This window comes from Fodinibius sp. GM108 (assembly GCF_058386985.1).
In genome coordinates this window covers 288,358-346,028 of record NZ_JBYEIR010000006.1, presented here as the reverse complement: position 1 = coordinate 346,028, position 57,671 = coordinate 288,358, and the positions used below count along the sequence as shown (strand labels likewise).

General features: G+C 42.0%; 39 protein-coding genes and 1 tRNA gene (2 of these 40 only partly in view). 15 read left to right on the top strand and 25 right to left on the bottom strand.

Annotation, left to right across the window (positions count from 1 at the left end; all coding sequences use genetic code 11):
- The 4 genes from ACT3ID_RS13315 to glyA form a co-directional block, all read left to right on the top strand.
- Window positions 1-743 carry the 3' portion of an ATP-binding protein gene (locus ACT3ID_RS13315; protein ID WP_491542538.1) on the top strand. It extends 841 nt beyond the left edge of the window, so the window shows 743 of its 1,584 coding nt (coding positions 842-1,584); the start codon falls outside the window, past its left edge; it ends in the stop codon at window positions 741-743.
- Window positions 744-755: 12 nt separating this feature from the next.
- A complete protein-coding gene (locus ACT3ID_RS13310) occupies window positions 756-2,135 on the top strand; it encodes a sigma-54-dependent transcriptional regulator (protein WP_491542537.1) in 1,380 nt (459 codons plus the stop codon).
- Window positions 2,136-2,852: 717 nt separating this feature from the next.
- A complete protein-coding gene (gene rpiB, locus ACT3ID_RS13305) occupies window positions 2,853-3,296 on the top strand; it encodes a ribose 5-phosphate isomerase B (protein ID WP_491542536.1) in 444 nt (147 codons plus the stop codon).
- 18 nt (window positions 3,297-3,314) lie between these two features.
- Complete coding sequence (gene glyA / locus ACT3ID_RS13300; RefSeq protein ID WP_491542535.1) at window positions 3,315-4,613, top strand: serine hydroxymethyltransferase; 1,299 nt, start codon at window positions 3,315-3,317, stop codon at window positions 4,611-4,613.
- Between the two features lie 3 nt (window positions 4,614-4,616).
- Here the strand turns inward: glyA and tatA are convergent, their stop codons facing one another.
- Complete coding sequence (tatA, locus tag ACT3ID_RS13295; protein ID WP_491542534.1) at window positions 4,617-4,802, bottom strand: twin-arginine translocase TatA/TatE family subunit; 186 nt, start codon at window positions 4,800-4,802, stop codon at window positions 4,617-4,619.
- A 156-nt stretch (window positions 4,803-4,958) separates the two neighbouring features.
- Between tatA and tatC the strand changes: the two genes are divergently transcribed.
- Together tatC and ACT3ID_RS13285 are read left to right on the top strand one after the other, a co-directional pair.
- Entirely contained in the window at window positions 4,959-5,798 is an 840-nt protein-coding gene (tatC, locus tag ACT3ID_RS13290; protein ID WP_491542533.1) for a twin-arginine translocase subunit TatC, read from the top strand.
- A gap of 149 nt (window positions 5,799-5,947) precedes the next feature.
- On the top strand, window positions 5,948-6,517 hold the full coding sequence (locus tag ACT3ID_RS13285) for an FKBP-type peptidyl-prolyl cis-trans isomerase (RefSeq protein ID WP_491542532.1): 570 nt from the start codon (window positions 5,948-5,950) through the stop codon (window positions 6,515-6,517).
- A 127-nt stretch (window positions 6,518-6,644) separates the two neighbouring features.
- On the opposite strand, the gene alr (ACT3ID_RS13280) is transcribed toward ACT3ID_RS13285, so the two are convergent.
- The gene (gene alr / locus ACT3ID_RS13280) at window positions 6,645-7,712 is read right to left on the bottom strand and encodes an alanine racemase (RefSeq protein WP_491542531.1); all 1,068 of its coding nucleotides are present in this window, start codon (window positions 7,710-7,712) and stop codon (window positions 6,645-6,647) included.
- 335 nt (window positions 7,713-8,047) lie between these two features.
- Between alr (ACT3ID_RS13280) and sppA the strand changes: the two genes are divergently transcribed.
- Together sppA and ACT3ID_RS13270 are read left to right on the top strand one after the other, a co-directional pair.
- Window positions 8,048-9,829, top strand: coding sequence for a signal peptide peptidase SppA (sppA, locus tag ACT3ID_RS13275; RefSeq protein ID WP_491542530.1), 1,782 nt, complete (start codon window positions 8,048-8,050; stop codon window positions 9,827-9,829).
- 5 nt (window positions 9,830-9,834) lie between these two features.
- A complete protein-coding gene (locus ACT3ID_RS13270) occupies window positions 9,835-10,695 on the top strand; it encodes an MBL fold metallo-hydrolase (protein ID WP_491542529.1) in 861 nt (286 codons plus the stop codon).
- Window positions 10,696-11,490: 795 nt separating this feature from the next.
- Here the strand turns inward: ACT3ID_RS13270 and rho are convergent.
- Together rho and ACT3ID_RS13260 are read right to left on the bottom strand one after the other, a co-directional pair.
- Window positions 11,491-12,966, bottom strand: coding sequence for a transcription termination factor Rho (gene rho, locus ACT3ID_RS13265; RefSeq protein WP_491542528.1), 1,476 nt, complete (start codon window positions 12,964-12,966; stop codon window positions 11,491-11,493).
- Between the two features lie 128 nt (window positions 12,967-13,094).
- Window positions 13,095-14,369, bottom strand: a complete 1,275-nt coding sequence (locus tag ACT3ID_RS13260; RefSeq protein WP_491542527.1) for a bifunctional folylpolyglutamate synthase/dihydrofolate synthase — start codon at window positions 14,367-14,369, stop codon at window positions 13,095-13,097.
- Window positions 14,370-14,457: 88 nt separating this feature from the next.
- Here ACT3ID_RS13260 and ACT3ID_RS13255 point away from each other — a divergent pair, with 88 nt between their 5' ends.
- Complete coding sequence (locus tag ACT3ID_RS13255; protein WP_491542548.1) at window positions 14,458-15,552, top strand: quinone-dependent dihydroorotate dehydrogenase; 1,095 nt, start codon at window positions 14,458-14,460, stop codon at window positions 15,550-15,552.
- 382 nt (window positions 15,553-15,934) lie between these two features.
- Here the strand turns inward: ACT3ID_RS13255 and porW are convergent, their stop codons facing one another.
- From porW to pyk, 4 genes are all read right to left on the bottom strand, one after another.
- A complete protein-coding gene (gene porW, locus ACT3ID_RS13250) occupies window positions 15,935-18,520 on the bottom strand; it encodes a type IX secretion system periplasmic lipoprotein PorW/SprE (RefSeq protein WP_491542526.1) in 2,586 nt (861 codons plus the stop codon).
- A 195-nt stretch (window positions 18,521-18,715) separates the two neighbouring features.
- Window positions 18,716-20,230, bottom strand: a complete 1,515-nt coding sequence (locus ACT3ID_RS13245) for a RagB/SusD family nutrient uptake outer membrane protein (RefSeq protein WP_491542525.1) — start codon at window positions 20,228-20,230, stop codon at window positions 18,716-18,718.
- 18 nt (window positions 20,231-20,248) lie between these two features.
- Window positions 20,249-23,365, bottom strand: coding sequence for a SusC/RagA family TonB-linked outer membrane protein (locus ACT3ID_RS13240; protein WP_491542524.1), 3,117 nt, complete (start codon window positions 23,363-23,365; stop codon window positions 20,249-20,251).
- A 439-nt stretch (window positions 23,366-23,804) separates the two neighbouring features.
- Window positions 23,805-25,238 carry a pyruvate kinase gene (gene pyk / locus ACT3ID_RS13235; RefSeq protein ID WP_491542523.1) on the bottom strand — a complete coding sequence of 478 codons (1,434 nt, stop codon included), beginning with the start codon at window positions 25,236-25,238 and terminating at the stop codon, window positions 23,805-23,807.
- 163 nt (window positions 25,239-25,401) lie between these two features.
- Between pyk and ACT3ID_RS13230 the strand changes: the two genes are divergently transcribed.
- Window positions 25,402-26,829, top strand: coding sequence for a GWxTD domain-containing protein (locus tag ACT3ID_RS13230; RefSeq protein WP_491542522.1), 1,428 nt, complete (start codon window positions 25,402-25,404; stop codon window positions 26,827-26,829).
- Between the two features lies 1 nt (window position 26,830).
- Here the strand turns inward: ACT3ID_RS13230 and ACT3ID_RS13225 are convergent, their stop codons facing one another.
- The 4 genes from ACT3ID_RS13225 to ACT3ID_RS13210 form a co-directional block, all read right to left on the bottom strand.
- Complete coding sequence (locus tag ACT3ID_RS13225) at window positions 26,831-28,180, bottom strand: GWxTD domain-containing protein (RefSeq protein WP_491542521.1); 1,350 nt, start codon at window positions 28,178-28,180, stop codon at window positions 26,831-26,833.
- A 484-nt stretch (window positions 28,181-28,664) separates the two neighbouring features.
- Complete coding sequence (locus ACT3ID_RS13220; protein WP_491542520.1) at window positions 28,665-29,702, bottom strand: hypothetical protein; 1,038 nt, start codon at window positions 29,700-29,702, stop codon at window positions 28,665-28,667.
- A gap of 18 nt (window positions 29,703-29,720) precedes the next feature.
- On the bottom strand, window positions 29,721-31,373 hold the full coding sequence (locus ACT3ID_RS13215; protein WP_491542519.1) for a SusD/RagB family nutrient-binding outer membrane lipoprotein: 1,653 nt from the start codon (window positions 31,371-31,373) through the stop codon (window positions 29,721-29,723).
- Window positions 31,374-31,405: 32 nt separating this feature from the next.
- Window positions 31,406-34,717, bottom strand: coding sequence for a SusC/RagA family TonB-linked outer membrane protein (locus tag ACT3ID_RS13210; protein WP_491542518.1), 3,312 nt, complete (start codon window positions 34,715-34,717; stop codon window positions 31,406-31,408).
- Window positions 34,718-35,291: 574 nt separating this feature from the next.
- Here ACT3ID_RS13210 and ACT3ID_RS13205 point away from each other — a divergent pair.
- Complete coding sequence (locus tag ACT3ID_RS13205) at window positions 35,292-36,725, top strand: GWxTD domain-containing protein (protein ID WP_491542517.1); 1,434 nt, start codon at window positions 35,292-35,294, stop codon at window positions 36,723-36,725.
- 124 nt (window positions 36,726-36,849) lie between these two features.
- Here the strand turns inward: ACT3ID_RS13205 and ACT3ID_RS13200 are convergent, their stop codons facing one another.
- A complete protein-coding gene (locus tag ACT3ID_RS13200) occupies window positions 36,850-38,244 on the bottom strand; it encodes a RagB/SusD family nutrient uptake outer membrane protein (RefSeq protein ID WP_491542516.1) in 1,395 nt (464 codons plus the stop codon).
- A 20-nt stretch (window positions 38,245-38,264) separates the two neighbouring features.
- On the bottom strand, window positions 38,265-41,432 hold the full coding sequence (locus tag ACT3ID_RS13195; RefSeq protein WP_491542515.1) for a SusC/RagA family TonB-linked outer membrane protein: 3,168 nt from the start codon (window positions 41,430-41,432) through the stop codon (window positions 38,265-38,267).
- 435 nt (window positions 41,433-41,867) lie between these two features.
- On the opposite strand from ACT3ID_RS13195, the gene ACT3ID_RS13190 reads away from it, so the two are divergent.
- Window positions 41,868-43,295, top strand: a complete 1,428-nt coding sequence (locus tag ACT3ID_RS13190) for a GWxTD domain-containing protein (RefSeq protein WP_491542514.1) — start codon at window positions 41,868-41,870, stop codon at window positions 43,293-43,295.
- Window positions 43,296-43,707: 412 nt separating this feature from the next.
- Here ACT3ID_RS13190 and alr (ACT3ID_RS13185) read toward each other — a convergent pair whose 3' ends face one another.
- The 8 genes from alr (ACT3ID_RS13185) to ACT3ID_RS13150 form a co-directional block, all read right to left on the bottom strand.
- Complete coding sequence (gene alr, locus ACT3ID_RS13185; RefSeq protein WP_491542513.1) at window positions 43,708-44,880, bottom strand: alanine racemase; 1,173 nt, start codon at window positions 44,878-44,880, stop codon at window positions 43,708-43,710.
- A complete protein-coding gene (locus ACT3ID_RS13180; protein WP_491542512.1) occupies window positions 44,881-46,035 on the bottom strand; it encodes an amidohydrolase in 1,155 nt (384 codons plus the stop codon). It abuts the gene before it with no gap.
- A 364-nt stretch (window positions 46,036-46,399) separates the two neighbouring features.
- Complete coding sequence (locus tag ACT3ID_RS13175) at window positions 46,400-46,993, bottom strand: peptidoglycan DD-metalloendopeptidase family protein (protein WP_491542511.1); 594 nt, start codon at window positions 46,991-46,993, stop codon at window positions 46,400-46,402.
- A gap of 337 nt (window positions 46,994-47,330) precedes the next feature.
- Window positions 47,331-48,401, bottom strand: a complete 1,071-nt coding sequence (locus ACT3ID_RS13170) for an alanine racemase (RefSeq protein ID WP_491542510.1) — start codon at window positions 48,399-48,401, stop codon at window positions 47,331-47,333.
- Window positions 48,402-48,510: 109 nt separating this feature from the next.
- Complete coding sequence (locus ACT3ID_RS13165) at window positions 48,511-48,951, bottom strand: GNAT family N-acetyltransferase (protein WP_491542509.1); 441 nt, start codon at window positions 48,949-48,951, stop codon at window positions 48,511-48,513.
- Window positions 48,951-50,438, bottom strand: a complete 1,488-nt coding sequence (locus ACT3ID_RS13160) for a sodium:solute symporter family protein (protein ID WP_491542508.1) — start codon at window positions 50,436-50,438, stop codon at window positions 48,951-48,953. The genes ACT3ID_RS13165 and ACT3ID_RS13160 overlap by 1 nt, the downstream gene beginning before the upstream one ends.
- A 142-nt stretch (window positions 50,439-50,580) precedes the next feature.
- Window positions 50,581-50,931: a bactofilin family protein gene (locus ACT3ID_RS13155; RefSeq protein WP_491542507.1), complete on the bottom strand. Its 351-nt coding sequence runs from the start codon at window positions 50,929-50,931 to the stop codon at window positions 50,581-50,583.
- A gap of 29 nt (window positions 50,932-50,960) precedes the next feature.
- Complete coding sequence (locus ACT3ID_RS13150; RefSeq protein ID WP_491542506.1) at window positions 50,961-51,983, bottom strand: ParM/StbA family protein; 1,023 nt, start codon at window positions 51,981-51,983, stop codon at window positions 50,961-50,963.
- 214 nt (window positions 51,984-52,197) lie between these two features.
- On the opposite strand from ACT3ID_RS13150, the gene rocD reads away from it, so the two are divergent.
- Window positions 52,198-53,436, top strand: coding sequence for an ornithine--oxo-acid transaminase (gene rocD / locus ACT3ID_RS13145; RefSeq protein WP_491542505.1), 1,239 nt, complete (start codon window positions 52,198-52,200; stop codon window positions 53,434-53,436).
- 334 nt (window positions 53,437-53,770) lie between these two features.
- On the opposite strand, the gene ACT3ID_RS13140 is transcribed toward rocD, so the two are convergent.
- The gene (locus ACT3ID_RS13140; protein ID WP_491542504.1) at window positions 53,771-54,199 is read right to left on the bottom strand and encodes a GIY-YIG nuclease family protein; all 429 of its coding nucleotides are present in this window, start codon (window positions 54,197-54,199) and stop codon (window positions 53,771-53,773) included.
- Window positions 54,200-54,274: 75 nt separating this feature from the next.
- Window positions 54,275-54,347 (bottom strand) — tRNA-Met (locus tag ACT3ID_RS13135).
- 112 nt (window positions 54,348-54,459) lie between these two features.
- Between ACT3ID_RS13135 and lat the strand changes: the two genes are divergently transcribed.
- Window positions 54,460-55,794 (top strand): L-lysine 6-transaminase, encoded by a 1,335-nt coding sequence (gene lat / locus ACT3ID_RS13130; RefSeq protein WP_491542503.1) that lies wholly within the window; start codon window positions 54,460-54,462, stop codon window positions 55,792-55,794.
- Window positions 55,795-55,863: 69 nt separating this feature from the next.
- Window positions 55,864-56,415 carry a carboxymuconolactone decarboxylase family protein gene (locus ACT3ID_RS13125; protein WP_491542502.1) on the top strand — a complete coding sequence of 184 codons (552 nt, stop codon included), beginning with the start codon at window positions 55,864-55,866 and terminating at the stop codon, window positions 56,413-56,415.
- A gap of 36 nt (window positions 56,416-56,451) precedes the next feature.
- On the opposite strand, the gene purL is transcribed toward ACT3ID_RS13125, so the two are convergent.
- Window positions 56,452-57,671, bottom strand: the 3' portion of a protein-coding gene (gene purL / locus ACT3ID_RS13120) for a phosphoribosylformylglycinamidine synthase subunit PurL (RefSeq protein WP_491542501.1). Its footprint extends 1,042 nt past the window's final position; 1,220 of the gene's 2,262 nt are visible here — the last part of the coding sequence; its start codon lies off the right edge, out of view — the gene reads right to left on this strand; the stop codon is at window positions 56,452-56,454.

Here is a 57,671-nt window from a genome sequence, read left to right as displayed (position 1 = left end):
AAAAAGAAAAAATGGCAACCCTCGGTAATTTAATTGCCGGTACTGCTCATGAAATAAATACTCCCATCTCCATTATTAAAACGCGTATTCAAATTTGGGAAAGGAAGCTTAGGAAATCGAATTCAAATTCTGATTCCATCACTGATGAATCGTTGAAAATTGTCCACAATGAAATTGATAGAGTTTCAAAGTTAATAAAACGACTACTTTTATTTTCGAAACCACTCCATAATGAACAGCAGGCAACTGATATTCATAAATTGCTGGAAAAAAAGTTTGAATGGATACGAGAAGCTTACTCAACACATAACATATCCTTCCAAAAAAATTGGGATACTAGTCTTCCACTAGTCTATGTAGACCAGGAGTCGATTCAACAGGTATTTACAAATATTTTGAAAAATGCCGTGGAAGCCTCACCGGAGACATGTCAAATAATAGTCTCTACTAACTTTTTAGAAGATCAGAAACTGGCTAAAATCCGAATAAGAGATTTTGGTTCTGGTATGTCGGATAAAATTAAGCCTAAAATTTTCGATCCATTTTTCTCAACAAAAAATAATGGTTCGGGTTTAGGTCTTTCAATATGTAATGAGATCATAAAAGCCCATAATGGTTCTATTCATTTTGAAAAACCAAAGGAAAACAATTCTGTTGTAGATTTTTGGGATCAAAACACAAATATTAAGAGTATTCAAAAATCTCTGGGCACGGCTTGTGTTATCACCTTACCCATATCCTGATATAAATAAATAATGGATTCTAATCACATTCTCGTAGCTGACGACGAACCCTCAATGCGGCTCAATATAATTGAGTTACTTGAGGATGAAGGATACTCTATCCTGCAGGCCTCAAATGGATCTGAAGCCATTCAGTTGGCTTTAGAACATAATCCTTTGGTAGTTTTAATGGATATTAAGATGCCAGAGCTATCGGGCTTACAAGCATTAAAAACGATTAAAAAGGAAGCTTCGCAAATACCCGTTATTGTGTTTACGGCGTTTGGAACAAATGAAAAACCCATAGAGGCCATGAAAACCGGGGCTTTCGACTATATTGAAAAGCCTTTTGATATAGATGACTTTTTATCTGCAGTAAATTCAGCAATTGAACAACGCCAGAAAACAAAAAGTATCAAAAACAAATCATCTTGTATTAAACAATCGGATTGGCCTGACATTGAACAACATATCGTCGGTACCAGCAAGAAAATGCAGGAAATCCTGAAGATGATTGGTAAAGTCGCCCCCAAAGATACTACCGTTCTGTTGGAGGGAGAAAGCGGTACGGGCAAAGAAGTGATCGCAGATGCGATCCACCGTCATTCCAAAAGATCCAATGAACCATTTATTAAAGTTAATTGCGGTGCACTGCCAGATTCCCTACTTGAAAGTGAGCTTTTTGGCCATGAAGAGGGTGCTTTTACCGGGGCTCATCAACAACGTTTGGGGCGTTTTGAGCTCGCCAATGGTGGTACCATTTTTCTTGATGAAGTCAATGCTCTTTCCTCCGCAACACAAATCAAACTCCTTCGGGTTCTACAGAACTTTACTTTTGAACGTGTTGGTGGCCAAAAGACGATTAAGACAGATGCACGCGTGATCGCAGCTACCAACAAAAATTTAAAACAAGAGGTCAAAAACGGCAACTTCCGGGAAGATCTCTATTATCGGCTGAATGTGCTTAACATATTATTACCCCCCTTGCGTGAACGCTTGGATGATATTGAACCGCTTGTTAAATACTTTTTGAAAAAATATTCACCGAATAGAGAAATTATCGTTTCCAAAGAAGCATTGGAGTATCTTAAATCTTACCATTGGCCCGGAAATGTCCGTGAACTTGAAAACACCGTGGAACGCGCTACTGTACTAATGAAGGGAGATGTCCTCCAAAAACAAGATCTTTCTATATCTTTAAAAACTGATCTCTCTAATATCTATGAATCCCATACGGAAGAAGGCAATATTCCAATGCAAAAAATTGTGCAGTCTGTAGAAAAAGATTTAATACTCAAAGGACTTCATCGCACAAATTGGAATAAATCAAAAGCCGCTGAGCTCTTGGGAATAAATCGTCGCCTTCTTTATTCTAAGATTGATCAATACGATCTCGAGAAAGATCCATCCTGATATTCAGGATACTCTTCATATCTGCACAGACTGGAGCCGACTCGGCTTATCAACAAATTCCGATTATGTAACTCATCAGTTAATAATTCAATCTTCCGTAATTGGTCTAGCGGGGAGTGGAGCGCCTTATAATGTTCGGGAGCGGAGCATCCTCACAACCATAGTACTCTCTCACAACTTATCATTTTTAAATAGTTTTAAGAGAGCTCTGCTCCCGCTGAACTACGATGTTAATAAAGCTATTGCACGAGAAAAATAGATCAAGAGATGGACTAAAAAAAGAAGGAGCTTTAATTAACATGGTAAATCCGGAGTGGAAAGATGTTTATGAGGAAGCAATACGCTAAAAGTCTTAAACAAATAAAAAGCAGTGTCATGCTGAGCGAAGCTCCGAAAACTTTCGGAGCGGAGTCGAACGTATCTTCCTGAAAAAGTCCACGTAGGATCTAAAGGTTATCTTTCACACACTGTAAATAATTTCCGGGAGATCTTTCGACTTTGTTCGTACCTCACTCTTCTCAGGATTGTAGATGTCAACGTTGGTTATCTGGTTCAGCATAAAATCCGACAAGGACAAATCACCCAATTACCTAATAACCTAATCACCAGATCCACCTGAAAAACCATAGTTTTATAATTATAACAGACTACCGCTTTTCACTCATCGTTTTTTTCTAGATATTTAGTCCAATCAATAATAGATCAAAACCATATCACATGATCATTCCAATAGCCAGCGATCACGCAGGATTCGAGGCCAAAGAAAAGGTCAAGAAAATACTCGAAGAGCTCGGTCATATGCCCGTCGATTTCGGCACGCATTCCGATGATTCCGTAGATTATGCTGATTATGCGGTGCAGGTAGCAGAAAAAGTTGACGATGGCGAACATGAGAAAGGAATTCTGATCTGCGGCAGCGGACAGGGTATGTGCATGACGGCCAATAAGTTTAAAAATGTTCGCGCCGCCCTTGTTTATGACGACGACTCTGCGCGTCTGTCCCGAGAACATAATGATGCCAATGTCCTGTGCTTGCCAGGACGTCAATTAAGCGACAAAGAGCTGAAAAAGTTTGTCCGGTCATGGCTTGAAACCAACTTTGACGGCGGGCGTCACGAACGGCGTATCAATAAGATTCGCGATCTAACCGATAAAAAGTAAATTCAACTTCCACTATTTATGAAATCACTTTCTGAACAAGATTCCTCTATATTTGAACTATTAGAAGAAGAAAAGGAACGTCAGAACAATAATTTAGAACTCATCGCCTCGGAAAACTTTGCTTCCCGTGCCGTTATTGAAGCCATGGGTTCTACGCCAACCAATAAGTACGCCGAGGGTCTGCCCGGCAAGCGTTATTACGGAGGATGTGAAGTGGTGGACAAGATAGAGGAGCTGGCCCGTGAACGAGCCAAAGAACTTTTCGGAGCCGAATGGGTAAATGTACAGCCACATTCTGGTGCCCAGGCCAATGCCGCTGTCTATCTAACTTTTATGGAACCCGGCGAAACACTGCTGGGACTTGATCTTTCCCATGGCGGACATCTGACGCACGGATCGCCGGTTAATTTTTCAGGGATTCTCTACGAATCCGAATTCTATGGGGTGGATAAAGAAACTGGGCGTATCGACCTTGATGAGGTTCGAAAAAAAGCGAAAGAAGTACAGCCCAAGCTGATCTCAATTGGCGCATCGGCCTATCCTCGGGATTTAGACTATACAGCTTTCCGCGAAATTGCAGATGAAGTAGACGCCTACTTATGGATGGATATGGCACATACCGCGGGACTTATTGCTGCGGACTTACTAAATGATCCTCTTCCCCACTGTCATGTTGTTACTACAACAACACACAAAACGCTGCGGGGGCCGCGTGGCGGAATGATCCTGCTCGGCAAAGATGGTAAAAACACGCTTGGTGTTGAAGCTCGAAAATCCGGACGCACAAAACAGTGGAGCGAAGTACTTGATTCAGGGGTATTTCCCGGAACCCAGGGCGGCCCCTTGATGCATGTGATTGCATCAAAAGCTGTATCATTTAAAGAAGCCTTGCAAGATGACTTTGCAGACTATCAAAAACAGGTACAGAAAAATGCCAAAGCGATGGGTGAAGAGTTTTTGAGAAGAGATTACGATCTTGTGAGCGGCGGCACCGATAATCACCTGATTCTCATCGATTTGAGAAATAAAAATCTAACCGGGAAAAAAGCTGAGGGAGCACTCGAAAAAGCCAATATTACCTTAAATAAAAATATGGTCCCCTTTGACAACGAAAGCCCGTTTGTAACCTCCGGTATCCGTATCGGATCACCGGCCATGACTACCCGGGGGTTCGGTACTGATGAATTTAAGTATATTGCCAAACTTATAGATCGGGTCCTGCAAGCCCCCGAAGATGAGTCTGAAATTGAAGCCGTCAAACATGAAGTAGAAAACCTGTGCGAAGAATTTCCACTTTATGACTTCGTAACTGCATAGCAACTACGATTTTGATGAGGATTCTTTCGATTGGTCTTCGACCTCTTTGGGTTCGGAATCGTCCCTGGCATTCTTAAACTCTTTAATGCCCTGACCTATTCCACGAGCCAATTCAGGTATCTTTTTGGCTCCAAACAACAAAATCAAAATTGCTACAATAATAAATATTTCTGGTGCACCAAATGTCATAATCAGGAGTTTTAGATTATTTTGAAGTCAACTTACCATCTTAACAATAACTTTCGAAAAAATAGTCGATATAAGCACTAACTCCACAAAATAATTTGTATTTTATACGGATTTTATTCTCCATTATAATTTAACCAGCTAAATCAGATTTCGATTGTGGGTAAACGCGAAATTATGACTGAAGATCCACCAAAGGCCCAAATGTCTGAGGATCGTACAGCCAACATGTCTTTTCTGGATCATCTGGAAGAGCTTCGGTGGCGTATTATCAAAGGGCTTGGCGGCGTGGCTTTTGGGATGGTCATTGCTTATTTCATCGGCGACTTCCTTGTTGATGATGTGATGCTGGGCCCTACCAAATCTGATTTCATTGTTTATCAGATGCTGGGCATTGAGGCCATTGATCTGACAATCCAGAGTCGAAAGCTTCCCGGACAGTTTTTTACCTACTGGGGAACAATTATTGTTTTCGGAGCTATTCTGGGGTCACCAGTATTCTTCTACCAGATGTGGGCCTTTGTTGAGCCAGCTATGGAAACATCCGAAAAATGGAAAACAGTTGCACACACAACCTTTATCACCTTCTTTTTCTTGCTGGGTATTGCATTCGGTTATTTCGTGCTCGTTCCCTTTGCCTTGCAATTTTTCAGTCAGTTTCAAATCTCCGATGCTATTCATAACGACTTTGATATCAACGAATATTTCAGTTCATTAACGATGTGGGTGATCTCTTGCGGTGTAATCTTTCAACTGCCGGTTATGAGTTATTTTCTTTCGAAGTTCGGACTACTCACTCCCGAGTTCCTTAAGCAATACCGGCGTCACGCAATTATTACTTGTTTTATTATATCAGCATTTTTGACTCCGCCCGATCCCGTTTCCCAAATATTAATAGCTATTCCGTTGATTCTGTTATTCCAGCTGTCTGTATGGATTAGTAGACTTGGAGTTCGCAAACGCAACAAAGAGCTAGCAAAAGCGTTTGGTGATAAGTAAGACAGATGAAACAAAAGAATGAATTCAGCTTTCCTGATCATCTTAAATACATTAACTTTGGAACTTGTTTGCAAAATTGAGTAACTGATCTTGAGTAGCGTAAACAGATCCGTGATAATCACAACGAAGTTCAACGATACGAACCATCAATGAAATTCTCTTCAAAATCCTTCTTAATACAATTAACTCTCGTACTTGCAGCCCTTCTACTCCTACAATCTTGCGGTGACGGCCCCACCCGAACTTCAAGAGAACTAGATTTCTCTACTGTACCTGATCCGTATGATCTGTCTGAAGCTGATACTTCGTTTACAAAAGAAGGAGGCGTTGAAATATATACAATTGAAGAAGGAATTTGTCCTGGTGTTGATGAAGAAGAGAATGAACATTTTTGTGAAGTTGTTTCTCGGGATCAAATTACGCTATATCTCACAGGACGTACCTCGGAAGGAGAAATCTTCAGAAGCACTTATGCAAACGGTAACAAACAACCTGCACTCATCAGAAATCTCACACCTGTAAGAAATGCAGACGCCTCTCCACAAATTGAGGGTTTACGTCGTGGCTTATTGGGGATGAAAGAAGGTGAAAAAAGAGTCATCATTGTCCCGCCCGAGCTTGGCTATGATGGTTCGCAACCGCAACCCAGAGGAATCAATATAGATTTGCGTAATAAAGAACTGCGCTACGATGTTGAGCTAGAAAGTATCGGGCAGTAACAGAATCAGTAGTAAATAGATCTGTAGGAATACACTACTCTCTTAACAATTTAATCCCATCAGACCTCCTGATGGATTAAGGGATTTGTTATCAGTCGGGAGTAGAGCTTCCTCCCACCTTTGCAGATCACTCCTTATGATATTTCCGTGGTATCCTGGGGTTGATACTGGTCAAAATCTCATAGGGTATCGTATCGATCTTTCGGGCCCAGTCTCCGGCCGTACTTCCAGAATGTAGCAGTTGAACCTCTTCGCCCGCTACATATCGATCTTTACTTAAAAAAATCATGCTGTAATTCATCGTAATTGTCCCCACAGCCTGATAATCTTTCGAATCTATTCTCACAGATAGATTACCCGACAAACCGCGTTTTAATCCGTCGTCATAACCTATCGGAACAATACCGATGAATCCATCTTCAGAGGCTTGCCAGCGAGCACCATAACTTATCGTCTGCCCTGCTTTGATGGGTTTTACTTGCACTAAATGCGTTTTCCATGACAACACGGGGTCAATACCTTTAATAACAGTTTTACCCGGCGGATATCCATATATGCCGATACCCAGACGAACCATATCATACTGCGTGCCTTTATAAAAAGCCGTTCCACCTGTATTTGAGATGTGGGCAATAAGATCATCGGGGAAATGAGCGCGAATTTTCTTGAATCGCTCATGCTGTCGCTCCACCTGATCAGAACCGGGATTATCAGCCGTTGCAAAGTGGGAATATATTCCTTTACACTCCATATCTTTATTTTCTTCAACTAAAGCTAGTACCCGCTCTACCTGTGAGGCATTAAAACCGAGTCTCCCCATACCCGTATCAAAATTAAGATGGTAAACCGTTCCTTGCGGAAGTAGCTCAAAATGCTCTTCGGCACTCACTGTTGCCGTGAGATCGTGCATCTTGTATTTTGAGGCCAATAATTGTTGCGGTGGCTCAAACACTAAAATAGGATTATCAATCCCAGCTTCACGCAGCTCAATACCTTCATGAATATCATTGACAGCAAAAGCATCGACCTGTGATTCCAGCGAAGAAGCCACTTCTACAGCCCCATGTCCATAAGCATCAGCTTTTACAACCGCCATTACATGAGTTTTGTTATCTAAAAACTCTTTCAGGGATTCGACATTTTTTTGGAGCTGTACGAGATTAATATCTATTGTAGCGTTAGATTTTTGGATCATAAATTGTATCTGAATATTATACCACGATTTCTAATTCTCTTCTAATGATATTGGCTGTATTACACGGTTGGGTGCTTAAATTCTTGTTGGGTAATTATGGAGAATGGAATATCATTTCGTTAATCAAATGTCTTAGGCTAATCTTGCCGTCCCGTATTTCATTTATCTTTGGTCAAATAACAGCCACCCGCCAGTTCATTATTGACCGAACCTATGGTTATCGCAACTTGTTTAGCCATTGTTTATAAGATACACTTTTAATAACATACTGTCGGATTTTACGTAATCAATTTCCCATCCAATTTTTAATTCTGAAATTCTCAATTTAGGTGTATATGAATTTTTTTAAAACTTTAATTGCTGCTACGCTGGGCACTTTTCTGGCTTTAATACTAATTTTCTTTATTGGTTTTATTACTGTTGTCAGTACTTCCCAAGAGCCGGAACCCTATATCAGAAGTAACTCTGTCCTTAAAGTGTCGTTAAGCGGCTCACTTCCTAGTCAGCCCCCGACAAATCCATTTGATGAGCTCCTAAATCCGGAAATCAATAATAAGGCGTCGCTGCAAACATTAAAAGAAAATCTGGATAAAGCGATTACTCATGATAACATTCGCGGCGTCTTGCTCGAGATTGATATCCTAACAGAACAATGGGCAAATCTGGAGGAAGCACACCGCCTGATCAGCGCTTTCCGCGACAGTTCTGATAAATTTGTTTACGCCACCACCAACGATCTCGGCTATAATGAAAAAGGCTATTATCTTGCAACAGCAGCTGATTCAGTTTTTTCACCACCAGAATCCTTTTTTGAGTTTGACGGTTTTTTCAGTCAGGTAATGTTTCTTGATGGTATGTTCGAAAAGCTAGGACTGGAGCCTGAAGTCATCCGTCACGGAAAGTACAAGGGAGCTGTAGAACCCTATTATCGCAAAGAATTATCCGAAGAAAATGAGTATCAGATCAGTCAGCTCCTCGAGCAAGCTAATAGTACGTTCTCAGATGCCGTTAGCAGGAAAACCGGACTCTCTGTCAACGAAATAAATTCTTTGCTGAGTCAACCAAACCTGACTTCGCATTTCGGCTATGAAGCGGGACTTGTTGACTCGCTTATCTACGCTGATGAACTTGAAAACCATATCAAGCAACGCATTGGAGTGGATGAAAGTAGTTCTTTGGAAACAGTCTCCAATGCAAGGTATGCCAAAGTATCCAAGTCTTCGGCCGGAGTCAGTACCCCTTCTACTTCGGATAAAATTGCGGTCATCTATGCCAACGGCCCGATTATGCCCGAAGACGGATCACAACTGCAAGATCAGAATGTTATTACCAGCGACTTTATTGAAGAACAGCTTGATAAAATCCGCAACGATGACAATGTGAAAGCAGTAGTACTGCGGATTAATAGTCCGGGCGGTTCTGGCAGTACTTCGGATGTAATCTGGCGAATGATTCAGGAAGCAAAGAACGATAAACCTGTTATTGCTTCGATGGGCGGTGTAGCAGCTTCTGGCGGATACTACATTGCCATGGGCGCCGACACAATTGTGGCCGAACCCAATACGATAACGGGATCGATTGGAGTCTTTGCCACTAAATTTAGCGGTAAACAGTTGTTTAATGAAAAACTAGGTATCACCTTCGACGAAGTAAAAACCCATGAGCATGCCGACTGGCTGATGCCTACACGCCAGTTTACACCATCCGAAGAGAAAGCAATTCAGCAATATATCGATACCTTTTACCAGACTTTCATCCAAAAAGTAGCCGACTCACGAAATATGGATGTCAATGATGTTAATGAACATGCACAAGGTCGCGTGTGGACAGGTGCAGATGCCCAGGAAGTAGGGCTAGTGGATGAAATGGGTGGCCTTGACAAAGCGCTGCAAATAGCCGCTGAAAAAGCTGATATCGAAACATATAATGTGGAACGATATCCCAAGTCAAAAACAATTTATGAAATGTTAATGGGCTCTGCTTCGATGCAGGCTAAAGCTTGGTTCGGCGATAGTTGGTTTTCAAATTCTACTACCGAAAAAGTGCAACGACAATTGAACTATCTGAATAATCGTGATGTATTAACATTATTCCCTTACGATATCCAAATTCAATAATTGTTATGCAGATAGGTTCTTTTACAATTGAAATACTCAGCGAAGGCCGGTTCGAGATTTTTGATGACGGTCATATCAACCGTATCTCTGCTTCCAGAGAAGATGTATCACAAACACAGGCAGAACAAAAGCAAGAAGAGGTTTCAGCGGTTGTCGGCATCAATCCCATTTTAGTTAAAACAGGCTCGCACAATATATTATTGGATGCGGGCCTGGGATGGGGGCTTGATGAGGGAAGTGAATATTCAGATGTCTCAAATGTGCAAACAAATCTAAATGTTTTCGGGCTGAATGCATCAGACATAACTCACGTGATCCTCAGTCATCTGCATTACGATCACGCTGCAGGTTGCACCTACAACTCCTCTGATCTTTCAACTAAAGCTACATTTCCGAATGCAACATATTATGTGCATCAACAAGAGTGGGAACACGCGCTTACCCGTGTTGATCAGGATCAGAATACGCGCGGTGCCGACTATAAACTGGACGAATTCTACCGGTTAGTAGCTGATAATAAAGTAGAGTTATTGCAAGAAGATTATAGTGAAATTCTTGAGGGTGTTACAGCCATTCGAACCGGTGGACATACGCCTGGTCATCAGGTAGTGCTTATAAACAATGGTGATAACACCGCGTATTATTTGGGGGATTTACTGCCTTCTTCAGATCATCTCAATCGATATGGCATGAGCGGAATAGATGTCCATACGATTCGGGCCAAGAAGGAAAAAGTACATCTGCTCAGGCAAGCCAGTGATGAGGAAGCGATGCTGCTTTTCTATCACTCCAAAAATGCACGGGCCGGACGATTAATACGGGATGAGGATAAGAAGTACGTACTTGCTGATATCCCTGAACATTGAATTGTTTAAAAATTTAATGGTGCTATTGCCGGGCGAACGGAAGCTCGCAGGAGTATAAGTAATATACCTTCAAATGCTACGCGGACCTCTTCAGGGAGATCCTTCAGTTCCGCTCCACTACATTCAGAATGACACTGCTTTTACTTATTTACTTTCCAACTTCGGGCTGAATTTTACCGAGTGTGATCATCCTTGCTGTAACCAACCGATAGAATCTAAAATGCTTTAACAGGTCACGAAAGTTTCCAAGATTCATTTTCTCGTTCCATACCCCTGGTGCGGAACATATGAGTAGACGTTCTGCGTCTGATTTATGTTCCCCCCGGCACAGATGAAGGGTATATTAAAACCAGTAGATAACCATCATACAACTGCTGGCATAGTAACTATCACAACCAACTCTTCTAAGGCCGGAAGTTCAAATCTCTGAAGGCGAGCTACTAAAATTAACCCAATTTACAACTATCCAGAGGTAGGAGAATGAATCGTTAAAAGATGATTTAGTAATAAATAAACATATAATCGAGTTCCGCACACTAGTAAAACTGTGAAGTAGATATTCCGGTTGAGATAAGTGTACTCCCACCCCTTTCTCATTAGTCCCCAAGCAAAATTAAAAGCTAATTTGTCATCTCGATGCCGACTACTGTCGGCATCGAGATCTTTGTTTTAAATAGATGCTGGTAAAACATAGATTTCCCATTCCGCTACGCTTCATTCGAAATGACAAAGAGTATGGGATTTCACGGATGAATCGGGTTCTCGATTGTGACAAGCCTCTAAAAAATGGATACCCTACTTATTCATAGAAAGCAGAAATTCTTCATTATCTTCGGTGCCTTTCATCTTATCAAGCACAAATTCCATCGCTTCAAAGCTATTCATGCGATTCAGGTAACGACGTAACAGCACTACTTTTTCGTGCTCTTCTTCCGGTACGATAAGCTCTTCACGCCGCGTACCGCTTTTGAAAATATCCATAGCGGGAAAGATTCTACGCTCCGACAGGTTACGGTCAAGAACAACTTCCATATTACCCGTGCCCTTGAACTCTTCAAAGATGAGATCATCCATCCGCGATCCGGTTTGCACCAGTGCGGTTGCCAATATAGAGAGGCTTCCACCATGTTCAATATTTCGAGCCGAGCTGAACAGCTGACGTGGTGCTTTTAAGGCTTCAGAATCCACACCACCCGACATTGTACGTCCCGACGACGGCTGGCAAATATTATATGCGCGAGCCAGGCGCGTAATTGAATCCATAAGAATCAATACATCATGACCGCTTTCTACCAGGCGTTTTGACTTTTCAAAAACGATTTCCGAAAGACCAATGTGATTTTCCGGTTTTTCATCAAAAGTAGAAGCCACCACTTCTGCATTTTCAACGTTACGCTCCATCTCTGTTACCTCTTCCGGACGCTCATCAATAAGCAAGATAATAATCTTTGTCTCCGGGTTATTAGCGTTGACAGCGTTAGCAATATTACGCAGAATAGTGGTCTTACCGGTTTTGGGCTGTGCCACAATCAACCCGCGCTGGCCTTTGCCAAGTGGCGAAAACAGATCCAAAACACGTGTGGTGTATTCCGTAGGGTTGTGCTCGAGCTTAAATCGCTCTTCAGGATAAATAGGGAGCAGATCCTCAAAGTCTTCCCGGTTATCCATATCGTGCGGAATTTTACCATTGACACCATCCACACGAAGAAGAGCAAAGTAGCGCTCTCCAACCTTCGGCGGTCGAATAATACCTATCACACAATCGCCCTGTTTCAAGCGAAAACGTTTTATTTGAGAGGGTGATACATAGATATCATCCGGGCTGGCTTTGTAGTTATAGTTCACAGACCGCAGAAAACCATATCCATCGGGCAAGATTTCGAGTGTACCTTCCTGTATCAGATAAGGCCCCAACTGCGGCTCTATCTCTTCCAGCCGCTCTTCAAGCGTAGGGGCATCCGACTCGGGAAGAATTTCGTGCACACTTTTTTTCTTCTTCTTTTTTCCCCGATTGTTATTGGAATGGTCTGAGCCCTTCCTGTTTCGGTTATTACTTTGTTGTCGACCCTCAGAGCTGTCGTCGAGCTCACCGCGCGCACGGGCTTTATCCCGCACTGATTGTGAGATTCGACTAATCAATTCTTGTTTCTTAAGTCCAGACACTGAACTTAAACCCTGTTCACGGGCCAAATGACGGAGTTCCTTGACAGTTTTTTCGGGAAGTGTATCAATTTCTTCCAGTGAAACTCCATCGGTTTGATAATCCGACATAATAATTCTTCTAGCTATTTAAATTGTTTAGTGGGTTGTGATGAATAAAACGATCCTATATCTGATATAAGGCTCTACAGAGAATTGATCTACGCTGTTAAGGGAGCACAAATTCAGGTAGATATGGATTAATGGTTCAAAACAAAAGATGAAACCCAGCCCCGAACTTTCTCATAAAAGTAAAAACTTCCTGCAAAAATTACTAATTCCGAATTAAAATCATCAAGGAACGATGAATAATTGTGGTCGTCAGGAAAGGTTTTTACTTGCGACAACCATTTGGTAATATCGTCAAAAGTTGCTGACCGTTCAAGATTTAATTGATAATAATAGATATTTTTGAATTCTGAAAACTCCTTCATCACATCAGGCCGAAGTTTATCCTTTAGCATCGACAAAACCAAAGTAGCTTCCTCGACAGTTCCGACAGTACGGATCGACTGCTTCAGGGCTTTGACTGCTTCAACATTATGTCCGCCATCGAAATACCATGGCTGCGAAGCTGTCAATTTTTCGAAACGTCCAAATCCTAAATCAACACGTCGCAAGGCTTTAATAAATTGCTCTCTGGAAATAGGAAACTCTCCCTTTATCTGTTGTACTACCTGCCAGGTTATTGCTACATTTTTAGCCTGTACGGGAATCGCCAGGTTCGTGTAGATATCAATTCTTTCATCATCAATGGTTAATTGATAACGGCCGGGGCTGAGAAATGTTGGACGTATCTTGTTAATGGTATGCACAGTTGATCCCTTTTGTTCCGCAATTTCAAGAATTTTATTCCGCGCTGTTCCGGGTAGATCACCAATGACCACCGGCCGATTCCTTTTGATAATCCCCGCTTTTTCCCGGGCAATTTCTTCAATAGTATCTCCAAGTATATCAGTATGGTCCAGTGAAATACTGGTAATTACACTTACCAACGGGTCTACAACGTTAGTTGCATCCAGCCGTCCACCCAATCCCGCTTCGATGATACCAATTTCAACTTTAGACTCACTAAACCACCAGAAAGCCACCGCGGTGCTAATCTCGAAATATGTGAGTTTGAACTCTTCAATGTCAGATTTATATCGCTCAAAAAAAGTTAGTAACTCCTCATCCGTAATATAACTATCATTCATGCGAAAACGCTCGTTAAACTCCAGAATATGCGGAGAAGTATAGACACCTGTCTTCACTCCTGTCTCCTGTAGTACAGTAGCCAATATCCGGCAGGTACTCCCCTTTCCATTGGTTCCTGCTACATGAATGACCGGAAAATCCTGTTGCGGATCTCCTATATGGGAACAGAATTCCCTGAAACGAGACAGATCAAAATTGGTTGCAGCAGACCCTGTCGACTTAAATTTCGGTATTTGCTCCAAATACGTTTTAACGGACTCCGCAGAACTAAAAGACATTGAATTTTAAGAGATCGTTAAAATTTCGTTCTTAGTAAAAAGCTCTTTACTTTGGCAAAGCAATAAAAATGCTTTGGAACACCTATTTATGATTTATAAATCGTTGGTGAGACCACTTTTATTTCGACTTGATGCTGAAAGAGCGCATAGTGCTACCTATAAATTTGCGCAAACAGCATCTCAAAGCTTTATGCTGCAGACGTTGGCCAGCAGTATCTACAATTATCAATCTACTAAACTTAACCAGCAAATATGGGGACTAAACTTCAAAAATCCTATTGGATTAGCTGCTGGTTTTGACAAAAATGGCAAAATTCCGGAGATAATCCAGGCTTTGGGTTTCGGTTTTACTGAAATTGGCAGTATTACGGCTAATCCCAATACCGGGAATCCCAAGCCGAGACTTTTTCGCCTCCCACATGATCGTGCACTTATCAATCGTATGGGATTGAATAACGACGGTGCCCAAACCATTATAAAGCGATTAAAAAACAAAAAGATTGATTTTCCACTGGGGATTAATATCGCGAAAACACATGACCCAAGTATAATGGGCGATGCGGCAATTGATGACTATGTACATAGCTTCAATGAAGCAAAAAAAGTTGCGGACTATATAACTGTAAATATCTCCTGCCCCAATACTTCTGAGGGAAAAACATTTGAAGATCCAACAGCACTTGATGAGCTGCTCTCTGCTCTTCGAATACGTGATGATGCACGAGTAATACCAACGTTGGTTAAGTTTTCTTCGGATCTGACAAAAGCTAAACTACTCTCACTGCTGGAAATATGTGAGCGCCATCGTGTCCATGGATATGTGGCTTGTAATACTTCTTCCAAACGTGAAAATCTTAATACCGGTCAGGCTGAACTTGACAAAATCGGACACGGAGGATTAAGCGGACATCCCATCGCCGAGAAAACGATTAATATCATTCAATGGATCAGCAAAGCAACAAAAGGACAAAAGCCGATCGTGGGTGTCGGAGGTATCGACTGCTTTGATACAGCTCTGCGTATGTTATTGGCCGGTGCCGACCTGTTGCAAATTTATACCGGCTTAATCTATGAAGGTCCCGGATTGGTTACATCTATTAACAAAAAGCTGGTCAAAGAGTTAGATCACCTGAATGTTAAATCAATTCTACAACTGGTTAAAGCCACGCAAAGAGCTCAATAGATTTGAGTGAAAACAATACAGGTTTATAAGTCTCGAGTTGCAGGTTGTGGGTTTCTTGCTGTGATAAGCGTCCACGCTTATCACACATTAGTAGTTTCAAGCGTGGACGCTTGAAACAGCTAGTGATTGTGGGCGACGAGGTACCTCAAGTACAAATAAATGCTGACAGTTATCCGGGAGCAATGCCAATTCCACACCGGAGTAATGTCAAAATCAGTACAACGGCCTATACTCCGGACGGATACACACTTTGTTACGAGTGCCACTATATTACCTTGTAACTCAGTAAACTCAACACCACAAAATAACCAATAACCGACATCTCAATCACCAGTCATAAAATTTCTGCCATATAGTCGAACAAGCTGTCCAAACTATGTTTTTAATGATCGATCGGAAATGAAACTTCGCACTGAATCGCCGGCGGCGGATCTTCCACTTTTAACGGCTCAAAGCGTAGACTCTGCTTGAACGCCTGTTCAAAAGCTTCTTCGATTCCCAGTGATGTAGGCTGTGATACCAACTCAAAAGATTTGAATTCGCCTGTAGGTATCACAACAAACGAGTAAACTACCTGTCCTGAAATCGACATTTCCCTCACCTTCTCCGGATAGTTGACTGTTGATAAAAATGAGTTCATACCGCCCTTAATTGAAAGAGAAATACCTGTTCCCTCACAGGTAGGTATCTCGGTTTCTTGATCAAGAACATCTAACAAACTGTCAACTTTTGATTGCTGCTCGGCATCGGTAAATGTGGTATCAAATTCATGAACAATAGTTCGTACACTGTCCCAATGCATTCCTTTCACTGAAAACTGCTTCTCAATACCTGCGGACGTATCAGCTTCTCCCGAAGCTTCAGAAACATTTGAAGTTTCAATCCACATCGTCGTTTTAAGCGAATCAATAATTTGTTCATAGGCTTTAGCCTGATTGATATACGCTTCGATTGCCTTATAATGAATATGCGGAGCCAGTTCTGAGTCACGGTTTTCCAGTGCTAATTCGCGAAGTGCAGCTGCTTTGCTTTCCTTACCATACCCAAAAATTGAGTCGTTCTCGATCTGTTGGTAACGCTGAAGCAGTGTGTCCGTGCTATTTGGTTCTGTATCCGCTGGTCTTGAATTATCGAAATTTCGTATCCGGCGGGCATACTCCGTATCAGGATATTCCTGCCATAACTTATTTCGCCAATATTGCAGGCTATCTCTGCTTTCGCTCGTCTTGTATAGTTCATAAAGCGAATATATAGCCCGGGGACGAAGGTCAGGGTCAGACTGGCTGTTGATTACCCTGTGAAAATAATCTTTTGCCTCATCAGGTGAATCTAACTCAAAAAATAACAAGTTACCGAGCTCATACTGCTTATTTACTTTCTCGATCTCAAGTTTCCTCCTCTCCCGCTCTGTACGAGGAATAGCCTCCAAATCAAGAGTAATACCTGCCGTCTCCTGCCCCACACTTTCGTCCTGACTACTTACAATGCCACTCCCGCCCGATCGTCGTACAGTTCGTACACGCCGCCAATTATCCACAAGCGGACGATTGCCCCACACCGCCCGAAACTCTGCCTTGGATTGATTAACCCGGTTCGTGTTCCGATAATTTAGGAATCCATAACGCGATGAAGAGGTGTTATTCTGCTCATCAATATTCCTGCTACTATTGATATTTGCCAACCGCTCTGATTCAGCGTCGGCCTGTTGTTGCTCCCGCAGTTCTCGCCTTTTTTGATCCCTTATTCTCTCCAACTCCGTCTCTAATTCATCCGCAGACAGAGAACCCAGTCTTAACAAACTGTCGGCACGATTTATATCATTTCGTAGGCGTTTAAATTCTCCAAATGCATCAGCAAGGCTTCCCGGGTCTTGATTTTCATCAGCCGTTAACACAAGCTTACTGCTGGTTGAAGCAGAATCATAATAAGCAGCAGCAACAGATAGTTTTTCATATTCATCGCTGTATATTTCACCCAGCCTGTAATAGATGTCAGCCCTCAGATGTTGCGTATTTAGATTTTGAGAGCCGTATAATAGTTTTTTATACCTTTCCTCCGCTTCGGAAATTCTTCCTTTCATTTCGAGCGTTCTTGCAATCTCAAATGCCAGTTCACCGCGGCGCTCTATATACTTGTCATCCCTGCTAAGACCTTCATAAATCCTGATAGCCAGATCCAGATTCTGCTGTTTTCGGGCAATATCAGCCTGCTTAAAGAGGCCCCAGTATCTATATTCAAATCCCGGAAATAATTCTGCAGTCCTCGAAAAAGCAAAATAGGCATCTCCATACTCTTCCAGCCGTTCAAGCATTTGTCCGTATAAAAAAAATGTACGTCCTAATAACTGCTTGTCCTCAAGGTCGGCCACCGCATCTGATAAAAAAGCTACAGCTTCTTCCCAGTTTTCAAGCATGGCATGATGTTGAGCGACCAGGGTCTGAATTTCTGCTTTTCGTTCTACAGACCAATCAGCGGGATATTCCTGGAGCTCTGATTCCAGATATGTTACTCCCTCTGCATGGAGTTCCAGATCCAACAGCGTTCTCCCCTTCCATATTATGGCCAGCTGCTGCATCTCCGGTGAAGTTGCCGCCTCTTGCAGCTCTTCGAATTTCTGTTGTGCCGGATAAAATTCAAGCCGGTAATAGTAGGACTTACCAATCAGAAAAATCGCATCATCTACCCACTTGGTATCGGGAAATTTGCGCAAGATTTTGGCTCCCTTATCAATGGCTTCCTGAAAATCACTGTTCCCGGCCTGAACGGGAGCATGATGTATACGGACCAATTCTCCCGGCTCAATGGTAAAAGGCTGTTCCCGGACTTTCGCCAATCCTGCCCGATAGCTTTCCTTGGCATTGTAATAGGTATTGTAATACGCTCTGAAGTCACCCCACGTACTTTTCAGCGCTTGGCCGCAACCGCTAAAAAGTAAGGCGCATAGTAGTATGAAGAACAGGTTTCTCAAAAATACAACTATTTAGTTTTTCTACATTAATTAATCAGTTATATAAAATAATAAATAGAATCGGTATTGAGCTATTAAGAAAAAAGTTTCCCAATATAATTACTCAGTACCTAAAGCTTAAGGTTATATCAATAAAAAAAGCCGGCTGATAAAACAGCCGGCTTTAAATAGTTATAAAAGGTTATATGAGACTTTTTATCTCCACCCGCCATCAGAGGTATTAACACCATCAGCATTTGATGTACCTCCGAATGTATAGAATGGTTTACTTCTACCTAACACTTCGAGCGTTTTAGCCGGAAGTGGTAAATGCAGAGGCGTTCCTACTTGAAGCAGATCTTTTTTACGCATCTCGAAGTATTGAATAGCTAAACCACCTAAGAACAGTTCAATCATTCGTTCGTGGTGAATTGCTTCAGATACTTCGGATTGAGTCGGATTTATTTCGGGCATCTCACCTCGTGTTGTTCGAGTACCGTTATTTATGATCATAGCTGCTTCGGCCGAATTTCCTTGCTGATTTAAAGCTTCGGCAAGCAATAGATCATTTTCTGCCTTCAAGAATTCAGGTAATCCGATATCCCAACCTCCAATGTATGAACCGTACCGGTTAAAACGGAAATTGGAAAAGTGATAATAACCGCGTTCAGTCCTGAAATTATTAGATGATAGGTATTCAAAATCCGTTACCAAGCGCATATCTTCTATTTCACTTGTATCAGGCGGCGCAGGATAATCATCTGTATTTCCATTAGCCGTAAAATGAGGTGGATAATAATCATCCATCATATTAACCAAACGCATGTCGACTCTACCCCAACCGGGATATGTCAGATAAATTAATCCTTCATCAAACCACTGGCTGTCTTCCCAAGGTGCTTTACCATCAGCCTGGATTTTAAAGTCAAAATCAATGCCTTGTTCAGCATGATCTTGTACAGCAGCCCAGTCAACCTGGCTATTTTGAGATGCATTTCGAGGCGTATAAGCCATGATTCGAGCAATATAGCTATGAACTATTTGCTCAAATTCAACATCGGTTATAGTGAATTCAGTTGATATAACATTTGCGGGTAAGGTAAAAGTATTATTAGCCGCAATTTGAGCTGCATCTTCCAGTTTGCTGATCGCACTATCAGCGACAACATCAAAGGGTTGCAACTCTGGATTTAGGATATCTTCCTCACTAGAGTTCTCATCTACGACATAGGCTTGGTCAAAAACAAGTGCCAAATATCCCCACGTTAAACCTTGGGCTAATTTAGCCTGAGCCTTTACCATTGGCGTATCAGCACCGCCATCACCAAACTGTATTCCATCTTGTATACCGGCAAGTACATCAGATGCCGATGAATTAACCGAATTCATCTCATCGAAAAAATTGCTGGTAACGTTCTCATAGTTGAAGTTTGGAGCGTTATCCCACGGCTGACGGGGTTCATTCCCCAAAAGTCGCATACCTTGGTTACCCCAAGAGCACGTAGCAGCGTCTGCTGCCGTGGCGAGCCCCATCTTGGGTCCATAATAACTATGAGCTTCATTGTACCACCGTTTGAACAAGCCATCAGCTACAGAACGCAGATCGGTATCAGAACCAAGCGCACGTTCTGTATCAGGTTCATTCTGGTTGTTGACAGAAAGATCCGCACAGCCTATAGCCACTGCAAAAATCAGCAGGGTGAGGATCCCATTAGTTATATAATTCTTCATAATATTATACCTATAGTTTTAGAATTTCATTTGGACTGAAAAAGCATAATTGCGGAAGTTCGGATAGGTTCCAGTACCATCATATGGAGTACGGATACTTCCCACTTCAGGGTCATAACCCGAATAGTCACTCCAGGTAAGGAGATTACGTCCGATTGCCGAGAAGGTAATAGATTGGAATGTATTGCCAAACCAATTTGACAGCATTTCTTGGTTGAACTGATAGCTCAACGAAAGTTCTCGGATTTTTACATATCCTGCATCTTCAACCCAATAACTGTTATTGGTGTTGACGTCATAAAAACCTTTGTAATAATCAAAGGCTTTTTTCTCATCCTCAGGCTTGCCAGATTGATCCATAATTCCATTGCGGTCATCTCTGGTCAACCATTGGGATTTACGATTGTAAACATCGCCACCGTGCTTGATATCTACCAAAGCATAAGCTGAGAATCCTTTATACTGGAAAGTATTGGAAATTCCAGCCGTCCAGTCCGGACGCCCGTTACCAATTTTTACAAAAGCATCATTTCCATTTTCATCAAGCATCTTTATCGGTGCTTCATCAACTGTTCCTTCCGTACCGGCTTCAATCACGTAACCATCACTATTGACAGTATAATCATCTATGCTGGCTCCATCAGGTAACTGTTGACTCATTTGATCGAGCGTTTTCACCCAAGTATATCCATAGATGGCTCCATACTCTTCTCCTTCTCTCATGTAAAATAAGCCACCCGGACCATCTTGGTATGGGGGAACTGCTAACTCAGTAATTTCCTGATTTGACTTGGACCAGGTCACCCGAGCATCCCATTGGAAATCGGATCCTCGTAGTATGGTACCATCGACATTAAATTCAAATGATTCAGATTCAATAGTACCTGCATTTTGCCACTGAGCGTTATAACCAGCTAACGGTATTAATGGCACTTCCAAAATTTGATCTTCCGTGGTAGATTCAGAGTAGATAGCCTCAAAATTCACTTTGTCAAAGAGCGTACCACTAATTGCATACTCTCTTTCTTCGGTAATAGAAGGCTTCAAATTCTTGTTACCTAACGTACTCTTGGAAGCACTCCCATCATTTACATCAAAAGTTTCATACTGCCAAGTAAATTGAGGGCGCATACCAGCAGTACCCTGAGCCGCTCGGACTTTTAACTCAGTAAAGTAAGGAAGATCAACATCCTCGGTGATACGATATGCTCCGGATACACGATAATAGGTATTCCAGCGATTGTTGGGCCCGAAGAGTGAAGAACCATCCCGCCGAACCATAGCATCTACCAGAAACTTATCATCCCAATCTAAGGAGGTAATGGCAAAATAGTTTTCCGCATTTACTTCCTCTAACCAAGAATCTGCTGCGACATTTGCTGGACTCATAGCCTCAAAACGGGGTACCCCTCTCACCTCAAAGTTTTCTCCCGAAGTTTCAAAGGATTCAAATTCACGGTTTTCCCACAAATAACTCAATTTAACGTTGAAATAAAGCTTATCAACCTGATGGCGGGTAGTAAGCGTATGTTGCATGGTTTTGGATAGCTCTTCAGAAGAATACTTAAACAAACTGCCTTCTGAATACTGAATACCCAAGGGATCGCTCCCGCCAATCTCCCACGTGTCATAAGGATAGTGCGAGGTATACCTGTTGTTATTACTTTCTACGGAATATTTCCCGTCATACTGAAGCCAGTCTACTGGGTTAGCTGTTGCAGAATAGCTACCTAAAGTACGGCGCTTTGTTTCAGTACGATTATTCTTATAAGTGTTATATAATGGATTTGTTTCGTTACTCCATTGATTATGTCTTACATAGTACGGTTGTCCGTCTGGGTTATCCATAAAAAGATTATTATCCGGCTCGGCCAAAACTAAATCAAAGAATATTCCACTTCCCCCACCAGGATCATCAAAGTCTCCTCCTCCTGGGAAATTAGACTCAGTATTAATGACCAAGTTTGATGCGGAAACTTGCAACCAATCAGTAATGTCATAGTCGGCATTTATTCGGAAATTTCTCCGATCATACCCATCAGTATTAGGTATAATCCCTTCTTGAGAAGAATTCTCGAATGAACCATGAACATTAAGATTTTCCGTTCGGGTAGCTAAAGAAAGATAGTTGGTATAGTTCGTACCATTTTGGAAAAATTCTTTTTGGAGATCTTGCCCCCCATTAAATGGATTATCCATATAATGGTCATCCTTTAAGGATCGCGTACCACTGACATCAGGATCAAACCCACCCTGATAATCGTTAGGATAAGTCACTCCGGCAAACTTAGTATATCCGTTAGCTGAATTCCAGTCGTCTGCCAGTTCAAAGGCATGATGATCGGCAAGGTCGATATAATTTTCGAGTTGTTGTATACCAACTTCATTACGAAGGGTAACATTAACTTTGCCAATTTCACCAGTATCACCTCGTTTAGTTGTAATTACGACAACACCGTTACCAGCCCTTGAACCATACATAGCTGAAGCTGCTGCTCCTTTAACAACTTCAATAGATTGTATGTCATCTGAATTGATATCGGCCATACTACCTTCAAGTTTAATACCATCAACAATAATTAATGGCTGCGAAGATATATTCAGATTATTATCTGCACGTAACTGGACCTGTGACTGTCCACCAGGTGTACCATTTGAATTCTTTATGGTTACACCAGATACCTTACCTTGCAGTGAACTTGAGACCGACACGGCGGGAACTTTATTCAATTCCGAAGCATCAACCCTATTTACAGATACGGTAAGTTTTTTTCGGCTGGTAGCCTCAGCTACACCTGAAACAATAACCTCGTCAAGTGAACTAATGTCTGGTTCCAGCGAGAAATTTCTTTCATTAGTACCTGATCCAATCTGTACCTCTTCTCGCAGAGTCATAAAACCAACAAAAGAAACCCTGACTGTATAAGTACCAGGTTCTATATTTGTAATTTCGTAATTGCCATCTGCATCTGTAGCAGCACCTTGTTGTGATCCTACTATTAATACATTTACAGAAGGCAATGTTTCCCCTGTTTCTGCGTCTGTAACAACACCTGTAAGCGTACCACTTTGCGCAAAGGCAAATGATGTGGCCATCAGCCATGCAAATGTTGCCAAAAGTAACTTTCTAAGCATAGTTAACCTCATTATAGATTTGAATTATTAAGCGTAGTTTGCCTCTCATAGATTCTATGAGCAGGACTTGTTTGTTTTAAACAAATAGATTGGAAAACCCCTAATTTTCCCATAAATATTTGAAACCGACCTAAGTTAAAACCATCCGTTGTTATTATATCCCATCAGCCGTAGACCGAATCAATTAATTCATTGACGCAAATCCAAATTATGTTAAAAGAAAAGTTCCGAGCAAAGTGCTATTTTTCATTTTTTTACAAACTGCCTACGAGCGTATTCAAACATTCACTAAGTTGTAATACATTACATTTATCGGAACTTTGACTGATATTTTTTTAAGATGAACTGAAAAAATTAGTACATCCCGTAATAATTAGTGCTACGCTAATCAAAAGATTTGATGGCAAAAAACCAAATGATCCAAAAAAAATAGATTTGTTTATTCTATAGTACTAACTTTTATCATATTTGTGCGGCCTCGTTTGGCTATCGGCATGCCGGTAGCAATAATAGCCCGATCTCCTATATTAACAAGTCCGTGGCTTTTCAGATGCTCTTCCATCAACTTAACACTTTTATCTGTGTCAAAGATCTCATCAATTTTAACCGGGCGAACTCCCCACACCAGACCAAGCTGACGACGTACCTCATCACTTTCGGTAAAAGCTACTATCGGTTCACGCGGCCGAAATTTTGCAATTCGTCGTGCTGTGCTCCCCGAATGTGTAATAGTACTGATAACCTTAGCTTCTACATTTTCTGATAGTACTACGCAGGAATACGCCAGTGATTCTATTACCTGTTTTTCTTTCCATTCAGGCTTGCGATATTCTAGACTGTGATAAATATGCGGAGCCTCATCCTCAACAGTGCGACAAATTTTATCCATAGTGCGGAGCGCTTCAACTGGGTATTTCCCCGCTGCTGTCTCACCAGATAACATTACTGCATCCGTACCATCAAGAACAGCGTTCGCAACATCTGAGCTCTCAGCACGCGTGGGACGCGGATTTTCAATCATTGAATCGAGCATCTGTGTCGCTGTTATCACCGGTTTACCAGCCTGACGGGATTGATCGATAATTTTTTTCTGCACCATAGGTACTTTTTCACTGGCTATTTCTATGCCTAAATCTCCGCGGGCCACCATTATACCACTGGATTCTTCTATAATATCTTCTATGACATCCACCGCCTCTGGTTTCTCAATTTTGGCTATAATTCCTGCATTTGAACCATGGGCTCTAACCCTGGATATAACCTCTTGAATATCATCAGCCGAACGTACAAACGACATTCCGATATAATCCACCTCTCTTGAGAGAGCAAACTCCAGATCTGAAATATCCTTTTCCGTAAGTGAAGCCATTGAAAGATCCACATCCGGCAAGTTGAGGCTTTTGCGAGATTTCAAAGTGCCACCAACCATAACCTGTGCAACCAAGCTGTCAGAATCTTTCCGCATGACCTTAAGTTCGAGTAATCCGTCATCAATTAAAATCTTGTTCCCTTCTACAGCATCATTCACCAGATCTTCATAATCGACAGGGATTAACTCTGAAGTTCCTTTTACCTCTTTGGGAGTTATAGTTACATAATCCCCCTTTTCAATCTCTTGTGCACCATTTTTCATTTCTCCCACTCGAATTTTAGGTCCCTGGAGATCAGCTAAAACAGGAAGACTTACATCATAACGGCTAGCTACTTTTCGTACATTATCAATCACTTTTCCGTTATATTCGTGAGTTCCATGTGAGAAATTCACCCGGGCAATATTCATTCCGTTACGAACAAGTTTGTCAATCTTTTCAACGGTATTACTGCTGGGACCAAGGGTACAGACAATTTTTGTGCGACGTTCAGTGATACTCATCTATTATTTATCTCAGATTTTAAAGCTAGCGCAAATCGTTTAAAGGTATGAAATAAATATTATAATCGTTATCGTTCAAATTTCCTTTGAAATCAAAAAACTGTTGATCAATTGGTATATTACTTTCGGAAGTGAGCGTATCATTCTAATTAAATTGGGCCAAATGAGACAATTTACTCTTTACTACACGCTCTTTATCCTTTCGATAGGGATTGCAGGATGTGCTAAATCGTTTAATCCGGATATCGAACGAGGGTCGAATTATCAATTTAAAGAAGGACACCCTGAAGTTCGATTTTCGGCCATTGGACTTATTGGTGACGAGGGAGATCCTCATATTAATATTTCGGCCGATATTGTTTATGGCAGTCTTATTTATAATCAACAAGATGGGACATATAAATCTAGTATCTCCATCGATGTTCAGATTATAGATCAAGAGAATCCGGATCACATTATTGATTCAAAGGAATATACTCTGGACATAAATAAAACAGATCCGAATATCGTTTATAGTCAAGAAATCTTAACCTTTCAAAGAGAAATCTCGGTAGATCCCGGCGCTTATGAGATAAATTTCATATTAACCGACCTTAATTCGGATAAAAGAATTAGCAGTTCTGCTCAAACCTTCATTCCCGATCCCAAAGCTGATATCACAAACCTGACCAATATTATGTTAATGGGGAAAAATATGGAGGATGAAGATCCCGGCTGGTCGCCCATCACAACCTACGATGTGCCCGGGCGGGTAGATTCTCTGAAATTTAGCTTTCAGGTCACGAATAATGATTTCGACGAACCTATGACAGTAGAATCAAAACTTATTCGCTTTAAATCAGATACAACTTATGCCCAGCCAATGCATTATAACAGACCTTCGGACGTTTCATTAAGCTATAGAGGCATTGACTATTCCGATGAAGAAACACTACAAACTACACAGCGGAAACTGCTGGAACCAGGTTATGTTCTTATTGAATTTACCTTTGGTCAACAACAAAGAGGGAATTACAGATTCGAGGTCGAAGCTGATAATGAGTCATCAGATTCTGAAATGTATAAAGCCAGAGATTTTGGTGTTAAAAGCAAAAATTATCCTTCTATTCAGTCAGCCCGTGAAATGGCTAAGCCACTTGCTTACTTGATGGAAGAGAAAGAACATAACAGTTTATTAAATATCAGTGATCCTGACTCTTTAAAACGAGCAATAGATCGTTTTTGGTTGGAGAATATCGGTGATCCAAATAAAGCTAAGAACATTATAGTGAAATATTATAACCGGGTTGAAGAAGCCAACAAGCGTTTTTCAAATTTTAAGGAGGGATGGAAAACGGACAGAGGTATGATTTTTATTTTATTTGGACGCCCTTGGTACATCGATAGAATAAATAACGACACAATACAATGGTCATATTCATATAACCGATCGGATCCTGAACGTAATTATTATTTTGAACGTCCACATTCTCAATCGGAATATTACCCCTTCGAACACTACATACTCTATCGCGCTGACTCCTACTACAGCGTTCAGTATAGACAAATCCAGTTATGGCTTTCGGGACAAATAATGCAACAGCAAATCTAAATTACAACTTTCTTTCTAAAATTCGACCGCTCAACCACAGCTGTTTTTGTCTGTTAAGAATAGTATAATAGATGGAATGTCGCTTCAAAACATAATGCTCAAAAGGAAAATATTCTGATTCGGTTTTTACTTTCTGGAAATTAAAATTCAAATTAGGATCAGATAAATCATAGGTGTATGACCAGCTTATTCCCTGGTGATATTGTTCCTGATACCAAGGCGAGCCAAACAGTATGTAAACCATGCCACGATCTGTTTTCCATCCCTCTTTGAAGTTAGAGAAAAGTTTATTTGCCTCCTCCACACGTTCGTAGTAAAGTTCAATCACAGCACGTGCCCTGCTTTTGTTTCCAAGTTTCCTTAGCCAGAAACGATCAACTTCTGCCTTCAGTGAATCCCTGTCATCAATAGCCATAAGATCTCTGTACTCACTTGAATTCATCAAATATATTAAGGGCTTTGCCAACTCTTCGGCTGATTTCAAAGTCGGATAATTGGAACTCTTAATACTGAAGTCCCGAGCTTTAAAAAACTCCTGATCTTCGCCGTCTGCCTCAACTATAAATCGATAATTACCTCGCGAGAGATTTGAAAATTTATACTCTATTGAAATATTACCCTTTTGGGTCAAAACACGTCTGTTAGACTGTATTAATTCTCTGTCACTATAGTCTATGCCCTCATCGAAAAGGGAAGCCATACTTTCATAGGCTCGGTTCATCGGCTTTGCGTAAGCAGTATCGGATCTAAACTTTATCAGCTTCGAATTGAGAGTTAAATTTTGATCTGAGCGATTTAAAATTTGATAATTAAACTTGAGCGAATCCAGCTTACCGGGTACATCATATGTCGTAATAGGATCCCAGTCGTTACCTTGTTGGTTCTCCATTTCTTTTTTCATCATCCTGATGGTGGTTAAAGCAGAATTTTCAGTTGTGGGATCGGGGACACTGGTATTCATTACCCGGGTTGACTGTTTATCCCTTGTCTGGTCAATTAAAGTAAGCATAACTCTGTAGTTCCCAGGCTTTACATCTATCTGTCTTTTCAGGGTAAATACATTCTGACTTTTTGTAAGCTGGTAATCTTCAACTTCCTGATCGTACGAAAACCGTTTTGAGTGTATAATTTCTTCGTTATTATCCATACTGAAAATTTGTATTTCAATCGACAGATCAGCAACTCTTGTATCTTCACTGCGTTTAAAGATGAGACTGCCGTAAACGATATCTGCAATTATCTCCAGTTGGGGATTGTATTGTTCATCAAATACTCCCATTGCGGAAAGTCGTACTTCGGGATACCCATTCTCATACTGATAGCTGATCCCCCGTTCAATGTCGGGATTCATCTTTCGGGCGCAGCTTAAAACCATCAGCAACAGGATAAAGTAAATGAGTGATTTGTATGATGTTTTCGTTGGCATTAAGCTTAAGGAAAAATTAGTCTTCTTCTATCTTATTGTTTAATAAAATAATAAAAGAAAACAATGAAGTGATCGATTTCGCCTTAGGATATTATAAAAATAAATCTTGCAAATGACATTTATGTATAAGACTAAATCAGACGCGGAGCGTCTATGAGAAGTTCCGACGCAGAGCATCGGAACAAGATTTTATTGGGAATTTAGTGAAAGGCCACTGGCCTGTATTTCTTGCCATAGCTATTTTCCTCGCTGAACGAGATCCCGCACTGGGGTGCGGAATGACGACAGTTTAGAATTTCGTTACTGCTCAATTATTTCAAGCGCATTACAATAGGAACTATAAATTTATAAAAAAAAAGCCGCCCCGATAGCTCGAGGCGGCCCTGTGAGATCAATTAAAATGACCGTTTTAATTCTTGGTAACTGTGAATGTAACTTCTGTTGAACCGAATCCACAGTCTTCACGGGCATTTGAAAGAACAGTTAGCGTAAACTGACTGTCATCTTCGAGGTCATAACTGCCACCGTCGGGAACTCTGTCCACGGTTATGTTTTCACCACAACCAAGACCGTTGTCTACTTCTCTTCCCATAGTAGCAGAGGTTTCACCGAATGCAATTGGTATATTGCTGGCTTCGTAACCCCATTCCTCCAGGTATACTGCTTCAAAGACCCTGCCATTCAGATTGTTTTCAGGATCAATAGACAGCTCAGCAGTGAATGTTTTAGGGCTCGACTGGCTGTTAAACAACCAACCTTCCGGATTACTCCCATTAGAAAACTGGGCGGCCCATGCCACCGCAGGGGCAGCGTTTTGCTGAGTAAAGGTATAAGTGCCAACAAATTTATCGTCAGGTATATCGATAGCAACAGGAGCCCGCGCCTGCATGGGGGCTGAATAGAATCCACCGGTTACAGCAGGACTAACGTCGTCACTGCTGAAGGTTGTTCCATCCTTCATCACCAGTTCCATGCGGATATCGAAGCGGTCACCGATCTCTATATCGGACTGCTCCAGTCCATCTATAGCATTAATCATGTCCGGACCTGGAATTGTAAATACAGTTCTCGGTAAACCTGATTCTTCACTGACAGAGAGATCACTAACTTTATAACTTACTACAGGAGACTCGGTCTCAGGTAGTGCGTTACGATCTTTATCTACATATGTAGCATAAAAGTTAACGGTTTCGGTTTTTTGACCCTTATCACTGTCATAAACCTCACCTTCAAATGAATATTTAGAATTCTGAAGATCATTGTAGCTGATAGCAGCAGATTCAACACCGAGAATTCTTAAAAAAGCCCCGGTATTTTCCTCGTTGATGGTTTCATCCAGCGGGATCGGATAATCCGGCTCCCCTGTAATGGAGTCACAGCCAGCGGCTGCCACCAACAACATCACAACGAATACTGATGTTACATTAAATGTATTTAGGTATTTCATATTAATATCCTCTTAGCACTAGAAGTTAAATTTCGAGTTGTCGCTATCATCCCAGAAGGTAGCTTGGGTCCTCGACTTTTGATCGATAGAATTATTCCGTTCTACCATATTGCCGGGGTACAACCATGTGGAATACCATTCACCCGGACTCGGACTCCGTGCCGGCTGCAGGTTATCATCACGGTCAGGATAGCCGGTTCTGCGCATAGCATTATACGCTTCATAACCATTCGGCCACAGTGCCAGGTAGTATTCCTTGGCAATCGTTCGTAATGGGTCTGAATCAAACCTTGTGTCTACTACATCCCAGTAATCATCGATATCACTATCGCTCATCTCTTCAGACGTGCCTGCATCTTGTCCCTGAGCTGCACTGCGTACAGCTTCAAACGAATGTCGTACAGCCGTTTCAAGGGATGTTTCAGCATCACCACTATTACCTTGGTTATGATAATGCTCGGCTATCATAAAGTGCGTAAACGAGGACATCAGAATCGGATCAAAACCGGCGCCCTGGTGACCCATGTCAGGTTCTGTGGGCTCTCCCTGGCCAGTGTCAAATTGTCCGCCTACAGGATAGATCCCGAACGTAGTACGCAGATCTCCGTCTGGCGGAATACCATCGTCAATCAGGTGATCACGTCCCCAGTATCCCCCATATGCATTATTTCTTGCGGAATTATCCTCATAAATGTAGCAGAACGGATCATCACTCCGGAAATGCGACGGCTTAAAGGAGTTTATGCAAGTATTTTCATTGACGTCTTCCGTATTCTCTGTGGTCTGACGGTAAAAATAATATGGAGTACGTGGATCCACATCATCTTTATCATTCAGAAAGAAGTTCATGTAATTTACCGTCATGTAGTCACCGGCCTGCTCTTGGTAATTACCAGAAAACAGCGGATGACGAGAATCAGGATTGGTCTGATTTGTGCCAAACCGGTAGGTAAAGTTATGCTCCGGTTCGGTGATCAGCATATCTGCGTCAATCAGCGACTGGATAGCAGACGAGTTGCCTGTATTCAAGTGCGCTTTCAGCTTGATCGTGTTGGCTGCCCTAATCCAAGCATTGGCCTGCTCTTCCATATCACCGATAGAACCATAATAGAAGTCGTTATCAGCGGCCCGTACCATATCGGGGTTCTCCAAATCCGCAATAGCCGCATCCAGCGTATCCAGGGCTGCCTCGTAAATGGCTGAACCATCATCAAGTCCCGGATTGAAATTAGTACCATCCAGAGCCTCGGAATACGGCATATCGCCATAAACGTCAACCAGGGTTATCATGGCGTAAGCCTGTAACACCTTGGCCACACCCGAGTGATAATATAGATCTCGCTCTTGGGCGATAGGCAACAGGTTTTTCACATCAACGAACAGGTCGGAATATGCATTGTTATAGACCCCGTTAAAGCTTTGCGGGGAAAAGGCATTGCCATACGTGGAGCCAAACATATACCGCATCCTGGTCATTTCCGCGCCGGTACTTGCAGCGCCGGCATATACACTCCGTGCTTCCTGCTGGATATTGTTAAGCAGAAAATCCGGATCTACATTTTCTGGTGTTGGATTGTTCGGATCGTTAAGCAGATCCTGATCAATCACTTCGCACTGAACTATAAGCAGCGCGAGGCATGCCATAGCCAGTATTTTAAGTAATGATTTCATAATAAATTTCCTTGTCTTTGAATTTTATGCAATTAAAATCGGATCGTAACGCTTCCGCCGAATCGTCGTGAGGCAGGTCCCGTCAGATATTCAAATCCTCGGGAGTTGCCTCCGATCGAATTCACGTCGGGATCAAATCCACTCGATTGCGGCACGTTAAACGCATACATCCAGAGGTTGTCACCGGTAAGAGCAACAGAAACCTGGCTGAATGGCGTATTGGCAATCACAGAAGCCGGCAGGTCGTATCCAAGGCGGATATTGGTGAGCCGGATATGCGTCATGTCGTAGACCTGCAGCTCTTCCGGACCAAATCCAAAGTTAGAGAAGAATACAGTACTTGGACTAACTTGAACCGTGTTCGGCTGCCCCTGCTGGTTAACACCGGGCAAAATAAAGGTGTTGTTTCGATCTACCTTCGTAGTAGCTGTGGTAAGACCACGGGCAAACAAGGTACCAATCCAAGTGCTGTACATATCTCCGCCCTGCTGGTAATCAAGCTGGAACGAGAGCGAAGCACCCTTATAGCGGAACGTGTTAGAAAGGTTAAGCTGCCAGTCAGGATTCGGATTACCGATTATGCCAATATCATCCTGTTCGATATAGCTTCCGGTACTACCGATGATAGGCGTTCCGACGGCAACGTCAGCAAAGTTCGAATCCTCTTGCTTCAGCTCTTCGGTCACACGGACAATTTTATCACCCATCATAACCTGAAAGGGCTCTCCTTCGATCGCAAAGTTGCCGAGCGTTGAAAAACCGCCACCTACCTGAATGCGTTCAAGTCCGGCACCCAGCTCAATTACCTCACTTCGGGACGTGTAGAAGTTAGACTGAACATCCCACTGGAAGGTACCCGTGATCGGCGAACCGTTCAGGGAAATCTCCAATCCTTCATTTTGAATCTCACCAATGTTCACCAATGTGGACGTAAATCCTGTGGCAGGATCAAGAGGAGCTTCGGTAATCAGATCCGTAGTAGAACGGTGATAGGCTGAAGCATTTATTCCTAAACGACCATTAAGAAACCGAACGTCTACCCCTGCTTCGTACTCGGTGTGCAACTCGGGTTTAAGATCCCTGTTCCCGAGAAAGTCACTGGTGGCATTCGTGGTGATGACTTCTCCGTCATTATTAACAAATGAGCGAGCATCCGTGGCCAGTGTACTTCGGGTCTGGTAAGGATCAGGAGATCCGGCAGACGTCGACACACCGCCAAAGAGTTTCAGGAACGTAAACGTGTCTGATGTTATATCCAGGTGATCGGAAACAACATAGGAGAGCGTAGCAGACGGATAGAAGATACTGTTATGCTCCGGTTCCAGCGTAGAGAACCAATCGTTTCGGCCTGCCAGGTTCAAGTACACAAAATCCTGGAATCCAATATTAAAGTCTCCGTAGACACCGGCCGTCTGCTGGTTAACCTCTCGTTGAAAGTCAGCACCAGTAAAAAAGCTGGTCGAGGATTGACTGGTAAAGTTGGAGTGTTCGAAAAAGTCAAAGATAATCATTTCCCGACTTTCCACGCCTTGTCGGTTGTATTTTTCGACCACGTACTGCCCACCTACCGTACCGTTAAGGGAGAAATCCTCCGTCAGTTGATAGTCGAACTGGGCATTAAGGTTGTGATCCCACGAGTTACTGTTAATATCCATCGTTTGGAATAGCCCCGTATCATGAAGAGCTGAAGGATTCACACCGCCCGGATTCTGCTTATAAGTCCGGGTTTCCGTATAGCTGTCATAGCCCATCTTATATACGAGATTTAACCCGTCAGTGACCGCCCAATTAATCTCCGACTTCCCGTAATAACGGTCGGTCTTATTGGTCGTTAACGTATTGTTGGCCGTCCATCGGGGATGAGGAATACCATTACCAGCGCGATAATAAGCAGAGCCACCGGTTTGGGGATTTTTGTGCGGCATATTCAGATCGATCGACCGCGGCGTGTAAAAGACATCACCAAATACCGAGGTACCACCTGCCGAACCACTACCAAAAGAGGCTGAGGTAGGAGGTGTTTCCACATCGGTCAGACTCATATTGAACGTCGTCTGCGCAGTTACCCCATCAAACACCTCGTAGTTTGCACCCATTGAAAAGGCATCCCGAGTCATATTGTTGTTAGGCGTAAACCCTCGCTCCTGGTTACGGGAGTAATTAAGGTTCAATCGCAGGTCTTGCGTACCCCCGTTGATACCAATACTGGAGTTGGAAGAAAGCCCGTCACGGAAAAACGCTTCAATCGGATCCGGCTTTGCTTCATAACGGTAGTCAGCATCCTGCAATTCAGGAAAAGCCTGGGCTGTCGGTTCGTGTTGCATCAATGGATGCTCGATAAGCACCGTGCCGTCATCGGCAAATCCCCTGAAATCACTGCCAAATAGGTCTGCATTATCGGTATCGAAACGCGGGCCCCAGTTACTGTAGAACCAACCGAAGTTCTGGTCAAAACCGCCGCCGTACACATCCTGGTAATCAGGACGAGAGGAAATTTGCGTGGCATAGACTGATTGGTTTAACGTTACATTAAATCCGGGCTCTTGCCGATCTTCAGCAAATGAGCCACTTTTAGTCTCGATCAATATAACGCCATTCCGGCCATCTTCACCATACAGAACCGTAGCACTTAATCCCTTCAGTACCGAAACATCTTTAATATTATTGGGATCAATATCAAGCAGGCGGTTGGGATTTGTTTGCTGGCCGCCTCCGCCGTACCAGTTACTGGTAGCAGCATCGCCAGACTCATTATTGCCGCCGTCAAAACGAACACCATCAACAATAAAAAGCGGGGCGTTATTGCCGCTGATCGAGGAGAAACCGCGAATATTAATATCCGTACCCGAGCCGGTCAAACCACCAGACGAATTTATATCAACACCGGGCAGTTGACCTGACAACGATCGAGCAAGATCAGTTTGGTTGCGACTGGCAATGTCTTCAGATGAAACCTCCGAAACACCGTAACCCAGTGCGCGTTGCTCCCGCTCAATACCGAACGCCGTAACCACAACGTCGTCAAGACCAACCACATCGGGCTGTAATTCCACATTAACGGAAACTTCTTCACCAGAAGAGACAGTAACTTCTTGCGTAAATGCTTGATAACCTACAAAAGAAGCTTCAAGCACATATGTACCTGCTGGCACATCGTCAAGAGTAAAATTACCGTCAACATCTGTGGCTGTTCCCTGGTTTAGATCGGGAATTTGAATATTAACACCAGGCAGTGTTTCGCCTGACTGTCCATCAGTAACTGTACCGGTTATTGTCCCCTGGGCAAAAGCTGCACCAGTAAACAATAAGGTACAGACTAACGTAGAAAGTAACTTTCTAAGCATAGTTAACCTCATTATTAGATTTAGGATTTAAATATAAGCGTAGTTTGCCTGTTCACATAATGTAACCAGGTCTTTTTTGCGTAAAACAGAAATGGAATAACATTCCCCTAATTTTTTCACCAAAACTTTCTGCTTTCATTAAAAAAATCCGTTGTTGTAAAGCAACCCCTAATTCGTATATCAAATCAATCAATTTGGTGACGAAAATCCAAATAATGTTTTAAAAAACCTCCCGCATACTGAATTTTACATTTATTTACACAGCAAAAGGTTCATAAAATCCTAAAGACTTAGCTTTTCTCTAAAATTGTAAAATGCACGTAACATCATCAATAATATTATGGACTTTAACCAATTTTATAGCTACAACCAAAAAATTATCCAAGATTAACCTGTATTGATTTTTTGGTCGGAAATATTCATCCAAGCTTTCTTTTAATAAATTGGGAGCTGGAATTTCCTGCTAATAAATAAACATTAAGATAGTTATGATCAAATTAATTAAGCACTTTAAATACCTCATGCAATTGGTATATTTCTTTTTTAGAATGTCATTTTAAGTAGCTAACAGGTAATGAAATATCTTAGACCTGAAACCTTACTTCAATATATACTCCTGGCCCTTTGGATTGGGGTTGCGGGATGTGCTAAATCCTTTAATCCGGATATCGAACGAGGATCAAACTATCACTTTAAAGAGGGACACCCTGAAGTTCGATTTTCGGCCGTTGGACTTATAAATGAGGAGGGAGAACCACACATAAATATATCAGCCGATATTGTTTACGGGAGCCTCATCTACAATCAAGAGAATGATATTTTTGTAGCTAATATCGCTATTGAGGTTCAGATAATAGACCGGGAAAATTCAGATCAACTTGTGGATTCCAAACGCTATACGCTGGATATAGAAAAGAAAGATCCAAATATAGTCTATAGTCAGGAAGTTCATTCATTTCAGGAAACAATTCCTGTCGAACCGGGGGATTACAGGATTGAATTTACTTTGACTGATCTTTCAACCGATAAAAAGATAAGCAGTTCGACACAGACATTTATTCCGGACCCAAAGGATAATATTTCGAATCTGACAAGTATTATGCTGATGGGAAAAAATATGGAGGAAGAAAACCCGGGCTGGTCTCCGATCACCACGTATGATGTACCAGGGCGTGTAGATTCTTTGAAATTTATTTTTCAGGTAACAAATAATGATTCTGATGAGCCATTAACGATCAATTCAAGACTATTACGGTTTAAATCAGATAGCAGTTATGCCCGCCCTATGCATTTTAATTCCTACAGTCCCTCCACTATTCAATACAAAGGAATTGAATATAACAAAAAAGAAGAGATACAGACCACTCAACGTAAACTGATTGAAGCTGGGAATGTACTTATTGAGTTCACTTTTGGTCAACAAAAAAGGGGTAACTATCGCTTTGAAGTAGAAATGGATAGAACATCAAAGGATAATCTGTTTAAAGCCCGGGATTTTGGAGTGAAGAGCAAAAACTATCCTTCTATCCAATCACCTCGTGAGCTGGCACAGCCTCTGATTTATCTGATGAACGAAGGTAAGTATGAACAAATGATGAAGATCAATGACTCTGACTCACTGAAACAGGCGGTAGATCGTTTTTGGCTGCGTCACATTGGCAATAAGAGCAAAACAAAAGGTGTGATAAAGAAATTCTACAGTCGGGTTGAGGAAGCCAATAAACAGTTTTCGAATTTCAAAGAAGGTTGGAAAACTGATGCGGGATTAGTTTATATACTTTTTGGTCCGCCCTGGTATGTTAATTACTCACTAAATGAGATGAATTGGTCATATTCATATAACCGGGGAGATCCTGAACGGAATTTTTATTTTTTTCAGCCGCGAAATCAATCAGAATATTTCCAATTCGAGCACTATATACTGCGGCGATCGCGAATGTATTTCAGTGTGCAATACCAGCAGGTTGAGTTGTGGCTGTCAGGATATATTTTGCAACGGAATCTTTAATAAGTTTCTTCCTATTTACTTTTCTGAGCAACTATTCTAATCTTCAATTCTTCACAAGATTTTATTTTAATAAAAAAGCCGCCCCTTTTTGAGAGGCGGCTTCGTAATTTACGAAGTAATAAAATTAGTATCCAGGATTTTGTTCTAATTCGGGATTAGCATCAATCTCACGCTGGGGTACTGGCCATCGAGTATCATTATCGTCGATACCCAAATCTGCTTCAGCTTTTTCAGTACGGACAAGATCATGCCAGCGAATACCCTCTTGAGTCAATTCACGAGCGCGTTCTTCGATAATCGCATTTATCACTTCTTCATCAGAAGCAGTAGCAGGATCAAGAGAAGAGTCTCCTGCTCCTGATCTATTTCTAATCTGATTTATTTTATCAATTGCACGGTCGCGTGCAGCAACACCACCATTTTCTTTTACATCAGCTTCAGCATGAAGCAATATAATTTCAGCCAAACGGATGACAACCATGTTATCATCGCCATTAATACGGAAATATTTTCCTAAGATAGTTGTACCATCAATGGTGCGAAGATTAACAGTGGCCCGTTCGTCTCCGGCTTCATATAAATTTTGCAAGATCGCAGTTGGTCCATACTCAAATCGACCACCTGCTCCGTTCGGTCGAGCAAAAAAAGACAACCCGTTGCTATCCTCAGAAGTAAATGGTATTTCCCAAATAGCTTCCGAAGACGTTTGATCCTCAAAAATAGTAGCATACGACGGCACAAGGTTAAACGGCCCGTTATTAATAATATCATCCGCTAAGGAAAGAGCAGACGAATAGCCATTATTAATAATACCTCGATCAGCGGCATCTAAAAACGCGCGGGCCTGTAATGCTTTCGCTCCCCACTCTGTAATTGTGGGAGAAGCAATACTACCGCCGGATAGACGGCTGATTGCCTCATCATAATCACTGATAATCTGATTATATACAGCCTGAGTACCGTCTCGAGGAATTTTTGCTGCTTCCGGATTATCAAAGTCTTCAGTCGGTTCCAGTACGATAGGAACACCTAAGTTAGAAGGTTCATCTGAATTGGGAAGAGTACTATACCACTGAGCTAAGATATGATAAGCATACGCCCTTAGAGCAAAAGCTTGTCCCAACACGTTATCCCTTTCAGCACCAGTGAAGGCTTCATCTTCAATATCGGGTACGTTTTTAATAACACCATTTGCGTTATTGATAACTTCATACATATCAACCCAGATATCTTCTGTTGTGACATTACTAGCATTGACATCATTACTGTTGATATCACCCCATGTAGGAAATGATCCAGTATGAGTTGCCAAATCTGAAGCTAATTCCGCAAAGACAATGTTATCTCCGTTTGTTCCCTCCAAATTATCGTAAGTACCGTTTAGGGCATTTTCTGCACCCTGTTCGTCCACAAAAACTTGTTCAGGAGGCAAACTTTGCTGCGGGTCTTGGTTAAGCACATCACAACTTATAAGCCCAAAAACAAGCAATACTGTAGATATTAGTTTAAAATATTTCATAACTGTAATAGTCTTAATTATTAAAATCCTAGATTCAAACCAACTTCAATAGAACGGTGCTGAGGAAATGTAAAAAAGTCAGTTCCAAACGCTGTGTTAGAACGGTCAAACGTATTGACTTCCGGATCCAAACCTGAATAGCTAGTAAATGTTAACAAGTTGGTTCCCGTTACGAATAATTCTGCATTACGAATATTAATTCTCTGCAGCTTTTCAGCCCTGAAAGAGTAAGAGAGACTTACTCTTTTAAGACGCAAGTAAGAACCATCTTCCAGATAAAAGTCATTATCTCTTGAAAGGCTGTTATCCAAGTCTAAAAAAGATGCCCTTGGATATTCTGCATCAGTATTATTCGGAGTCCAGCGTTTGTTTCCGTAATTAGACTCAACACCCCATTCGGTTATAAAACCCGGATTACCATAAAAGGCAGCTGAATTATTATACACATCATTCCCATATGAAAATTGCAGGAATGTATTCAGCGAAAATCCTTTATAGGTAAAGTTATTAGTGAAGCCACCGGTAAAGTCGGGATTAGCATCACCAATTATAGTTTGATCATCAGAAGTAATCACACCGTCATCATTTGTATCTACGAATCGAATTCCGCCAAGATCAGCTTCTCCTTCATCTAAGTCACTATTATCTATCTCTTCCTGTGTATTCCAGATACCATCGGTTTTGTAACCATAAAAAGCACCTAATGGCTCTCCTACCTGTACACGGTTAGCAAATCCCTCATTAAATGGCTCATCGTTAACCAGGCTTGTGACTTCATTTGAATAGGTATCCCAGTTTAGTGACGAAGTCCACCGGAAATCGCCCCGCTGGATGTTAACAGTACTAATGCTAATTTCAATACCTTTATTTTCAATAGAACCTATATTATCGATAAACGATGTGAAACCTGTAGTAGCAGGAATCGGCGCAGACAATAGCAGATCATCTGTATCTTTCTGATACACATCAGCAGTTAAGGAGAACCGCTCATCTAAAACAGAGATATCCAAGCCAACAGTATATTCTGTTGTTTCCTCCCATTTGAGATTAGGATTGGATAACTGATTGGGAGACAATGTCGGTGTTGCGTTAAACTGTCCGACCCCATAAAGAGCTCGCGATGCAAAATTATCGATACCGCTTTGATTCCCAGTTATTCCAGCCGAAACACGTAGTTTAAGCTGATTTAAGAAATCCAGGTTATCCATAAAGGATTCATTGGAAATTCTCCAGGCTGCTGAAGCAGAGGGGAAAAACCCTTGCTCATTTCCTTCACCAAAACGAGAAGATTCATCAATCCTGCCATTTAAAGTGAGCAAATATCTTTCATCGAAACCGTAATTAACCCGAGCAGTGTAAGAACGCAAACCAAAGGATGAACCATAAGAAGTACCTTCGGTAACTGCAGCCGCAGCAATTTTACGTGTTTGATCACTTGGGAAGTCGTCACCTTGTGTTTGTTGGTAGTCAACATCATTTTCTTCCCAACTTACCAAAGCAATAGCGTCGATATTGTGCACATCATTAAAAGTATTTTGATAATTCGCACTGATTTCAGAAAACCAACGCTGATTAATGGCAAGTGATTCATATGCACTTCCTAGAGGCGATCCCTGATTTGTGAAGCTTGGGTCAAAGGTATTTTCATCCAGATCAAATCTATCTAATCCCGCTCTACCGGATATTTGAAAATTGTTTAAAACCTCATATTCTCCCGAAACACTACCAACAAAACGTGTAGTAATAGCTTCGTTTTGAACCTGGGACTCAGCGACAGGATTGGAAAACCCACCTACACTAGCATTATACGTACCGTCTTCATTGCGTATAGGAGCAGAAGGCGTTGCTAACTGGGCATTCGTCAATACCCCATAAATATTATTATCATTCTCGATACGCATATCACTTGTTCGATTATAACTTAATCGAGTACTTATGTTGAAGTCATCATTCACATTATGATCAAGATTCAAACGTCCATTCATGCGCTGCCATTTATTATTGATCATAATTGAATTCTCCTCAAAAAAAGTAGCAGATGCATAATATCTTGTATCTACATTACCGCCGGTTGCCGAAACATTGAATTTATCAGTAACACCCGTTCTGAATACAGCATCCGTCCAATCATACGTTGGAGCAGAAGAAGGATCATCTAAATATTGATTTACATTCTCGGAAGTAACCGCCCCCAAGCCAAAAGCTCCGGGAGCTGATCCAAATACTGCGGCAATATAATTATTAACATCTTGTAAGCGAGATTGATAATCAGTGTTTTCAAAGTCATCCAAGCCGAAAGCATCAAAACTTTTTAAATCCAACCAAGCTCCTTCTGTGATCGCTTCCACGTGTTCGGGGCCGGACATAAAATCATGTCCCCTTTCAAAGGACTTGGTTCCCCGCGTATATGAAAAGTCAACTTTAGTTTGTCCGGCGGTTCCATCTTTCGTGGTGATTAGTACAACACCATTACTTCCACGTGCTCCATATATCGCAGTAGCTGAAGCATCCTTAAGTACTTCAATTGATTCAATATCCTCTGAATTTATAGTCGATAAAGCGTTGAGTCCTTGCCCACCGGTGAAAATGGTACCGAAATCACCCGTACTAAGAGGAACTCCATCCACTACATAAAGTGGTTCATTAGAGGCAGATATCGATGAATTACCCCGAATACGTACCCGTACACCACTACCGGGCGTTCCAGAGGCACTAGTAACAGTTACACCTGCTGCCTTACCCTGTAACAAAGCATCAGTACTTGTAACCGAAACACCCTCGATATCCTCTGTACTTACGCTAGAAATGGATTGAGTTAAATTTCCACGTTCTACTGTCCCAGTACCAGTAACCACAACCTCTTCCAAGCCAATAGCCCCGGTTTCTAGTGCAATATTATGAGTAACCGTTTCGCCGGCTCCCACTTCAACCTGAGCTTCATAAGTATTGTAACCTACAAATGTAACACGCAATGTATACGTACCAGGCTCCACATTTTCAATGGTATATTCTCCGTTAGCACCAGTGGCAGTCCCTCGCTCACTTTCTACTAAAAGAATGTTAGCTCCGGGAGTTGTCTCACCAGTTTCTGCGTCTGTTACCTTACCAGTTATAGTCCCACTTTGTGCCATGGCAAATGGAACAAACAGACCTATAAACACTAAGGTACATAGTAACTTTCTAAGCATAGTATTTTATTTTTGTTGTTTATATTATTAAAACCCTTTGTTTGGCTTCTGTTAACATTGAGGGGGTTGAGACTACTAAAAAAATTTCTCCTTGTAATAGATCTGCTCATTAACCGATTAAAGCAATGATTGGATGGCAACGGCAGATTAAAATACCCTAATAGTTTAAATGTTATTTATGAAAGAAAAAGTTCAAGTGGTCCAACTTCAATTTTCCCTTGTAAAAACTATTAAAAGCTTATTATTATAATAGAAAAGGCTTTCAAAAAAATAATATTTAAATCCTAATTACAATCTTATTAAGAGTTATTTAAGAAACAAAAATTGGATCAATTTATTAATATAATTTGTTATTACTATTACTCTTAGATTAGGATTAGAGAATAGATAGTAGTTTATAATTTTTACCTCAATTTTTTACAAGAGGCAGCAGTTATGAAAGAAATCAGACGAAAATTTGCCTTAACCTTCCAGTTACTCATTGCTGCAACATTTATTATTTCTTGCGCCTCATCGAAACAAGCAAATATAGAACACGGCACCGGTTATAACTTCCAGGCGGGGCACCCTGAGTTTCGAACTTCTGCATTCGGTTTTATTGATGAAGAAAATGGCCCCACATTGCAAGTCAGAGCAGAAATTGTAAAAAATAGTCTATCATTTAAAAAAGATGGCGACTCTCTTTCTGCTGAAATCAGCCTGGATTTTCAGATTCAGGATATCGATAATTCAGAAAATATTATCGGCAGTGAACAGATAAAGAAAACTATCACTATAAAGGACAAACAGGCACTATCACGACGTGAAGTTCTGGCACTTGAGCACACGGTACAGGTAAAACCCAGCCGATATAAGATTGCGACACATCTTCAGGATATTAACTCGGGGCAGGATCTTTCACAAACAGCTGAAGCCTATATTCCGGAAACAGAGACTGGTGCCTATACCCTCTCTGATATTCAGATGTATGGCAAACAGAATGGTAGTGAATGGACCCCTATCAATACCTACGATGTAAAAGGGAAAGTGGATTCGCTACGATTTGAATTTCAGCTTATCAGCGGCGAAACGGATCAAAATATGACACTGAATTCACGCTTGCTGCGTTTTGAATCGGATACAAACTATGCGCGTCCGATGCATTATTCGAATCACAGCCCCTCTTCTATCGAGTACAAAGGTATTGACTATGATAAGGAGACGGAAATCCAGTCGAATCAGCGCGTGCTAACCGATTACAGTAGTATCTTTATCGAATACAAGTTTGAAAACCGGGAACGAGGTAATTACCGCTTTGAAGTAACAGCTCAAAAAGAAAATGAAGATGAAGAGCTTTTTAAAGGACGTGCCTTTGGTGTCAAAAGTAAAAATTATCCTGCTGTGCAGACTGCTCGCGAGCTGGCTCGACCACTTGTTTATCTTATGGGAGAAGGCGACCATGAAGAACTAATGGAGATATCGGACCCCGATTCACTCAAAAAGGAGATAGATCGATTCTGGCTAAAAGAGATTGGCAATGCCAATAAAGCGAAAAATGTCATTAAGTTATATTATGATCGGGTAGAACAGGCCAATAAACAATTCTCTAACTTTAAAGAGGGTTGGAAAACCGATTTCGGAATGGTTTATATTCTATTTGGCCCACCCTGGTATACTCACGATCGCCTGAAAGAACTTCATTGGTACTACTCGTATAACCGCGAAGACCCGGAATACAGTTACCAGTTCGATCAGCCAAAGTTAAAAAATGAGTATTATCCTTTCTATCATTATTTACTAAATCGCCATAACTATTATTATACGGTAGAATATACCCAGCGGCAGTTGTGGCTGAGCGGACAAATTCTGACGCGACGAATATGATGCTTTGCATCTTGCCATAAAACGAGTATTTCGCACCGACGCTCTTGCTTCGGTGCGATAAAGAAATTTCAAATTTCAGGTGATAATATTGCCCATAATCTATAGCGCGGGAATTAATTCCCGCGCTAGTTATACTTTATGTGGCAGATAACTCTGCAGCCATTTTATCGCTTCATAGAGTGTGATAGATATAAGGAGGAATTAACTGACAGAAGCAGATAAACCCGAAGAGCGGGTTACTGGTGTGTATCGTAGCAGAGCTAGGTAAAAGATGAAATGTTGAAAGAGAATTTACCGAAAACAGTTCATGGCGTATGGAACGATTCCGGAAGCCTTCGAAAGAGTGAAGTGAGGCAATCTTCTTATGTAACAATAATTGCTTTTCAGCTTTTTGGAGCCACGCCAGTACTACTTACACCACATAGCGCGGTAATGAAGGAGGAATTTGGACAAGCACTTCGTAATTCATATTGTTTCTCAGCTCACTAAACGAAGCAACTGTCATCTCCTGCTCGCCCTGTTTGCCAATTAAAACAACCTCATCCCCTTTCTTTACATTCGGAATATCTGTCACATCCACAGTAAGCAGATTCATATTCACCAATCCCGCCACGGGAGCTCGTTTACCATTTATAAGCACTATTCCTACATTGGTGAGATTCCTACCAAATCCATGTGAATAGCCAATCGGTACAGTAGCAATAACTTCGTCGCGACTCGTCAGGTAAGTATTGCCGTATCCAACAAATTCTCCCGCTGATACCTTTTTGGTACTCATCACATGACTTTTCCAACTCAACACTCGCTGCAGAGGATCTTTGTGTTTTTTACTGATATCGGGATGTTTCTTTACAAAATTCATATAAGTTTCTCGGTTGGGCCAAAAACCATACTGCGAAATGCCGATCCGTACCATATCCATAATCGTATCGGGATAATTAAGGGCTGATGCGGAGCAGGCTGTGTGCCGGTATTTCGCTTCTATGCCATGATCCTGAAACCAGGAATAGTACTCGTCGAAATTTTTTATCTGCTCCTGTATTCTAACGTAATTTCCCACACTTTCGGCCCCGGCATAATGTGTACAAATACCATCCACTTGCAAGTGCTTGGCATTTTTCTTGATGATTTTAACGGCATCTTTAAACTCTTCCTCTTCCAGTCCCAACCGGTTCATGCCTGTTTCAAGATGCAGGTGGATGCGGGCAGGCTTACCAATTCTTTTTGCTTCACTTGCAGCAACTTTCAGTCGATCAAGTTCAAATACAAAAAATGAAACCTCACGTTCGATCGCCCATCCAAGAGCCCCATTGTTCAACAGGCCCATAATCATAATGTGACTTTCTTTATGATTTCGCGCACGCGTGGCCGCTCGAGCTTCATCAGAACTGAACACAGAAAAATGACGGACCCCGCATTCTTCGGCCAGCGGCACAAAATGTTTTATGCCATGTCCATAGGCATTACCCTTTATGACAGAGCTAAACAAGGTATCTTTACCAACATAATCTTTTAAAAAAGAAATGTTCTTTTCTAAAGCAGACCTACTTAATTCAATCCAGGAAGGGTATAACTCGCTTTTCATTTATTCTGCTGTTACTTCATTTATAATTTGCATAAACATAGAAATACCGGTCGGTAATACATCATCCGAAAAATCATACTGCTCAGCGTGAAGTGAAGGATGCTCTTTTCCCACGCCCAAACCAAACATAGCTCCATCAAATTGATTAGTAAAATGACCAAAATCTTCGGACCAACTAAAAGGAGTGGATTTGTGCAGGATATCGTAATCCAGCTTCTCGGCGGCTGATTTAACCCATTGATATCCCTCGCTGCTATTTTTGGTAACAGGAAATGGCTCCACCCAACCGTAATCAAAAGAAAGCTCATAAGTTTCAGCTGTCTTTTGTGCTATCTGCAGACATTTCTCCTTTAGTTTGTCTAATAAATCTTCATTATACGTCCGCAGTGTTGCCATAACTGTTGCTTTGCCCGGTGAAGTGCCAAATGCCCGTTCTCCCAATGAAGCATTTATCACCGTAACTTTAGCAGTCTTTTCCAGCGGGGTATAAAACTGTGGGACTGAAGAAAAAGCCTGAATAGTCTGAGCCATTGCCAGGGCCGGGCTCTGACCCTGCTCGGGATGTGAGGCATGGGCAGTACTGCCCTCAAAGTTGGTAATCAAACCTACCGATGCCGCTGCAAATACTCCCTCGCGTAATATAATACATTGCTTTTCATAGCCGGGCAGGTTATGAAGGGCAAAACAATAATCAGGAGTTAACGATTTGAATTCGTCATCCTCAATTACGCGCCGCGCCCCTTCTCCCGTTTCTTCAGCCGGTTGAAAAAGCAATGTAACTTTCCCCCTTTCTAGCGGATTATTCTGTAATACTTTGGCAACACCACAAACCATCGTCATATGGCCATCGTGGCCACATTTATGACCGACTCCTTTTGTTTTGGATTGATATTCAGCATCAATTTCATCATTAATGGGTAATCCATCGAGTTCGCAGCGAATGAGTATATGCGGACCTTTACTCGCACCGTCATAACTCGCAGAAATACCATAACCACCGATACCGGTTTTTAGCTGATCGGGATTTGTCTCTTTAAGAAAATCAGTAATGAAATCGGCAGTCTCTTCCTCTTCTCCCGAAAGCTCGGCTATGGAGTGTAATTGATGTCGCAGTTTTTTTAGTTCGTCTATATGTCGATCGATACTGAAGGGCATACTAAAATCCTAACTCACATTTATGACAAGTCTTAATTAGTGGATTTTGATGCAGAATTGCCAATGGAAATGTGGTTAAAGGTTTCTATTATATAGCTGGTTTGGTGCTTTTAGGTTTATTTCACAAAGAACCACGGAGGAGACACAGAGTTACACAAAGTAAACCTCTACTTTCCCAAACATCTTGCTGATTACACTGAAAGTTGTGAGGGAACTTGTATCTTCAGACACTCATATATCAGAAGTTAAACTATCTCCCAACAATATTGCACCTCTTTCAGTAAGGATCTTACCTCCGAACTACTATCTTCGGGAGCTCAACTCCCTCGGAACAAAACTGAACTTGCATCCTGTAACCTGAAATTTAGTATAAATCTCCCAAGACTATCCTTGGATCGGGATATTTTTCCAGTGCCTTTTCCCTGTCGTCCGGGGCAACTACGCCGGGCATATCAGCTTCTCCGGGATCTTCAACAGAAAGCTGAAAGTGCAGATGTGGTGCCCATCCGCCATTGACGTTTGACTCTCCCAGTTCTCCTATTTTTTGCCCTCTTGCGACCCGATCTCCGACAGAAACCGTCGACAGTGAAGGACGCGACAGATGTCCGTACAGAGCATATATAGGATCATCATTAAAGATATACTTTATAACTATAGTTGGACCGTAATCCCCCGGCTGCTTATTATCTTGCTTATAAGCTATTTCTCCTTCATAAAAAGAATAAACTGGTTCACCCGCTTCAGCCCAAATATCGATGCCTATATGAATGTTACGCTTTCCTTCGAAAAGAGGAGTCTCATACATTTTTGCGCGCGCTTCATCATATCGACCAATCCCCCACTTTTTGCTCTCAATAAAATCTTCATTATAGCCTTTGGAAAAATCGAACACATAGAACTTATCCGGATCGTCCGGATAATTCATCACCTTGGTGAAGTTATAATCAGATAGCTTCATACTTTCTCTGTTTCTAAAGAGTTTTTGCTTGAAGGGGAACATACTATTTTTTCTACTATCTATTTATTCCCGCAGATAGCGCAAATATCACAGATGAATTATTATCATCAACGTGATCTGCGGGATTTCTAAAGTTGTAAGGGTTATTGCTTTAGTTATTCCACAGAGTTTTGAGGAGATTGTACCTCCGAACAGGAATCTTTTAATCCCTCGGGAGTGCAACTCCCTCGGAGCACGGAGAAACTTTTATCTCATTCCGTACCTCTGGTGCGGAATGTAACCACTCTGTTTTTACTCGTTGGATGACAAAACCAATCATCCGACGAGTAATGGAGTCCTATTCCACAATCTTGTCAATATAGTCAGAATTCATGATGCCGAGGGCGCCCATATACTTCATTCGAAAGCGAATGAAATCTCCCACTTCGTATCCTTCTTTATTATCACCGACATCCAAAATAAGCATATCAGAACTGGCATCAGCTATTTCCAGATTCTCGTGTTCGCTGATCAGATGCTCGGGGTTGATATCCAGATATCCGATATCAAGAATAGCGCGATAGGATGTTTCCCCCATTTTTTCTCGGTCGATATCTGCAACTTTTCCTTGTGGGTTCATACCAAGTTCACCGCTGGGTACTTTCGGTTTTTCGGCAATTTCAATTACCTGTGTATACAGCTCAAGAACATCGTTATGCATGCCTTCGATAGTTCCATCCGTAAAAAGGTTTTTCCCGAAAAAGAGTGCTTCACCTATACGAAAATGGTTAATACCGCTGGGTAGCTGATTTCGGAGCAACAGGGGAATCGTCACCGTAGTACCACCCGAAACAAGCGGGATATCTTTATCGAAACGAAGTTCAATGATCTGCTTATAAAGCGCAAGTTGTATAAGTTTGTCTTCATCCGGCATTACCCCGTGCATACAGTTGAGATTGGTACCGAGCCCGATCACTTCGATATTCGACAGCTGAAATACTTTTTCGTAGAAGTCGATCAGGTTTTCACGTATGACCCCTTCGCGCAGATCACCCAACTCAATCATAATGATGACCTTGTGGATTTTATCCTGTTTTTTTGCTTCATCGGATAAAGCATGCAGGGTCTGTAACTCGGTATTCAGGCTCACATCGGCGTACTTCACCACCGATTCTATAATATCCTTCGGCGGCGGCTTGATATAGGTGGTTAGTGTATTGGGATCAATTTCTTTGATCTTTTTGAGATTACTGATACGCGAATCGAGCATTTCACCAATTCCCAGATCAGCTACCTCTTTGAGATACTCTTCGTGGCCACAAAGCAGCTTGGTGGTTATACCCCACTTGATATCATTGTCTTTAAACAGATTATCCAGAAAATTATAATTATGACGCAGCTTGTCACGATATAATTTTAAATAGGCCATCCGGTTGTTGTTATCAGATAAACTGGTTTATTGATTATTGGTCTTCTGCCGGGAGTTTTCAAAAAGAAATCCTATAATCTCTGAAAACAGCAATTTGAGTGAGCATTAATCATTTCCGAAGTCGCATTTCTAAGTATTTATTCGTAAACCCGTATTTCTCATACAGGTATTTTGCAGGGTTATCAGGCTCAACATGCAGCGCAATATCCCCTTCGGTAGCTTCTATAACTCGCTCCATAAGCTCTTTGCCGAGCCCCTGGCCACGAAAACTCCCGTGAACAGCAATATAAACCAAAATATGTTCGGGGATAAAACCCTCCATATTTGTATCGTTAATAATCACTGCTCCGGTAATTTGTTCCTCATCATGAGACACCAATATAAATCCATCCTGCCCTTCTTCATCACCGTAAGCATAACCGATACAGGCTAATATGTGTTTTTTTTCATCACCATACTCATCGAGATGCTCATAGAGAAAATCTGCAATATTTTCGCGACTAAAAGGTGTCGGATTCTTGATATCAGATCGTATTATATCAAAGTTCATCAGTCAATAGTAGTGTTAACTTTTTCTAGTTTATCCGCACGTGGCTCTGAATCTTCAGCTTTGTCAGGAACGGCAAGCGAGACTGCAATAAACACCACGGCAGAGACCGTAATTCCAAAAACATTAGCATCAAGGCCGGCCGGTAAGTTTTCCATAAGTACCTCCAATGAAACCGTCGTAGATCCACCAAGTATCATGGCAGCTATGGCGCCTATACTACTGCTCTTATCCCAGTACAATGCCCCGAGCAAAGGCACAAATAATCCGGAAACCATGAAAGCATAAGAATATAGCATCAGATCCAGCACATTAGTCATTGTAGTAGCAAGTAACAGAGCTAGAGTACCTATAATAAGTGTAGTAATCTGCGAGAATCGCAGAAAAGTATCGCTTTCATGATCCACATCCTTAAAATAGCCAATTATATCCGAAACTACATTGCCGGATGCCGCCATCAGACAACTATCGGCGGTGGATAAAATAGCTGAGAAATAGGCACTCATCATGATCCCCATAAGCCCTACCGGCAGAATAGTACGAAGCAACATCGGCAGACCGGTTTCGGGATCAGTTTCTGCTACGCTGGCTGCACCGAGATATTCAAACATACCCTGTGCGGCCGCTACTTTTGCAAATAAACCAAGTGAAACTCCCATAAACGCCATTATAGGCCATTCAAAAACACCGGCCAAGTACCATGCTCTCTTAGCCGTTTTTTCATCATGACAGGCATAGATACGCTGGTAGAGAGTCATCCCGACAAACCAAATAGGAATTATTGTGGCGGCCCAATAAACTACTCGCTGCCACGTAAGATTACTCATTGACAGCAGGGCCGGATCGACATACTGAGTAATTCCTTCCCAGCCTCCCACGGCTGTGTATGAAAGCGGAACACCGATAAAGATGAGTCCAAGCATCAGGATAGTCCATTGAACGGTATCCGTATAAATGACGGCTTTGAGTCCGCCCATTACGGTATAGAGAACAGCTACAGTCCCCATGATAATAAGTGCCGTTTGCAGGTCAAGATCGGCAAAAGTACCCGTAGCCAGCTTTGCTCCGGCCAAAATCTGAGAACTCGTAAAACCAGCATATCCCACTGCAGATATAACACCAGCTACCAATGCCACACGGGGATTAAAATAATGGCCGAAAACCTGTGGAAAAGTGAATGCTTCATCAAAAACAGGATTTCCTTTTACTTTGGGGATAAGAAATACAGCGGCCAACCACGCTCCTATAAGACCGGTAAAAAGCATCCAGGACCCGGAAATACCCAATATAAAACCAAGTCCGCCAAGACCGATGGAAAATCCGCCACCAACATCGGTAGCTACGACGGAAAGACCGATATGCAAGCTAGACATATTACGACCGCCAACATAATAGTCATCAGCACCTTCATTCGTTTGCAGAAAGAATACGCCGAATCCTAACATTCCAACCATATAAGCGATAAATATGGTCAGATCAATCCAATGCATATAAACTGTTACCGTACTAAAATTGGATTTCTATCTAATAAAAAAACCCTTGAGTCTCTGTCCACTCAAGGGTTTCAATTAAATCGCCTATAATATATGTCTTAAGTGATGGAAATGCTAATTACATAATTTTGGGAAATTTTTACCATAAACGCTTTTGGTTTTCCTCATCTTCAGACTTTTTTGCGGGCGATTTACCCTCCCCGTTTTTATGATTATCAGATTCGGAGAGAGATGCCTCATGTTGTTTCTCTGAGGTTAACACTTCCGCTTTGGGTTCTCCCAACCGGATCATGCCGTTGTGCTCTCCCCCTTCTTCAAAAAGGAGCTGATCTGTCACAATATTTCCGTTTATCACGGCGCCGTTTTTAACCAGCACTTTCTCCGAAGCAGTGATATCGCCTTTTATAACTCCTTCAACGATTACTTCTTCGGCCGTAATTGTGCCATTAAATGATGTATCACTGTCGATAAAAATGAAACTGTCAGCCACTCCATTGTATTTTTCTGGATATATACTTTCTACTCTCGATCCATAACGGCAACGAGGGTATTGGCATTCCCCATATCTATGCCTACAGGTATTCCTTCTGAATTCTGTTTCATAGTATTAATGCTGTATCCCTTTACAGCCATCTTTTCGGGATCTTCAGGGATTTCAACATTTAGGATCCCTTCAAACTCTTGTGATATCAAATTAGTCAATTCGCTGTAATATGCTCCACCACCAACCAAATAGAGTTTTGAACAGGTGGCAAAGTCACTGTCCTGAAACGCATTTGAGAGCGCCGGGCGAACAATATTTTCGAAATAGGATTTAAGAACCCGGCGCCGTAAGGCTGTTAAATCCACGGTTCGTTTATTCAGGTTTATCTTGCCGTTCTTAAACGCTACATTCAATTGATGCTCTGTTTTGAATCCCAGATAATGATCTTTTTGCAACTCTTCTTTGAGCATATTTATGGCATAGCGGATTCCATGAGTACTAGTGGCAGTACGACGAATAATGCCATTGCTCGTACTTACTACTCCCTCCATGGAGCCATATCCAAGGCTAAGAATAAAGAAATCATCTTCTTCTCCGAACTCTCCATATCGCAAAGCGATAATGCTTCCGGCTACCTCGGGTATCACATCAACATTTTCGAGATTGACGGTAGCTGCCTGGCGACCTACATCTCCATTCATTGAAAATGTAGAGCCATCATACATAATGTCATACGACTTGGTTAACTGTTGCTTGGCTGTTGAGTTGTGTAACTGATACATCTCAAACGGGAAACCAAGGGTAACAGAAAAATCACTACCCGCCTTTTCCTGAGCTAGTAAAAGAGCTGCTCTGAATAAAACTTCAAAGTCTAATTCGCCGGGAGCACAATTAATAAGCCGATGCGGCGACAGCCCTTCTTGCAGAGCAAGGTTGCCAATGATATATGACTCATCATTATACTCCAGTTTTAATCCGTTAATAAGATCATCACTGACCCCATTCAATTCTGTACGTGTTGACTCAAAAACACTTGGAAATGCAGAAATATCCATCATCCTGATAATTTAATTGAGATGTACCCAGTTCAACGTATTATATTGCTGATTATAAAAATATTTTCTTGAGAATACTATTTTATATCTGTCATACCTTATATTTTTGCAAAAAATAATAACTCACCACAAAAAATTATTTCTCTTGGCCTGGTTAGATCATATTTTCAAGAGTACCCATCATTTAATAGAAGTTTAAAGAAACTTATCACTTCCCATGATTTCAACCCAAGACGCAATAGAGCTTGAAGATCAGTTTGGAGCCCATAATTATCATCCGCTGCCTGTTGTACTTTCAAAGGGCAAGGGAGTACACGTTTGGGATCCCGAAGGAAACAAGTACTACGATTTCTTATCGGCGTATTCTGCTGTAAATCAAGGGCACTGTCATCCGCGGATAGTTAACAAGCTGAAGGAGCAAGCCGAAAAGCTCAACCTGGTATCGCGTGCCTTTTACAGCGATCAGCTGGGTAATTACGAAAAATTTATGCATGATCTCTTCGGGTACGATAAGCTGCTGCCAATGAATACGGGCGCCGAAGGTGTTGAAACAGCTATTAAATTGTGCAGAAAATGGTCTTATGAAAAAAAGAACTTAACACCTGAAAAAGCTACTATCATAGTTGCCAAGGGTAACTTTCACGGACGAACGACCAGTATTATTTCGTTTTCAAATGATCCGGTGGCACGGGAGAATTTTGGCCCCTATACACCGGGATTCGTATCTATTCCATATAATGACCTGGATGCTCTGGAAGAAGCTCTGCGTGAAAAAGATGTAGCCGGTTTTCTGGTAGAACCAATTCAGGGCGAAGCGGGCGTTATTGTTCCCGATGAAGGATATCTAAAAGGAGCCGCGGAGCTGTGCGAAAAATACAACACACTCTTTATCGCTGATGAAATTCAGACGGGTATTGCCCGGACAGGTAAGATGCTGTGCGCAGATCACGAAAATGTGCGGCCTGATATTGTAATACTTGGCAAAGCTCTTTCTGGCGGTGCATATCCTGTCTCTGCAGTCTTGGCCGATAACGAAGTCATGGATGCCATGCGTCCGGGCGTGCATGGTTCAACGTATGGTGGAAACCCGCTGGCTTGTGCCGTGGCTATGGAAGCACTCAAAGTTGTTCTTGATGAAAATTTGGCAGAGAAAGCTGATCAGCTGGGAGAAGTATTTCGAAATGAAATGAACAAGTTGGTAGAAGAATCAGAGCTCGTATCACTCGTTCGGGGCAAGGGGTTATTGAATGCTATTGTCATTAATGATTCTGAGGATAGCGACACTGCCTGGAACATCTGCCTTGAACTAAAAGAAAATGGATTACTGGCGAAACCAACACACGGTAACATCATCCGATTTGCCCCACCCCTGGTTATGACCGAGGAACAGCTTATGAATTGTATTTCTATTATCAGTGATACGATTACAGAATATGAGCAAGCAGGTGTAAGGTGATATACGCTCTAAATACTATCGGAAAATAGAACATAGATAGAGGCTGATTGTTTCGCGGATCACCTCAGGTAGCCCTTTTATTTAATTTCTATCTCGTTCCGTACCTCTGTTGCGGAATGAGATTAAACACCTCCAAAGTTCCGAGGGAGTTGACCTCACGAGTTACTGTTCGGAGGTACAACCACCTTATTAATCTTCTCATTCCCAAGCTCCTGCTTGGGAATGTAAACAGCTGTTGGAAGCAGAGCTTGTTCAAGACGTTCCGAAGCAGGAACTTCGGAACGAGGAAAATCTTGCGTAGAGCTGTCAACGAACGCCTAGCGTCCTATACCGTTCAGCCATGAGATATCAGGTATGTTAATTGCAACACATGATCAGCTGAACAAGACAGATAATTAACCAGACCCATCTCGTCCCGATGCCCCGCGTCGGGACACTGAAAACGCTCTGCGTTTGGGGTTTTCATATGGGTTGATACGGACGCATAGCGTCCTGTACAGTTCAGCCGGGAGCAGCTGACCAAGATAGTATTGAAAAAAAGAGGAAACCGACGATCCTTAGCTGTCTTCAACTCTTTTTCTCGTTTCATCGCCGCCGCTTTTGTCTCATGCTCTTCGGTGTAGACCACCTCCCACGGTCGAAAATTCTTCGTCCATCCTTTGCCCAACTTATTATGCGAAAGCATTCGCTGATCCAGGTTCGAGGTACGACCAATATATATCTTTTCATAGGTTGGGGAATGAAGGGCATAGACAGTATACATGATTCCTCCCAATGAATTATTTGATCAAAATAAAAAAGGCAGCTCTCTGGTATTCAGAAAGCCGCCTTCTGGTAGTGGCGGGGGGAGGATTCGAACCTCCGACCTTCGGGTTATGAGCCCGACGAGCTACCAACTGCTCCACCCCGCGATGTGAGTCACCTAAAATAAGGCTTGACATGGGTACTTGTCAATAGTAAATTCACATTTCTTTCCTGGTTGTAATTAATATCTAAAAAACTTAAAAATACAGAAGGAGGCTTATGTCCACCATAAATGAGGTAGCACCCGCCGATGTTCACAAGATCCTGCAAAAACATATCTTAACTGATGGGTATGACATTGTGCTTGATCTGGAAAAAAGTGAGGGAACGTATCTTTATGATGCCAAAAGTGGTGAGCGCTATCTTGATTTCTTTACCTTTTTTGCCTCCAATCCCCTGGGCATGAATCACCCGCGACTGGACAATGATGAATTTCGAAATAAAATTGGGAAAGTTGCTATAAACAAGCCTTCAAACTCTGACGTTTACACCGAGGAGATGGCCGAATTTGTTGATAATTTTGATCGGGTGGGTATTCCGGATTATCTGCCCTACTCCTTTTTTATATCGGGAGGTGCACTGGCGGTCGAAAACGCGCTCAAGGTCGCCTTTGACTGGAAAGTGCAGAAAAATTTCGAAAAGGGATACCGTCAGGAAAAAGGACATAAGGTTCTGCATCTCGAGCAGGCATTTCACGGGCGAACAGGCTATACAATGTCGCTTACGAATACTGATCCGACAAAAGTAAAATATTTCCCCAAGTTTGACTGGCCGCGTATTATTTCTCCAGCTATGAGCTATCCCGCTACGGATGAAAACATCCAAAAAACGGTAAAACAGGAAGAGCAGGCGGTCGCCCAGGCCGAACGATTTTTTGAAATATATAAAGATGAAATTGCCTGTATAATACTTGAACCTATACAGGGTGAAGGCGGCGATCGTCATTTTCGCACAGAATTCCATCAGGCTCTTCGGGATCTTGCTGACAAGCATGAAGCCCTGCTTATTTATGATGAAGTTCAAACAGGCGTGGGACTGACAGGCAAATTCTGGGCTCATGAGCATTACGTAAAACCCGATATCCTGGCTTTCGGAAAAAAAGCCCAGGTCTGTGGAATCTTAGCCGGCGAACGTGTTGATGAAGTTAAAGACAATGTTTTCCACGTCTCTTCACGCATCAATTCTACCTGGGGCGGTAACCTTGTTGATATGGTCCGGTTCGGTCGCATCCTCCAGGTAATTGAAGATGAAAGTCTCGTAGAAAATGCCGCATCAGTTGGTGTCTACCTACAAGACCAAATTAACGATTTAGCTGATCAATTTGAGCACGTGTCCAATCCCCGCGGTAAAGGACTTTTCTGTGCTGTTGATTTCCCCGACCCTAATTCACGAAATGCAGTTATTAAAGAATGCTTCAAAAATAATCTGATGATTCTCTCCTGCGGAACCAACACCATGCGTTTCCGTCCGCCGCTGACTGTTTCGAAAGAACAGATCGATGAAGGCATCAAAATTATTGAGAATTCAATTAAATCAGTATTTGAAAAAAAGTAAGTTTGTTAACAGAACTTTGTTTTATTTTTATTTCTTATGATAAAAAAATAAAATAACGAGGTGCCAACGATGGCTTATATAGATATAAAAAATGATAACCCGGGGATCGTAGGACTATTTCATTTCAATCCTGAAACTGCAAAACCACTTTGTGAATTGGCAGAAACTCTTCTAAGAGGTCCTTCACCTCTTTCAAGTGGAGAACGAGAGATGATAGCCTCTTATGTATCGTATGAAAATAATTGCCATTTTTGCCATACTTCTCATGGAGCTTCGGCCGCTCATCATTTTGATGGTGATCTTTCTCTCATTGATGATATCAAAAAAGATTTTGAAGAAACAGATATTACACCCAAGCTCCGAGCACTTCTGGACATAGCGAAAAAAGTTCAAAAAAGCGGTCGCGATGTATCCGAGGAAGTTATAAAAAGAGCAAAAGACGCCGGAGCCAATGACCGTGAAATTCACGACACTGTTCTAATTGCGGCCGCATTTTGCATGTATAACCGGTATGTTGACGGACTCGGAACCTGGGCCCCGGAAGATAATGAGGCATACGACGAAATGGGAAAAATGATGGCCTATGAGGGTTATACGCGTGAACGACCCGGCCTGGATTAAATTACAGCTGGCAATTATAACTACCCGAATAGGCAGCTAGCTGATTACGTCTTCTTTTTTCTTCATTCCACGTTCAATCACATTATCATAGATATCAAACATTTCATCTATCGAAAGCGAAGCTACATTTTCAATCTCAAGGGCTGATGATTGGCTGCCTACTTGTCCCAACTCAACAAACGGTACGTCATTGGCGGCAAAGTGCTCTTCAACGGTATCTCTTTTGTCCGCACTGCATGTTATCACCACGCCAGACTGTGCCTCGCTGTAAAGGACTTCATGGAGAACATCTCCCATTTCTTCAACGGCAACCGACGCTCCAAGTTCAGAGAACATTGCCATTTCTGCCAGTGTAATTGCTAAACCGCCATCTGAAATATCGTGAGCGGCATTGATCATCTGCTGTTGAATGGCATCCAGCAGTGCCGATTGCAGTCGAGCCTCAAAATCAAGATCAATTTCAGGAGCATCGCCCGTTGTCAGATCATGTATCGTGTGCAAATATTCACTGCCTCCGAGCCCTTTTCGTTCGGCACCAATATAATAGATAACATCTGATTCCATCTTAAACCGGGGCGTCATCCGATGATTTTTCAAGTCCTCAATAAGACCGAGCATTCCGATAACCGGAGTCGGGAATACTGCCATCTCGGGATTTTCATTATAGAAACTCACATTTCCGCCGGTAACAGGGGTATTAAATGTGCGACACGCATCTCCCATCCCCGCAAGTGCTTCTTTAAAGGTCCAGTATACTTCCGGTTTATAGGGATTTCCAAAGTTGAGACAATTGGTGATAGCCATTGGCTTGGCTCCGCTGCAAACAACATTCCGCGCTGCTTCGGCCACCGCAATTTGCCCGCCCTTCCGCGGATTCAGATATACATAACGACCGTTACAATCAGTTTTGACAGCCAGCCCTTTGTTTGTACCCTTTATGCGGACCACACCTGAATCAGACGCTCCCGGACCATTAACCGTGTTGGTGCGTACCATCGTGTCATACTGTTCATAAGCCCATCTTTTCGATGCAATGTTAGCCGAACCCAACAGTTTTTTGATGGTATCCTTGTGATCTTCGGGATGATCTACTGAATTAATATCGAATGATTGCGTTTCCTCCAGGTATTCGGGTTTTTTTGTCTCTCGCTCGTATTGCGGAGCCCCACCACCCAACACAAGACTGTCGGCCGGTATATCGGCTTTTACTTCACCATCTTTATAATAGGTCACGTTTTCGCCGTCGGTTACTTCAC

Bases quoted from the DNA above. Each gene is read 5' to 3' on its own strand.
- ACT3ID_RS13205 (WP_491542517.1), top strand. From the start codon at position 35,292: ATGAAATATCTTAGACCTGAAACCTTACTTCAATATATACTCCTGGCC.
- ACT3ID_RS13245 (WP_491542525.1), bottom strand. From the start codon at position 20,230: ATGAAGAATTATATAACTAATGGGATCCTCACCCTGCTGATTTTTGCA.
- ACT3ID_RS13225 (WP_491542521.1), bottom strand. From the start codon at position 28,180: ATGAATCCCGACATTGAACGGGGGATCAGCTATCAGTATGAGAATGGG.
- tatA (WP_491542534.1), bottom strand. From the start codon at position 4,802: ATGACATTTGGTGCACCAGAAATATTTATTATTGTAGCAATTTTGATT.
- ACT3ID_RS13310 (WP_491542537.1), top strand. From the start codon at position 756: ATGGATTCTAATCACATTCTCGTAGCTGACGACGAACCCTCAATGCGG.
- ACT3ID_RS13230 (WP_491542522.1), top strand. From the start codon at position 25,402: ATGAGACAATTTACTCTTTACTACACGCTCTTTATCCTTTCGATAGGG.
- ACT3ID_RS13125 (WP_491542502.1), top strand. From the start codon at position 55,864: ATGGCTTATATAGATATAAAAAATGATAACCCGGGGATCGTAGGACTA.
- ACT3ID_RS13220 (WP_491542520.1), bottom strand. From the start codon at position 29,702: ATGAAATACCTAAATACATTTAATGTAACATCAGTATTCGTTGTGATG.
- ACT3ID_RS13285 (WP_491542532.1), top strand. From the start codon at position 5,948: ATGAAATTCTCTTCAAAATCCTTCTTAATACAATTAACTCTCGTACTT.
- rocD (WP_491542505.1), top strand. From the start codon at position 52,198: ATGATTTCAACCCAAGACGCAATAGAGCTTGAAGATCAGTTTGGAGCC.
- pyk (WP_491542523.1), bottom strand. From the start codon at position 25,238: ATGAGTATCACTGAACGTCGCACAAAAATTGTCTGTACCCTTGGTCCC.
- ACT3ID_RS13255 (WP_491542548.1), top strand. From the start codon at position 14,458: ATGATTTATAAATCGTTGGTGAGACCACTTTTATTTCGACTTGATGCT.
- glyA (WP_491542535.1), top strand. From the start codon at position 3,315: ATGAAATCACTTTCTGAACAAGATTCCTCTATATTTGAACTATTAGAA.
- ACT3ID_RS13180 (WP_491542512.1), bottom strand. From the start codon at position 46,035: ATGCCCTTCAGTATCGATCGACATATAGACGAACTAAAAAAACTGCGA.
- ACT3ID_RS13270 (WP_491542529.1), top strand. From the start codon at position 9,835: ATGCAGATAGGTTCTTTTACAATTGAAATACTCAGCGAAGGCCGGTTC.
- ACT3ID_RS13195 (WP_491542515.1), bottom strand. From the start codon at position 41,432: ATGCTTAGAAAGTTACTATGTACCTTAGTGTTTATAGGTCTGTTTGTT.
- rpiB (WP_491542536.1), top strand. From the start codon at position 2,853: ATGATCATTCCAATAGCCAGCGATCACGCAGGATTCGAGGCCAAAGAA.
- rho (WP_491542528.1), bottom strand. From the start codon at position 12,966: ATGTCGGATTATCAAACCGATGGAGTTTCACTGGAAGAAATTGATACA.
- ACT3ID_RS13160 (WP_491542508.1), bottom strand. From the start codon at position 50,438: ATGCATTGGATTGATCTGACCATATTTATCGCTTATATGGTTGGAATG.
- ACT3ID_RS13175 (WP_491542511.1), bottom strand. From the start codon at position 46,993: ATGAAGCTATCTGATTATAACTTCACCAAGGTGATGAATTATCCGGAC.
- ACT3ID_RS13215 (WP_491542519.1), bottom strand. From the start codon at position 31,373: ATGAAATCATTACTTAAAATACTGGCTATGGCATGCCTCGCGCTGCTT.
- alr (WP_491542531.1), bottom strand. From the start codon at position 7,712: ATGATCCAAAAATCTAACGCTACAATAGATATTAATCTCGTACAGCTC.
- ACT3ID_RS13260 (WP_491542527.1), bottom strand. From the start codon at position 14,369: ATGTCTTTTAGTTCTGCGGAGTCCGTTAAAACGTATTTGGAGCAAATA.
- ACT3ID_RS13190 (WP_491542514.1), top strand. From the start codon at position 41,868: ATGAAAGAAATCAGACGAAAATTTGCCTTAACCTTCCAGTTACTCATT.
- ACT3ID_RS13240 (WP_491542524.1), bottom strand. From the start codon at position 23,365: ATGCTTAGAAAGTTACTTTTGGCAACATTTGCATGGCTGATGGCCACA.
- ACT3ID_RS13165 (WP_491542509.1), bottom strand. From the start codon at position 48,951: ATGAACTTTGATATAATACGATCTGATATCAAGAATCCGACACCTTTT.
- ACT3ID_RS13140 (WP_491542504.1), bottom strand. From the start codon at position 54,199: ATGTATACTGTCTATGCCCTTCATTCCCCAACCTATGAAAAGATATAT.
- alr (WP_491542513.1), bottom strand. From the start codon at position 44,880: ATGAAAAGCGAGTTATACCCTTCCTGGATTGAATTAAGTAGGTCTGCT.
- sppA (WP_491542530.1), top strand. From the start codon at position 8,048: ATGAATTTTTTTAAAACTTTAATTGCTGCTACGCTGGGCACTTTTCTG.
- ACT3ID_RS13170 (WP_491542510.1), bottom strand. From the start codon at position 48,401: ATGGCCTATTTAAAATTATATCGTGACAAGCTGCGTCATAATTATAAT.
- lat (WP_491542503.1), top strand. From the start codon at position 54,460: ATGTCCACCATAAATGAGGTAGCACCCGCCGATGTTCACAAGATCCTG.
- ACT3ID_RS13200 (WP_491542516.1), bottom strand. From the start codon at position 38,244: ATGAAATATTTTAAACTAATATCTACAGTATTGCTTGTTTTTGGGCTT.
- ACT3ID_RS13210 (WP_491542518.1), bottom strand. From the start codon at position 34,717: ATGCTTAGAAAGTTACTTTCTACGTTAGTCTGTACCTTATTGTTTACT.
- ACT3ID_RS13150 (WP_491542506.1), bottom strand. From the start codon at position 51,983: ATGATGGATATTTCTGCATTTCCAAGTGTTTTTGAGTCAACACGTACA.